This is a genomic window from Thioalkalivibrio sp. ALJ2 (genome assembly GCF_000378325.1).
In the GTDB taxonomy this organism is placed as follows: domain Bacteria; phylum Pseudomonadota; class Gammaproteobacteria; order Ectothiorhodospirales; family Ectothiorhodospiraceae; genus Thioalkalivibrio.
On the sequence record NZ_KB899558.1, the window covers coordinates 125,038 to 180,851 of the forward strand.

Annotated in this window: 54 protein-coding genes, 1 pseudogene and 1 riboswitch (1 of these 56 running past the window's edge); of the genes and pseudogenes, 26 read left to right on the forward strand and 29 right to left on the reverse strand. The window is 65.8% G+C overall.

Translation table 11 applies throughout. The features are described 5' to 3' along the window. Window positions 1-295 precede the first annotated feature (295 nt). Both F468_RS0111030 and F468_RS0111035 read right to left on the reverse strand, forming a co-directional pair. Entirely contained in the window at window positions 296-1,591 is a 1,296-nt protein-coding gene (locus tag F468_RS0111030; protein ID WP_018995182.1) for an NAD(P)/FAD-dependent oxidoreductase, read from the reverse strand. Window positions 1,592-1,609: 18 nt separating this feature from the next. Continuing rightward, the gene (locus F468_RS0111035) at window positions 1,610-1,924 is read right to left on the reverse strand and encodes a c-type cytochrome (protein WP_018995183.1); all 315 of its coding nucleotides are present in this window, start codon (window positions 1,922-1,924) and stop codon (window positions 1,610-1,612) included. Between the two features lie 359 nt (window positions 1,925-2,283). Here F468_RS0111035 and F468_RS0111040 point away from each other — a divergent pair, with 359 nt between their 5' ends. The 3 genes and pseudogenes from F468_RS0111040 (at window position 2,284) to F468_RS13810 (ending at window position 5,466) form a co-directional block, all read left to right on the forward strand. Further along, window positions 2,284-2,787 (forward strand): GFA family protein, encoded by a 504-nt coding sequence (locus F468_RS0111040; protein WP_018995184.1) that lies wholly within the window; start codon window positions 2,284-2,286, stop codon window positions 2,785-2,787. Between the two features lie 246 nt (window positions 2,788-3,033). Then, a complete protein-coding gene (locus tag F468_RS0111045; RefSeq protein ID WP_018138499.1) occupies window positions 3,034-5,013 on the forward strand; it encodes a PhoX family phosphatase in 1,980 nt (659 codons plus the stop codon). A 139-nt stretch (window positions 5,014-5,152) separates the two neighbouring features. Then, a pseudogene (locus tag F468_RS13810) lies at window positions 5,153-5,466 on the forward strand (HigA family addiction module antitoxin). Window positions 5,467-5,580: 114 nt separating this feature from the next. Here F468_RS13810 and F468_RS0111055 read toward each other — a convergent pair. Together F468_RS0111055 and mltF are read right to left on the reverse strand one after the other, a co-directional pair. Beyond that, complete coding sequence (locus F468_RS0111055; protein ID WP_018138497.1) at window positions 5,581-6,090, reverse strand: DsbC family protein; 510 nt, start codon at window positions 6,088-6,090, stop codon at window positions 5,581-5,583. A gap of 753 nt (window positions 6,091-6,843) precedes the next feature. Then, window positions 6,844-8,304 carry a membrane-bound lytic murein transglycosylase MltF gene (gene mltF, locus F468_RS0111060; protein WP_018995185.1) on the reverse strand — a complete coding sequence of 487 codons (1,461 nt, stop codon included), beginning with the start codon at window positions 8,302-8,304 and terminating at the stop codon, window positions 6,844-6,846. Between the two features lie 367 nt (window positions 8,305-8,671). On the opposite strand from mltF, the gene pyk reads away from it, so the two are divergent. From pyk to F468_RS0111085, 5 genes are all read left to right on the forward strand, one after another. Further along, complete coding sequence (gene pyk, locus F468_RS0111065; protein ID WP_018995186.1) at window positions 8,672-10,129, forward strand: pyruvate kinase; 1,458 nt, start codon at window positions 8,672-8,674, stop codon at window positions 10,127-10,129. A gap of 702 nt (window positions 10,130-10,831) precedes the next feature. Beyond that, window positions 10,832-11,923, forward strand: coding sequence for a tetratricopeptide repeat protein (locus F468_RS0111070; RefSeq protein ID WP_018995187.1), 1,092 nt, complete (start codon window positions 10,832-10,834; stop codon window positions 11,921-11,923). Window positions 11,924-13,011: 1,088 nt separating this feature from the next. Beyond that, window positions 13,012-13,491 (forward strand): cupin domain-containing protein, encoded by a 480-nt coding sequence (locus F468_RS0111075; RefSeq protein ID WP_018994176.1) that lies wholly within the window; start codon window positions 13,012-13,014, stop codon window positions 13,489-13,491. 263 nt (window positions 13,492-13,754) lie between these two features. Further along, window positions 13,755-14,189 carry a DsrE family protein gene (locus tag F468_RS0111080; protein WP_018137879.1) on the forward strand — a complete coding sequence of 145 codons (435 nt, stop codon included), beginning with the start codon at window positions 13,755-13,757 and terminating at the stop codon, window positions 14,187-14,189. A 267-nt stretch (window positions 14,190-14,456) separates the two neighbouring features. Continuing rightward, complete coding sequence (locus tag F468_RS0111085; protein WP_018174830.1) at window positions 14,457-15,497, forward strand: diguanylate cyclase; 1,041 nt, start codon at window positions 14,457-14,459, stop codon at window positions 15,495-15,497. Window positions 15,498-15,720: 223 nt separating this feature from the next. Here the strand turns inward: F468_RS0111085 and F468_RS0111090 are convergent, their stop codons facing one another. Both F468_RS0111090 and F468_RS0111095 read right to left on the reverse strand, forming a co-directional pair. Next, window positions 15,721-17,838, reverse strand: a complete 2,118-nt coding sequence (locus F468_RS0111090; RefSeq protein ID WP_026296534.1) for a S9 family peptidase — start codon at window positions 17,836-17,838, stop codon at window positions 15,721-15,723. 110 nt (window positions 17,839-17,948) lie between these two features. Next, window positions 17,949-18,356, reverse strand: a complete 408-nt coding sequence (locus F468_RS0111095; protein ID WP_018137876.1) for a rhodanese-like domain-containing protein — start codon at window positions 18,354-18,356, stop codon at window positions 17,949-17,951. Window positions 18,357-18,593: 237 nt separating this feature from the next. Between F468_RS0111095 and F468_RS0111100 the strand changes: the two genes are divergently transcribed. The 4 genes from F468_RS0111100 (at window position 18,594) to F468_RS0111115 (ending at window position 20,454) form a co-directional block, all read left to right on the forward strand. After that, window positions 18,594-19,007: a GreA/GreB family elongation factor gene (locus F468_RS0111100; protein WP_018174828.1), complete on the forward strand. Its 414-nt coding sequence runs from the start codon at window positions 18,594-18,596 to the stop codon at window positions 19,005-19,007. A 147-nt stretch (window positions 19,008-19,154) separates the two neighbouring features. Continuing rightward, entirely contained in the window at window positions 19,155-19,433 is a 279-nt protein-coding gene (locus F468_RS0111105; protein ID WP_018174827.1) for a hypothetical protein, read from the forward strand. Between the two features lie 87 nt (window positions 19,434-19,520). Next, window positions 19,521-19,823: a DUF3817 domain-containing protein gene (locus F468_RS0111110; protein WP_018137873.1), complete on the forward strand. Its 303-nt coding sequence runs from the start codon at window positions 19,521-19,523 to the stop codon at window positions 19,821-19,823. A 283-nt stretch (window positions 19,824-20,106) separates the two neighbouring features. Beyond that, window positions 20,107-20,454, forward strand: a complete 348-nt coding sequence (locus F468_RS0111115; RefSeq protein ID WP_018994178.1) for an antibiotic biosynthesis monooxygenase — start codon at window positions 20,107-20,109, stop codon at window positions 20,452-20,454. A 63-nt stretch (window positions 20,455-20,517) separates the two neighbouring features. On the opposite strand, the gene F468_RS0111120 is transcribed toward F468_RS0111115, so the two are convergent. Further along, the gene (locus F468_RS0111120) at window positions 20,518-21,978 is read right to left on the reverse strand and encodes a plastocyanin/azurin family copper-binding protein (protein WP_026296535.1); all 1,461 of its coding nucleotides are present in this window, start codon (window positions 21,976-21,978) and stop codon (window positions 20,518-20,520) included. A gap of 239 nt (window positions 21,979-22,217) precedes the next feature. On the opposite strand from F468_RS0111120, the gene mscL reads away from it, so the two are divergent. Further along, the gene (gene mscL / locus F468_RS0111125; protein ID WP_018137870.1) at window positions 22,218-22,619 is read left to right on the forward strand and encodes a large-conductance mechanosensitive channel protein MscL; all 402 of its coding nucleotides are present in this window, start codon (window positions 22,218-22,220) and stop codon (window positions 22,617-22,619) included. A 31-nt stretch (window positions 22,620-22,650) separates the two neighbouring features. Here mscL and F468_RS0111130 read toward each other — a convergent pair whose 3' ends face one another. Next, a complete protein-coding gene (locus F468_RS0111130) occupies window positions 22,651-23,967 on the reverse strand; it encodes a rhodanese-like domain-containing protein (protein ID WP_018995190.1) in 1,317 nt (438 codons plus the stop codon). A 117-nt stretch (window positions 23,968-24,084) separates the two neighbouring features. On the opposite strand from F468_RS0111130, the gene F468_RS0111135 reads away from it, so the two are divergent. Continuing rightward, entirely contained in the window at window positions 24,085-24,435 is a 351-nt protein-coding gene (locus F468_RS0111135; protein ID WP_018994182.1) for a hypothetical protein, read from the forward strand. Window positions 24,436-24,467: 32 nt separating this feature from the next. On the opposite strand, the gene F468_RS0111140 is transcribed toward F468_RS0111135, so the two are convergent. Together F468_RS0111140 and F468_RS0111145 are read right to left on the reverse strand one after the other, a co-directional pair. Further along, window positions 24,468-25,040, reverse strand: a complete 573-nt coding sequence (locus F468_RS0111140) for an NUDIX hydrolase (protein ID WP_018174822.1) — start codon at window positions 25,038-25,040, stop codon at window positions 24,468-24,470. A gap of 1 nt (window position 25,041) precedes the next feature. Then, window positions 25,042-25,656 carry a microcompartments protein gene (locus F468_RS0111145; RefSeq protein WP_018137866.1) on the reverse strand — a complete coding sequence of 205 codons (615 nt, stop codon included), beginning with the start codon at window positions 25,654-25,656 and terminating at the stop codon, window positions 25,042-25,044. A 294-nt stretch (window positions 25,657-25,950) separates the two neighbouring features. Here F468_RS0111145 and F468_RS0111150 point away from each other — a divergent pair, with 294 nt between their 5' ends. Continuing rightward, a complete protein-coding gene (locus F468_RS0111150; protein ID WP_018995191.1) occupies window positions 25,951-26,580 on the forward strand; it encodes an alternative oxidase in 630 nt (209 codons plus the stop codon). Between the two features lie 153 nt (window positions 26,581-26,733). Next, window positions 26,734-28,365 carry a methyl-accepting chemotaxis protein gene (locus F468_RS0111155; protein ID WP_018137864.1) on the forward strand — a complete coding sequence of 544 codons (1,632 nt, stop codon included), beginning with the start codon at window positions 26,734-26,736 and terminating at the stop codon, window positions 28,363-28,365. 78 nt (window positions 28,366-28,443) lie between these two features. On the opposite strand, the gene F468_RS0111160 is transcribed toward F468_RS0111155, so the two are convergent. The 3 genes from F468_RS0111160 to F468_RS0111170 form a co-directional block, all read right to left on the reverse strand. Continuing rightward, window positions 28,444-28,944 carry a DsrE family protein gene (locus F468_RS0111160; protein ID WP_018137863.1) on the reverse strand — a complete coding sequence of 167 codons (501 nt, stop codon included), beginning with the start codon at window positions 28,942-28,944 and terminating at the stop codon, window positions 28,444-28,446. A gap of 71 nt (window positions 28,945-29,015) precedes the next feature. Then, a complete protein-coding gene (locus F468_RS0111165; protein ID WP_018137862.1) occupies window positions 29,016-29,504 on the reverse strand; it encodes a DsrE family protein in 489 nt (162 codons plus the stop codon). Window positions 29,505-29,515: 11 nt separating this feature from the next. Beyond that, window positions 29,516-30,139, reverse strand: a complete 624-nt coding sequence (locus F468_RS0111170) for a TetR/AcrR family transcriptional regulator (protein ID WP_018137861.1) — start codon at window positions 30,137-30,139, stop codon at window positions 29,516-29,518. A 186-nt stretch (window positions 30,140-30,325) separates the two neighbouring features. Between F468_RS0111170 and F468_RS0111175 the strand changes: the two genes are divergently transcribed. Together F468_RS0111175 and F468_RS0111180 are read left to right on the forward strand one after the other, a co-directional pair. After that, window positions 30,326-31,735 (forward strand): diguanylate cyclase, encoded by a 1,410-nt coding sequence (locus tag F468_RS0111175; protein WP_018137860.1) that lies wholly within the window; start codon window positions 30,326-30,328, stop codon window positions 31,733-31,735. Between the two features lie 89 nt (window positions 31,736-31,824). Beyond that, window positions 31,825-31,942: riboswitch (yybP-ykoY riboswitch) on the forward strand. A 117-nt stretch (window positions 31,943-32,059) separates the two neighbouring features. Beyond that, window positions 32,060-32,695, forward strand: a complete 636-nt coding sequence (locus F468_RS0111180; RefSeq protein ID WP_018137859.1) for a TMEM165/GDT1 family protein — start codon at window positions 32,060-32,062, stop codon at window positions 32,693-32,695. Window positions 32,696-32,759: 64 nt separating this feature from the next. On the opposite strand, the gene F468_RS0111185 is transcribed toward F468_RS0111180, so the two are convergent. Then, window positions 32,760-33,932, reverse strand: a complete 1,173-nt coding sequence (locus tag F468_RS0111185; RefSeq protein WP_018994184.1) for a TlpA disulfide reductase family protein — start codon at window positions 33,930-33,932, stop codon at window positions 32,760-32,762. Window positions 33,933-34,287: 355 nt separating this feature from the next. Here F468_RS0111185 and F468_RS0111190 point away from each other — a divergent pair, with 355 nt between their 5' ends. The 4 genes from F468_RS0111190 to F468_RS0111205 all read left to right on the forward strand — a co-directional run bounded on the left by F468_RS0111190 (window position 34,288) and on the right by F468_RS0111205 (window position 40,523). Beyond that, window positions 34,288-36,309 carry a site-specific recombinase gene (locus F468_RS0111190; RefSeq protein ID WP_018995192.1) on the forward strand — a complete coding sequence of 674 codons (2,022 nt, stop codon included), beginning with the start codon at window positions 34,288-34,290 and terminating at the stop codon, window positions 36,307-36,309. Window positions 36,310-36,316: 7 nt separating this feature from the next. Next, window positions 36,317-37,333 (forward strand): alpha/beta fold hydrolase, encoded by a 1,017-nt coding sequence (locus tag F468_RS0111195; RefSeq protein WP_018995193.1) that lies wholly within the window; start codon window positions 36,317-36,319, stop codon window positions 37,331-37,333. Between the two features lie 133 nt (window positions 37,334-37,466). Beyond that, the gene (locus F468_RS0111200) at window positions 37,467-40,067 is read left to right on the forward strand and encodes a bifunctional diguanylate cyclase/phosphodiesterase (protein ID WP_018995194.1); all 2,601 of its coding nucleotides are present in this window, start codon (window positions 37,467-37,469) and stop codon (window positions 40,065-40,067) included. A gap of 78 nt (window positions 40,068-40,145) precedes the next feature. After that, entirely contained in the window at window positions 40,146-40,523 is a 378-nt protein-coding gene (locus tag F468_RS0111205; protein ID WP_018994188.1) for a YajD family HNH nuclease, read from the forward strand. A gap of 31 nt (window positions 40,524-40,554) precedes the next feature. On the opposite strand, the gene F468_RS0111210 is transcribed toward F468_RS0111205, so the two are convergent. Further along, window positions 40,555-41,136, reverse strand: coding sequence for a GNAT family N-acetyltransferase (locus F468_RS0111210; protein WP_018994189.1), 582 nt, complete (start codon window positions 41,134-41,136; stop codon window positions 40,555-40,557). Window positions 41,137-41,348: 212 nt separating this feature from the next. Between F468_RS0111210 and F468_RS0111215 the strand changes: the two genes are divergently transcribed. Further along, a complete protein-coding gene (locus tag F468_RS0111215) occupies window positions 41,349-41,798 on the forward strand; it encodes a host attachment protein (RefSeq protein WP_018995195.1) in 450 nt (149 codons plus the stop codon). Between the two features lie 63 nt (window positions 41,799-41,861). On the opposite strand, the gene F468_RS0111220 is transcribed toward F468_RS0111215, so the two are convergent. From F468_RS0111220 to F468_RS0111230, 3 genes are all read right to left on the reverse strand, one after another. Then, a complete protein-coding gene (locus F468_RS0111220; protein ID WP_018995196.1) occupies window positions 41,862-42,569 on the reverse strand; it encodes a 2-keto-4-pentenoate hydratase in 708 nt (235 codons plus the stop codon). 203 nt (window positions 42,570-42,772) lie between these two features. Then, complete coding sequence (locus tag F468_RS0111225; protein ID WP_018995197.1) at window positions 42,773-43,423, reverse strand: histidine phosphatase family protein; 651 nt, start codon at window positions 43,421-43,423, stop codon at window positions 42,773-42,775. Window positions 43,424-43,514: 91 nt separating this feature from the next. Next, a complete protein-coding gene (locus F468_RS0111230) occupies window positions 43,515-44,108 on the reverse strand; it encodes a histidine phosphatase family protein (RefSeq protein ID WP_018137849.1) in 594 nt (197 codons plus the stop codon). Between the two features lie 143 nt (window positions 44,109-44,251). Here F468_RS0111230 and F468_RS0111235 point away from each other — a divergent pair, with 143 nt between their 5' ends. Continuing rightward, a complete protein-coding gene (locus F468_RS0111235; RefSeq protein ID WP_018995198.1) occupies window positions 44,252-45,100 on the forward strand; it encodes a proteasome-type protease in 849 nt (282 codons plus the stop codon). Between the two features lie 97 nt (window positions 45,101-45,197). On the opposite strand, the gene F468_RS0111240 is transcribed toward F468_RS0111235, so the two are convergent. Next, window positions 45,198-46,145, reverse strand: coding sequence for an alpha-E domain-containing protein (locus F468_RS0111240; RefSeq protein ID WP_018137847.1), 948 nt, complete (start codon window positions 46,143-46,145; stop codon window positions 45,198-45,200). Window position 46,146: 1 nt separating this feature from the next. Next, window positions 46,147-47,595 (reverse strand): circularly permuted type 2 ATP-grasp protein, encoded by a 1,449-nt coding sequence (locus tag F468_RS0111245; RefSeq protein ID WP_012983050.1) that lies wholly within the window; start codon window positions 47,593-47,595, stop codon window positions 46,147-46,149. 122 nt (window positions 47,596-47,717) lie between these two features. Between F468_RS0111245 and F468_RS0111250 the strand changes: the two genes are divergently transcribed. Next, a complete protein-coding gene (locus F468_RS0111250; RefSeq protein WP_018995199.1) occupies window positions 47,718-48,002 on the forward strand; it encodes a hypothetical protein in 285 nt (94 codons plus the stop codon). Window positions 48,003-48,105: 103 nt separating this feature from the next. Here the strand turns inward: F468_RS0111250 and F468_RS0111255 are convergent, their stop codons facing one another. From F468_RS0111255 to msrP, 6 genes are all read right to left on the reverse strand, one after another. Next, window positions 48,106-48,651: a phosphatidylglycerophosphatase A gene (locus F468_RS0111255; RefSeq protein ID WP_012983052.1), complete on the reverse strand. Its 546-nt coding sequence runs from the start codon at window positions 48,649-48,651 to the stop codon at window positions 48,106-48,108. A 40-nt stretch (window positions 48,652-48,691) separates the two neighbouring features. Then, on the reverse strand, window positions 48,692-49,666 hold the full coding sequence (gene thiL, locus F468_RS0111260; protein ID WP_012983053.1) for a thiamine-phosphate kinase: 975 nt from the start codon (window positions 49,664-49,666) through the stop codon (window positions 48,692-48,694). Window positions 49,667-49,688: 22 nt separating this feature from the next. Further along, window positions 49,689-50,210, reverse strand: coding sequence for a transcription antitermination factor NusB (nusB, locus tag F468_RS0111265; protein WP_018995200.1), 522 nt, complete (start codon window positions 50,208-50,210; stop codon window positions 49,689-49,691). A 22-nt stretch (window positions 50,211-50,232) separates the two neighbouring features. Beyond that, window positions 50,233-50,718 carry a 6,7-dimethyl-8-ribityllumazine synthase gene (gene ribE / locus F468_RS0111270; protein WP_018995201.1) on the reverse strand — a complete coding sequence of 162 codons (486 nt, stop codon included), beginning with the start codon at window positions 50,716-50,718 and terminating at the stop codon, window positions 50,233-50,235. Between the two features lie 97 nt (window positions 50,719-50,815). Next, a complete protein-coding gene (locus F468_RS0111275; RefSeq protein ID WP_018174812.1) occupies window positions 50,816-51,409 on the reverse strand; it encodes a sulfite oxidase heme-binding subunit YedZ in 594 nt (197 codons plus the stop codon). Window positions 51,410-51,473: 64 nt separating this feature from the next. Beyond that, entirely contained in the window at window positions 51,474-52,445 is a 972-nt protein-coding gene (gene msrP, locus F468_RS0111280; protein ID WP_018995202.1) for a protein-methionine-sulfoxide reductase catalytic subunit MsrP, read from the reverse strand. Between the two features lie 289 nt (window positions 52,446-52,734). Here msrP and F468_RS0111285 point away from each other — a divergent pair, with 289 nt between their 5' ends. Then, on the forward strand, window positions 52,735-52,935 hold the full coding sequence (locus F468_RS0111285) for a PA3496 family putative envelope integrity protein (protein WP_012983058.1): 201 nt from the start codon (window positions 52,735-52,737) through the stop codon (window positions 52,933-52,935). Window positions 52,936-53,061: 126 nt separating this feature from the next. On the opposite strand, the gene F468_RS0111290 is transcribed toward F468_RS0111285, so the two are convergent. The 3 genes from F468_RS0111290 to F468_RS0111300 all read right to left on the reverse strand — a co-directional run. Beyond that, complete coding sequence (locus tag F468_RS0111290; protein ID WP_018995203.1) at window positions 53,062-53,616, reverse strand: transposase; 555 nt, start codon at window positions 53,614-53,616, stop codon at window positions 53,062-53,064. A gap of 158 nt (window positions 53,617-53,774) precedes the next feature. Next, complete coding sequence (locus tag F468_RS0111295) at window positions 53,775-54,920, reverse strand: lipocalin-like domain-containing protein (protein WP_018995204.1); 1,146 nt, start codon at window positions 54,918-54,920, stop codon at window positions 53,775-53,777. A 140-nt stretch (window positions 54,921-55,060) separates the two neighbouring features. Further along, a protein-coding gene (locus tag F468_RS0111300; protein ID WP_018995205.1) for an FtsX-like permease family protein crosses the window boundary here: on the reverse strand, window positions 55,061-55,814 show its 3' end. It continues 1,787 nt past the right edge of the window; only the last 754 of its 2,541 coding nucleotides appear in the window; its start codon lies off the right edge, out of view; it ends in the stop codon at window positions 55,061-55,063.

The following is a 55,814-nucleotide window of genomic DNA, read 5'->3' on the forward strand; positions in this document are numbered from 1 at the left end:
CAGATCAATAGGAGCGGCAAGATCATCCAGTAAATGAGTGGTAGCAGGCCCGTGACCAGGATCGGCAGGGTGGGATGGTGTCGGCGCAGTGCCAGCGATCGTCTTCGCTTACGCGGGGTTAGAACGAGATTCAGTTGTTGCAGAAAATGCAACAACTGCTGCGAGAAAAATGGGGACAGGTTTATTTTCTAGACCCGGGTTGCGAAGAAGAGGACACTCATCATTGGCGGGCGTGGCCGGAAAGGAACTCGGCGCCTGGAGGCGCCGATCAGAGTGGTTGGGAGAGTGCTGGGGCCTAGCCCCAGATGTCCTGAGTGATGCCGGCGTACCAGGCGCGGGTGTGGTCGGCCTCCTGGCGGCGAAAGGTTGAAGACTGGCCGAGCGGGCTGACACCACCGGAGCCTTCGACCGCCGCCTGGGCGCCGTTTTGGTACTGGTACACGGCGGCGATGCTGACGCCATAGTCCGGCGTGATCAGGCCATAGCAGGTGCTGGCCGAGGACGGGTCCAGGGGCTCCTGGCCCGATAGCTCGCGCAGGATGGCCGCTGCGACGATCTTGCCCTGGTTGTTGGCCGCGTGGCCGGACTTGGGCATGGCACCCGCTACGCTGGCATCCCCGATCACGTAGATGTTGTCGTCCGTGACGGACTTGAAGGTCCGCTGATCGACCGGGGCCCAGCCTTGTTCGTTGGTGAGGCCTGCATCGTGTGCGATCTGTCCGGCGCGCTGTGCGGGGACGAAGTTCATCACGTCCGCGCGGACACGCTCCTGGCCACCATCCGCGTGGGCGGTCTTTCCGCTGACGTCGATCTCCTCGACGCGCCCACCGTTAGAGCCGCCACGCCATTCGATCATGTCGCCGTAGTGTTCGGCCCATCCCTCCTCGAACAGGCCCTGTTTGGCAAAGCCCTCCTTGGGATCGAGGACGATGACCTTGGAGCGTGGTTTGTGGGTCTTTAGGTAGTACGCCACCATCGAGACGCGCTCGTACGGCCCCGGCGGGCAGCGATATGGGTTGGGCGGGGCGACCATGACGTAGACCCCGCCATTGGGCATGGCCTGCAGCTGCGCGCGCAGCAGCTCAGTCTGCGAGCCGGCCTTCCAGGCGTGCGGGATCGTCTCCGCATCGGACTCTTCGATGCCGGGCATGTCGTCGTACTTGAAGTCGATCCCCGGGGACATGACCAGCTTGTCGTACTGTAGGCTGTCACCGCTTTCGAGCCGGACGGTGCGGCTATCAGCATCCACGCCAATGACCTTGTCCTGTATGACATCCACACCGTCGCGGTCGCGCAGGTTGTCGTAGCCGTGCGTGATCGCCTCGATGCTCTCGAAGCCGCCAAGCACCCAGTTACTGCCGTAGCAGGTGACGTAGGTGGCGTTGGGCTCGATCAGCGTGACCGCCATGCTTGGCGAGAGTTGTTTGAGATAGCGCGCCGCGGTGGCACCGCCAGTGCCGCCCCCGACCACGACTACGTGGGCCTTGCCAGCGCTATGCACAGCATGAGGGGTTAAACCGATACCGGTCAGGGCAGCCGCGCTGGTGATCCCGAAGGCCTTGAGGAAGTGACGTCGCGTAAAGTTATGCATTGTTGTTATCCCCCGTGATCAGAAGCGCGCGAAGTAGACCGACATCGCTTCGATCTCCTCGTCGGTGTAGCCCCTGGCGTGACGATCCATGATGGTCGCGTCACGCTCGCCATCGCGGAATGCGCGCATCTGGCTCTGGATGACACCCGCCGAGACACGGCTGAGATCCGGAACACCTTTTTCGGCCGCGGCCGCGTTATGGCAGGCTTTGCAGGAAGCGGCCATCAACTGGCCACGGGTAATTTCGTCATTGTCGGCGATAGCCTGGGATGCGGTGCCGGCCATCGCCAGCGAGGCGACAAGCCCCGCTGCGAACAAGCGTGAGTGCTTCATGCGAGCGAACTCCTGACGGTTGGGGTTCATGGTTCCCCGGCTTTCAGCCGGCCCACTCAACCCCCCTGCAGAAAGCGCGCCAAGAGCCCCGCCGCCCTTTGCTACGGCCGTTTTCGCCGCATACAGGCCAGAGCCGTCGGGGTAGCGAACGGACAATTCAGCATTTTGTCGGCCAAAGTGACCGGTTTGGCGGCTTTGTCCGCACAGGACAAACAAACGCCCCCCCTTGCACCTGATCCGGACGGATGGCGCCAGAGCTTTGCTGGCAACGGGCCCGTGAACCACTCCGCGAGCTGTTTAGTGAGCGTCCCGAACCTGCACTAGACTGACAGTAGCCCGCCAATTCGGGAGAAGAGGACATGCTGCTCGAAGGGTCCTGTCACTGCGGCGCGGTGCGCTTTCGTGTGGAATCGCCGCATCCGTATCCCTACCAGCGCTGCTACTGCTCGATATGCCGCAAGACGGCTGGGGGTGGCGGCTATGCCATCAACCTGAGCGGACGCGCCGAGACGCTGGAGGTCGAGGGTGCCGAGCACACGGGTATCTACCATGCAGTGATCGACTGCAAGCCGAGCGTCGGCGAGCGCCACTTCTGCCGCCACTGCGCCAGCGCCCTCTGGGTCTATGATCCACGCTGGCCCGCCCTCGTCCACCCCTTTGCCTCCGCCATCGACAGCGAACTGCCGACCCCGCCCGAGCACGTCCATATCCTGCTCGACAGCAAGGCCAACTGGGCGGATGTGGAGGCAGACGACACCAGTCAATGTTTCTCCGGTTTCCCGGAGGAAAGCATCGCCGAGTGGCACCAGCGGCTGGGGCTGGAGGAAAGCGACGAGGGCGATGACAAGGACTCAAGTGGATAGCTATATCGGACAAATCGGGGCCGTACCTCGATGGCCTTCTGAAACCACGACGGTCATTCCCGCTTGGAAGCGCAACGAATAGAAGAACGGGACAACCGCCACCTTCCTGTTGCCGCCCAGTCCCTTCGGCTGGCGGACTCTCGTTGCCAATCAAGTCACACATTCTTCGCCCGGCGGAAACAGGCCTGAAACAGTCCCCAATTAGCGTTCCCGTTACGTTCAAGTACGTACTAACGGGAGACGACCATGCGCCACAAAAACGAATCGATCGACACGCTCATTGAACGCCGGGTTTCGCGCCGAGACTTTATGGCCGGCGGAATCGGCCTGGCGTCCGCCGCCTTCCTAGGCGGCACCGCCCTCGCTGCCCCGGGGAGTGCATCCGCGTCCGCGATCGGCGTGGCTTCACAAGCAGCCGGGGGCGGTCGCCTCGGTTTTGACGCCATCTCGACCTCGACCGCTGACCAGGTGCGAGTACCGCTGAACTACACCGCACGCGTTCTCTACGCGTGGGGCGACCCCGTTTCCGACGGCCCGGCCTTCCGCCAGGATGGCCTGAATACCGCCGAGGAACAGGCTCAGCAGGCGGGCATGAACCACGACGGCATGCAGTTCTTCCCGCTGCCTCTGGGTTCGGACAACGCTGACCACGGCCTGCTGGTCATGAACCACGAATTCACCGATGAAGGCCTGTTGCACGGGGACGGCGAGGGTCCAGATGGCCAGGCCAATCTGACCGCGGAGAAGGTCCGCAAATCTCAGGCTGCTCACGGCGTGTCGGTCATCGAGGTGCGCAAGGTAGACGGCCAGTGGGAAGTCGTGCGTCCGTCCAAATACGGACGTCGAGTGACTGCATACACTCCGATGCGAGTCGGTGGCCCTGCTGCCGGGTCCGAACTGCTCAAGACGGAAGCTGACCCTGAAGGCCGCGAGATCCTTGGCACCTTTCATAACTGTGCACACGGTTACACCCCCTGGGGCACCTATCTCGCCTGTGAAGAAAACTGGGATGTCTACTTCCGCCACCCGACAGCCGAAGTGCCCGAGGCCTACAAGCGCTACGGCGTCAGTGACAACCCCCGATGGCGCTGGGCCGATGCGGATGAACGCTTCGACACCGGCAAGAACCCGAACGAACCGAACCGCTTCGGCTATGTGGTGGAAATCGATCCTTACGACCCGAACTCCACGCCTGTGAAGCGGACAGCGCTAGGCCGTTTCAAGCACGAAAATGCGGCGTTCACGCTCGCCAAGGATGGTCGAGTGGTTTACTACATGGGCGACGATGACTGGTTCGAATATGTTTACAAGTTCGTCTCCAGCAAACCGTGGCAGCCGATGGACCGCGAGGCCAATCGCGATCTGCTCGACGATGGCACCCTGTATGTCGCTCGCTACGATGATCAAGGTGGCGGCGAATGGATCCCGCTGGTCTACGGACAAAACGGGCTGACCGAGGCAAACGGCTTCAAGGACCAGGCCGACGTCCTGGTACACGCGCGCAAGGCTGCCGACGTCGTCGGTGCCACGCCCATGGATCGACCCGAGTGGATCGCCGTACATCCGGAAACCCGTCAGGCCTACGTTGCACTGACCCAGAACGGCCGCCGGGGCGATGAAGGGTCACTAACTCGCCGCGACTTCGGCAGCAAGGACCCGAATGCCCCGAACCCGCGCGAGGACAACGTAATGGGCCATATCCTGCGCTGGAAAGAAACGGGCAACGACCCGGCCGCCGATACCTTCCGCTGGGATATCTTCGTCATGGCCGGCAACCCGAATGACGAATCCCCCAACCGACGCGGAAACATTCGCGGCGACATGTTTGCACAACCCGACGGGATGGCGTTCGACCCGAGGGGCATTCTCTGGATCAATACGGACATGGGTGGCGGGGGCATCTATCCGCGCAAGGGTGGCGCCTATGAAGCCTTTGGAAACAACATGCTGATGGCCGCCGATACGGAAACTGGCGAAGTGCGCAGATTCCTGACCGGGCCCGTCGGCTCGGAAATCACTGGCGCACACGTTAGCCCCGATGGCACGACGCTGTTCGTAAACATCCAGCACCCAGGCGGCGGTGGAGACCACTACGTCAATCACCGCCACAGCAACCCGAAGGAGCCGAAGGCGATCAGTTCCTGGCCCGATGGCGCCCGCGGTGGCCGGCCCCGTCCCGCCACTGTGGTAGTCACCAAGAATGATGGCGGCCTGATCGGCACCTGATTTCGGCAGCGTCGACACCAGGGCCCGGTCTCAATGGACCGGGCCTTTTTTGTAATCTCTCTCGGGAAAAGGGGAAAAGAGGACGCCCATCTTCCTTCGCTGTGGCGACGACTGCCGTAGGCTTCGAGGATTACCACTGATGACCATGCACAACCCTCCGCATCCGGGCGCGTTCATTCGCGAGGTCTATCTGGAACCGTTTCGGCTGAGTGCCCGCCAGCTGGCCAGCAAGCTCGATGTCTCGCCTTCCACCCTGGGGCGCGTCCTGCAGGGACGCAGCGGGGTGAGTCCCGAGATGGCACTGCGTCCAAAACGCTCGGCCGATCGCCGGAAAGCTGGCTGGCCATGCAGGATCAGCACGACCTCTGGTGTGCACGGAAGAGCGTGAAGCTGGACGCCGTGCAGCCGATGCGGTTCGACGGGCACAGAGAGAACGGGCAGCCAGCCGCGTAGCTGCAGAAAACGCGCACTAACGGCTTAGGAACAAGAGGACACCCATCTTCTCGATGCGGTGGCTACTCGTTGTTCAAGGTCAAGATGAGGACACCCACCTTCTTGAGACGCTGCTTACCGGGCCGCCTCGGCTTCCAGCATATCCACGAGTTCGGCGGCGGAGACAAGGCCGTACCTGATCCGGCCCTGAGGGGTGATGATGGTGGGGGTGCCCCGGAACCGCTGCTCCCGGGCGATGGCCAGATGATCGGCCACGGGGTTCGGGCAGTCTTCCGCCTTTATGGTCTCGCCCAGCTTGGCCCGGGTGATGGCATCCTGCCGGTCGTCGCTGCACCACAACGCCTCCATCTGCTCGAAGGCGTTGCCGATGACGGGGAACGCCGCATAGCGAATGCGGATGTCCCATAAGAGGTAATCGTCGATTTGCTGATGGAACTCGCGGCAATAAGGGCAGTTGACGTCGGTAAAGACCGTCACGGTGTACTGGGCGTCGTCCGGCTCAAAGACGATGAGCTCGTCCTCGTCCAGGCCTTCCACCAGTTGCACGATCTCGGCCTCCCGTTCCCCGGCGGCCGCGTTGCCGCTCAGGCCGAACACGAGAAGCGCCACGGCCACCAGAACCATGGGGCATGCGCAGATCCTGTTCCGTATCACGTCCACCGTCCTTCCGACTTGATGCGCTGACAGCCGGTGTTTGTCGGCCTGCCGGATCCCCTGCCCCGAACACATACCGATGGACCATTGCGAGGAATCCGGGTTCCGCCTGAACGACACGCGAAAACCAGCGGGAAAAGGGCTCGGACCTCGATAGCATCATTCTATTGCCCGTTAGAGCGAGGCCCCGGGGGGCGTGGCAATCTCCGAACGCAACTCCTGACGTTTGCCTCTGCCAGTGGTGGATAGAGAGGACACCCAGTTTTTTCTGGCCATCATGGCGAGGTCCCGCAGGGGCCGTGGCCATCTCCGAACGCTACCTCTCGCGTCCGCCCTGGCCAGCGCTGGGGACACACCCTCGGAGATCGCCACGGCGCTGCGCGCCTCGCGATGACGGTGTTTGGTTGCGAAGACGGGTTGAGAAGGCGACGAAGATAGAGAGGACACCCAGTTTTTTCTGGCCGTCATGGCGAGGTCCCGCAGGGGCCGTGGCCATCTCCGAACGCTACCTCCCGCGTCCGCCCTGGCCAGCGCTGGGGACACACCCTCGGAGATCGCCACGGCGCTGCGCGCCTCGCGATGACGGTGTTTGGTTGCGAAGACGGGTTGAGAAGGCGACGAAAAAAAAGGACACCCACCTTGTTGAGGTTTGCCCGCTTCGCTAGACGTAGCTGCTGCCCGCCTGGGCGCAGACGCTGGAAGAAGAATTGACCGGAGGCCCGCTCAGTCCGACAGCAGCCGCGAGAAGATGGACGGCGCCGGCCCGTCCACGGCGACCTCGTCCCCCACGAAGGCGGGCCGGATCACGGCACGGTAGTTGCGGATGCGCTGCACGTAGTACACCGGCTGGTAACCGCGCGCGTAGCCGAACCGCAGATCGCGGTAATAGCGTTCCTCGGTCAGCAGCGGCAGCACCTCGCGCATGTCCGCCCAGCGGTCTGGGTCGCGATCCAGTTCTCTCGCCAGGCGCCGTGCATCCAGCAGGTGCCCGCGGCCGATGTTGTAGGCCGCCAGCGCGAGATACGTACGGTCCGGTTCCGGGATGTCCTCGTCCAGGCGCTCGTGCATCTGGTGCAGGTAGCGCGCGCCACCGCGAATGCTCTGCTCCGGATCCAGGCGATCCTCGATCCCCAGCTCCTGCGCGGTGCGCTGGGTCAACATCATCATCCCGCGCACCCCGGTGGGACTGCGCGCCTGCGGATCCCAGTGCGACTCCTGGTAGGCCAGCGCGGCCAGCAGGTCGGCTGGCAGTTCGTACTCGTCAGCGGCCTCCTCGAACACCGGGCGGAAATCCGGCAGCCGCTGGTCGATGCGCCGGGTCAGCGCACGCAGGTCCACGAAGTCGAATTCCGGGACGTAGGCATAGTACTGCTCGTCCACCCGGGCACGCACCTGCGTCCCCTCGTCGGTGTCCATCCACGCACCCGCCTGCGCCGCAAGTTCCTCGAAATCGGGGTGCAGATACCAGCCGATCGCGCGTTCATCACTCACGTCGAAGGCCACTTCCAGGTGCGGGAAGATCCGCTGGTTGAGGTCGACGATATGCGAGTCGGCCACTGTACAGTCGAGTTCGCCCTCTTCCACGGCCGCCAGCAGGCGCTCGGTGCCCTCCGGCTCGGCGCGATGGGCCACCGGCTCGTCCAGCGCCTGCAGGGTTTCGACGTAGGCGCTGCCGGCGCTGACTGCCAGCTCCAGCCCGTCCAGATCGGCGGCCGACTCCGGCAGCGAGCCGCGATCGCGGTGACACACGACCTGCTCGGTCACCTCGGTATGCTGCGGCCCGCGGAGGAAATCCTCATCGCGCGATTCCAGATGCGTGAGACCGGCCGCCGCCATATGGACCTCGCCGGAGGCCAGGGACTTCAGCACCTCGCCCACCGAGTCCACCACCTTCCATTGGACCTCCCAGCCACGCGCGGCTGCGAAGGCTTCCACCAGGTCGTGTTCCGGGCCTGCGGTCTCGGTGTGGCGGTCGTAGAACCAGGCGGTGGGGGCATTGCGGGTCACCACCACCAGTTCACCGGTGCCCTCCGGATGTTCCAGCGACGAGCCCGACACCCCCGGCACTTCCGACTGCCCATCCCCGGGACCACAGGCCATCAGCACGACCGCCGACGCGGTTACCAGACCTGAACGCCGCCAGCGACGCGGATGCAGCAAATGGATGTACGAATCAGTGGACATGAGATCCCTCCCCGAGCGGCGTCTCCTGACAGCCGGCTGGCCCGAACGGCCCGAAAGCTACCCTAGACCTTCGGTAGATGCGGTCCGCCCCACAACCAACCCCGATTTCATGAGGGTTGTGACGCGGAACCCCGCCGCGCCCCCTAGGGGTATCTACCAGGCAAACACCGACCGCCCGCAGGGAGATATTCGATGCAAGAAGTAGAGAAGGAAGAAGAGGACACCCACCCTCTTGATGCTGCAGCTACTCGTCGTTCAGCGCCAGTTGTCCCCCCAACTGACGGCGGACGAACCAGAAAGCCCAGCGGCGACAGGCTGGCGCGGACGGTTTACCCTCAAGGGGCATTGATCGAGTAAGGGCCTGCCCATGCCGTTTCCCGCACAGAAGACAAAGATAGTGGCCACCATCGGGCCGGCGTCCGACTCCCCGGACACGCTGCGGCGGATGATGCAGGCCGGGCTCAATGTGACACGGCTGAACTTCTCGCACGGCGATGCCGCCTACCACACCGACCTAATCGGCCGTATCCGCGAGGCGGCGCAGGAGACCGGTGCCCGCGTCGCGATACTCGGCGACCTGCCGGGGCCGAAGATGCGGATCGGCGAGCTGGCCGAGGAGCCGATCGAACTGGAGCCCGGCGCGACGATCACGCTGACCACGGAGGACTGCGTCGGCGATGCTTCTCGTGTCAGCGTGTCGTTCTCCGAGCTGCCGGAGGCGGTACAGCCCGGTGATGCGCTGTTTCTGAATGACGGCTACATCGAGCTGGAGGTGGTATCGGTCGAGGGCCGCGAGGTCGCCTGCCGCGTGCTGACCGGCGGCGAGCTGCGCTCGCGTAAGGGCCTGAACCTGCCGGGTATCGACCTGGGCATCCGTGCCTTTACCCTGGACGATCACGACTGGCTGCGGTTTGCGGCGGAGCATGGCGTGGATGCCGTGAGCCAGAGCTTCGTCGTCGACGGCGACGACATCCTGGCCGTGCGCAAGGCGGCGGAGGCGCTGGGCTACAACCCCTTCATCATCGCCAAGATCGAACGGGCCGCGGCGCTGGAGCAGCTCGACGGCATCCTCGAGGCGGCGGACGGCATCATGGTGGCGCGCGGGGATCTGGGGGTGGAGATCCCGATCGCGAGCATCGCCCGCGCCCAGCGCCGCATCACCCGGCGCGCCAACCAGCACAACCGTCCGGTGATCACCGCCACCCAGATGCTGGAGTCCATGGTCACCTCACGCCGGCCCACGCGCGCCGAGGCCACCGACGTGGCGAATGCCATCCTCGGCGGTACGGACTGCGTAATGCTCTCCGGCGAATCGGCCATGGGGCGTTATCCGGTGGAATCCGTGGCGATGCTGGCCGCTATCGCCCGCTCGATCGAACCGGAGCGTGACAGCGGCATGGCCCCGGATAGTCCAGACGAGCCCGAAGAAGCCGGGCACGATCGCGCGGTCGACCTGATCGCGCGCAGCGTATTCCACACCGCGCAACGGCGCCTGCCGCGCGTCACCCTGGCGCCCACGCTCAGTGGCGCGACCGCCCGGCGCATCGCGCGCCTGCGCCTGCCCTGCTGGGTCGCCGCCTTCACCCCGGATCCGGAAACCGCCCAGAACCTGCAGTTCTCCTACGGCGTCCAGCCGGTGGCAGTCGCTGAGGACCGCAGCGACTGGAACGACTTTGCGCGCCAGTGGCTCGCCGAGAACGCCATCCACGACGGTCTCGCCCTCCTCGTTCAGGGCCCCTCGGGCCCCAACCCCACCGGCAATCATCGCCTGGAGCTGCTCGAACTCGACAGCCCCCGCCAGGGACACGCACCAGGGCATACCTGAGAAAAGTCAACAAGAACACATCCTTCTTCCCTGCCGCGTCATGGCGAGGTCCCGCAGGGGCCGTGGCCATCTCCGAGTCCAACCCAGACGTCCGCCTCGATCAGCGCCGAGGACATCCACAGAGATCGCCACGGCGCTGCGCGCCTCGCGATGACGGTGTTTGCTTCTCCGTGTGGTGAAGCCTCACGGGGGCAACGAAGACGAGGACACCCACCTTCTCTGCCGCGTCATGGCGAGGTCCCGCAGGGGCCGTGGCCATCTCCGAATCCAACCCCAGACGTCCGCCTCGATCAACGCCGGGGACATCCACAGAGATCGCCACGGCGCTGCGCGCCTCGCGATGACGGTGTTTGCTTCTCCGCCGTGATGAAACCTCAAAGGGGCGACGAAGACGAGGACACCCACCTTCTCTGCCGCGTCATGGCGAGGTCCCGCAGGGGCCGTGGCCATCTCCGCATGCAGCCCCAAACGTCCGCCTCGATCAGCGCCGAGGACATCCACAGAGATCGCCACGGCGCTGCGCGCCTCGCGATGACGGTGTTTGCTTCTTCGTGTGGTGAAGCCTCACGGGGGCAACGAAGACGAGGACACCCATCGTGTCCGCTCCGCAACGGGGTGGTCAGCGCCCGGGGTTGCTTGCGGCCGAGTGCCCAGGCTGTATGCTCGGGCGCTCCGCAAACACTGCCAGCGAGAACCACCACCATGGGTACGCCTGCCGACTCCCCGGACCCGGAACAGCCCGAAGATCCGAGCATTGCCGATCAGGACGGCTTTGCCGCGTTTGAACGCGGCGACTATCGGACCGCCGGGGAACTGTGGGCGGCCAGCGCCGAGGCCGGCTCGGCCTGGGCCCAGTTGGGTATGGGGATTCTGTATGCCGACGGCCTGGGGCTGGAGGCCGATGCCGAGCGTGCGCGCGGGTACTGGGAACAGGCCGCGGAGCAGGGGCTGAGCGATGCCAGCTTCAACCTGGGCGTGATGGCGGAGAAGGCCGACCCCGCCGATGCCGACGCGGCCCGACACTGGTACCGCCATGCGGCCGAGGCGGGTCACATCGTGGCGCAGAACAACCTGGCCGTGCTGCTGCAGAACGCGGGCGACGAGGCCGCCGCCACCGAAGCCGTCCAGTGGTGGAAACGCTCTGCGGAGCACGGCGACCCCGACGCCCTGAACAGTCTCGGTGTCGCGCACCAGCAAGGCAGCGGATGCGCGCGCGATCGGGCCGCGGCAGCCGAGTACTACGCCCAGGCCGCCGAGGCGGGACACCGCGACGCGGCCTTCAACCTCGCCCTGGCCCTGGAACAGGGCGACGGTGTAGCAACCGACATGACCGGCGCCGCCCACTGGTATCGGCAAGCCGCCGAGGCCGGAGACCCGGACGCCGCAGCCCGCCTGGGCAACCTCTGCCGCGACGGCAACGGCACGCACGAAGACCTGGCGGCGGCGGCCCACTGGTATCGCGCCGCGGCCGAAGCCGGCCATCCCCTGGCTCAGGCGAATCTGGGCGTCCTCCTGGAACGGGGGCTAGGGGTGGCTCAGGACGAGGCGGCCGCGGCCGCCTGGTACCTGGCCTCGGCGCGGCAGGGGCTGGCCCCGGCGCAGTACAACATGGGCATCGTGCTCGCCGAGGGCCGTGGCGTGGAGGCCGACCTGCCCGGTGCCTGGGTCTGGTTCGCGCGCGCAGCCGATCAGGGCCACAAGCCGGCCGCGGAAGCCCGCGACTACGTCCACCAGCAGCTCACCCCGGAGCAACGCAGCGAGGCCGAGGCGCGCAAGACCGAGACCCTCCGCTAGTCCACCAGCGCGGGCACCCTAAGCCCAGCAAGCAGAGGCCAGCCCGCTCACTTTCCTCCCCGTCATGGCGAGGCCCCGGAGGGGCCGTGGCCATCTCCAAACGCAACCCCGGACCTCCGCCTCGATCAGCGGCCGGGCATCCCGTCAGCGATCGCCACGGCGCTACGCGCCTCGCGATGACAGAACCGGCCCGAGAAAGCAGAGGCCAACCCAGCTCGCTCCCGGCCCCGTCATGGCGAGGCCCCGGAGGGGCCGTGGCCATCTCCAAACGCAACCCCGGACGTCCGCCTCGATCAGCGGCCGGGCATCCCTTCAGCGATCGCCACGGCGCAGCGCGCCTCGCGATGACGGAACCGGCCCGAGAAAGCAGAGGCCAACCAGCTCGCCCCCCGCCCCGTCATGGCGAGGCCCCGCAGGGGCCGTGGCCATCTCCAAACGCGGCCCCGGACGTCCGCCTCGATCAGCGGCCGGGCATCCCGTCAGCGATCGCCACGGCGCTACGCGCCTCGCGATGACGGAACCGGCCCGAGAAAGCAGAGGCCAACTCAGCTCGCTCCCGGCCCCGTCATGACGAGGCCCCGGAGGGGCCGTGGCCATCTCCAAACGCGGCCCCGGACGCCCGCCTCGATCAGCGGCCAGGCATCCCTTCAGCGATCGCCACGGCGCAGCGCGCCTCGCGATGACGGAACCGGCCCGAGAAAGCAGAGGCCAACCAGCTCGCCCCCCGCCTCGTCATGGCGAGGCCCCGGAGGGGCCGTGGCCATCTCCAAACGCAACCCCGGACCTCCGCCTCGATCAGCGGCCGGGCATCCCTTCAGCGATCGCCACGGCGCAGCGCGCCTCGCGATGAAGGAGCCGGCCCGTGAAGGCGACCGCCACCCTCGGCCGACGCCGCGCGACGCGGCGCGACGCGGTAACCGCAACATCCGCTCCCCCGCCGCAAGATTGTGGAAGCGACCCCGACCGGCCCAAGCCAGAATCCTGGATACAGGCCGCGCACACCAATCTCTGTGGCGGGGCCGCCATGCCAAAGCCAAGGTCACGCCCGGCCCGCGGCCGCGCAAGCCATGGACCACAGGAGGTGCATCATGTACGACCACTCGACCCGGCCCGCGGGAGCGCTTCGCCACCTGGCCACGGCTGCCGCCGCGCTCGCCCTGGCCGCCCCCTTGGCGAGCCTGGGGGCCGACGACGGCCAGGCCTTCATCTGGGATCCGGACTCCCCCGACCTCGAATGGAACCCCTGCCCGGCGTTTATGCCCGACGACTGCCGCCTGGCCGTCCTCCAGGGCGACCCGGCCGAACCCAACGCCGATGTGTTCTTCCTGCTGCCGGGCAACAGCACCGCGCCCCACCACTGGCACACCAGCGCCGAACGCATGGTGCTCGTTCAGGGCGAGATGCAAGTGGATTACGACGACCAGGAGCCGGTTGTACTCCGACCGGGGACCTACGCCTACGGCCCGCCGCGCCTGGCGCACACCACCCACTGCATCTCGGACGAGGACTGCATCCTGTTCATCGCGTTCGAAGACCCGGTGGATGCGCACGAGACCCACGACCACTAAGCCTGCCGCCCTCAACGGTTGTTGCCGGATGCGGTGCCCCCGCACCCGGCTCCTCCACCCGGATGGTGCAGCCGGTTGCTGAAGCAGAGGACCTTCGCATTTTCGAGAACTGCGAAGGGACACCCACTTTCGAAAAGTGCGTAGGGAAACCAATTTCGAAGGTGCGTGCTTTGTATGGCCCCAGCCTTGCGAGTAGCCCTTGCCCTATCCATTAGCATGTGCTTATCTTATGATTCGCTCATACGAAGACCGAAGGAGATTCTATGCGAACCCTCAAGACGCTCGCCGCTTCCGCCGTTCTCGCCATTGCCGGTGCCAGTGGTGCAGCTCAGGCTGCCGAACCCAACAAGCTGTTCGTAAGCCTGACCTCGGCCGACGACCACACCCAGTTCATGTCCATGGTGCTGGCGAACCAGACCATGAGTCAGGGTCAGGAGATCCGCGTGCTGCTGTGCGGCCCGGCCGCTACCATGGCCACCGAAGACTTCGACGGCCCGACCATGGAGCCCGCCGGTCGCAACGCCCAGCAGCTGCTGATGAACCTCATCAACAACGGTGCCAAGGTGGAAACCTGCGCGATCTTCCTGCCCAACACTGACTACACCGAGGCGGACCTGCTGGACGGCATCACCCCCGCCGATCCGGAAGAAGTCGGCGCCTACATGGCCGACCCGAGCGTGCGCTTCTTCTCCAACTGATCCCCCGCGCAGGATCACGTCAGGGCCCTCTTCGGAGGGCCCTGTTGTTTTCGACTCCAAACCTGGCGAGCAACCGGCTGGGCATTACGGCCCTCCACTTCGGGTCCCTTCTCGGCGTCTGCGGAATGGATCCATCTGCGTAACCCGGTGAAACGAGCCCGGCAGGGAAATCCCAGCATCACATAGCTCGAGCTTGTCTTTTCGCTGGTACCCTGAAAGCATCTGCGAAGAACCACACAGCGCCTTCGCCGCCACGAGAACAATGCCATGAACAGCGGTCGAGACCTGCTGGACGGACTAGCCCAACTGACGGGCATACGTGATGCCCAGCGACTGGAACACAGTCTGCTCAAGACCCTGGACGACATCTACGAGTCCGCCTGCACCCGGACCATCCGGTTCGATGCCGAAGGCCGCCCCCGGAGCCTGCACTTCTACGATCGCAAGCGCGACGCGGTGATGAGCGTGCCCTTCGACCCCGAACATCCCTTTGTGCCCGCGGGGCTGCTGGATCAGGCACTGGCCAGCGGACACTGGGTCGCGGATCAGGACGAAGCGGGTCGCGCGATATCGATCTTCCCGATGTCGGGACTCAAAGAATTCAGCATCTGCCTGGTATTCGCCTTTGACCGGCACCTGGGCAGCAAGCGAGTGGACCAGCGCCTAGTGGAAAGCTTTCTCCTGGTCTATCGCAATTTCGTCAATCTGATTGATGATGCCCAGACCGACGCGCTCACCGGGCTGCTCAACCGCAAGACCTTCGATGACAATTTCCATGATCTGACAACGCTGGAGCGGATCAGCCCGATGCCGGGATTGCCGGAAGACCGCCGCCAGCTGCAAGAGCCGGGGCAGACCGGCGTCTGGCTGGGCGTGATCGACGCCGACGACTTCAAGAAGATCAACGACGGTTTCGGCCATGTGTATGGCGATGAAGTACTGATCCTGCTCGCGCGCCTGCTGAAACAAAGCTTCCGCGAGAACGACCTGGTCTACCGCTTCGGCGGCGAGGAATTCGTGGTACTGGCCGAGTTCGCCGACGCCAGCCAGGCCATTGCCACCTTTGACCGGCTGCGCCGCGCTGTAGCCGAGTACCCACTACCACGGGTAGGGCGGCTCACCACCAGTATCGGCGTGACGCGGCTGGCGCCCTACAAGACCGCCAGCGCGGCACTCGACGAGGCCGACCAGGCCCTGTACCACGCCAAGGCGCACGGCAAGAACCGAGTCTGCCTGTATGACCGGCTGGTCGAGGAAGGTGCAATCAAGCCCACGCCAATCGAGGCGGGCGAGATCGAACTGTTCTGACCCCGCAGCCGTGCGGGACACTGCACGGCCTGCCGGACTACTGGGCGACCTACAACGCCCGTGGACAGCGGGGAAGTCGAGCGCCGCCTGGCCGCGCTGGCGCATAACGTAGTCGCGCACAACCTCCTCTGAATGCAGCTTGAGCTTGCCGACCCACAGCACATCGCTGTTTCACCTTCACCGAAGCTGCACGCATCCTCCTCGGGCAGGGCGCGCTAGACCCTTACGGAGCCTCCACCTCGTCGACGTCCTGGCGCAGCAGGTCCAGGCGCTCCTGCACGGCCTCGGGGTAGTCCGCCTGATGGCGGCCGCCCAGGTGTTCGGCCAGGAAGGTTTCCAGCCCGGCGAAGAAGGCGAGCCGGTTGGTCTGGTCGACCAGGCCGTGGCCCTCGTCCGGGGCCAACAGGTATTCGACCGGGTGCCCGGCCTCGCGCAGCGCCGCGACGATCTGGTCGGACTCCTGCTGCTTCACGCGCGGGTCATTCGCGCCCTGCCCGACCATCAGCGGGGCCTGGATGTTCTCGACGTGGAACAGCGGCGACTGCGCCTTGAGGCGCTCGCGGTCTTCGGGGTCTTCCGGATCGCCGACGCGGCCGTGCATGCGGCGGATGCCGGCCTCCCAATACGGCGGGATGGACTCCATCAGCGTGATCAGGTTGGACGGCCCGACCATGGAGATGCCGGCGGCGTACAGCTCGGGCGTCCAGGTGAGCCCGGCCAGGGCCGAGTAGCCCCCATAGGAGGCCCCGAAGATCGCGACCCGGTCGGGATCGGCGATGCCCTGGTCGATCAGGTATTTCACGCCGTCGGTGACGTCGTGCTGCATCACGCCCGTGCCCCACTCCTGGTTGCCGGCGTTGAGGAACTCCTTGCCGAAACCGGAGGAGCCACGGAAGTTGGGCTGAAATACCGCATAGCCGCGGTTGGCGAGGAACTGCACGGTGCCGCTGTAGCCCCAGGTATCGCGAATCCACGGGCCGCCGTGCGGCATCACCACCAGCGGCAGGCCTTCCGGCTCCACGCCATGTGGCAGCGTCAGGTAGCCGGGGATCTCCTGGCCGTCGCGCGCGGTGTAGCGGATCGGCTCCATCGGCGCGAGGTGCTCGCGCGGCAGATCCGGGCGCCCCTCGTACAGTAGTTCGATCTCGCGCGCCTCAGTGTTCGCGAGATACACGCTGCCCGGGTCGGTGTCCCGGATGACCCCGACCGTCCACAGGGACTCGTCACGGGTGCGCGAGGTGATCTCCAGCTCGCCCTCGCCCAGCTCTTCGCGCAGCCACTCCAGGTGCGACTCGAAGTCCTCGTCATGGGCATAGATGCGCTGGCGATCCCCGGTGTACACGGTGGCCAGTAGGCGATGGTCCCGGTCGGAGAACTTCGCGCCACCGAGGTCGACTTCGCCCTCCGGGTCGCGGTGCACCAGCTCTTCTTTGCCGGTGGCCGGGTCAAACAGGACCAGCTCGACCAAGTCACGCTCGTCCCCCGCGTTGGTGCGCATATAGAGCCGCTCGCCGTCGGGGTGGAAGTTGGCGATGGAGCAGGTCTCGCCGAACGCGCAGGTGTAGATGGACTCGAACTCGTCCTGCGACTTCACGCGCAGGATCTCGGTGCCCGCGTCGTCCGTGGTGCGCACCGCCTTGCGCAGCTCGCCTTCGTGGAAGCCCCAGCCCTCGATCTCGGCGGTGTTCTTCGCCACAAGCGTCTTCTCGCCGGTCTCCAGCGATACGCGATAGACATCGTGCAGGCGCGGGTCGCGTTCGTTCAGCCCGACGAAGATGTACTCCGGGGTCGAGCGCGGGACATGCTGCACCCGCGCCTGCACGCCATCACCCCCGGCGAGCCGGCGTGACTCGGGGATGCCATCCTGCCCGGCGGCGTCCTCCAGCGCGATCACGCGCAGCTCCAGGTTCTCGTCGCCGTCGCGATCGCGCACGAAAATCAGGTGCCGCCCGTCGCGCGACCAGAAAAAGCCCATGATCGAACGCGGCTCCTCGGTCAGCGGACGCGCCGACTCCAGGGGCTCGCCCCGCTCCATCAGGTGCAGGTTCATCGCACCCTCGTGGGCGCTCACCAGTGCCACGTAGTCGCCATCCGGCGAGATGCGCCCGGCGGCATGCTGCGGATCGCGGAAGAACTGCTCCAGCTCGAGCAGCTGCGGCGCCTCGCCCTCGGCCCACGGGCCTTCGTTACCCTCCACGAGTTCGGCCTCGACCTCGGTCTCGGCAGCGCCAACGGCCGGTACGGCGAACAACGCCAGCGACACGCTCAACGCGATGGCCGCAGGCGACCTGCGCCGCTTCGTGATCCAGTGATTCGCCAACCGCTCACCCGTGGACTGCATGCCTGTCTCCCGTTACGTGCTGCACCAGCGACAGCCACGCACGCCCACGGGTTCCCGACAAGGCCCGGAATCGCCGGACAGTCAACGAATCGCCAAAATACGACAGGCCCCTAGTCCTTCCAGCCGCGAAAGCCCTCACGTACCGAGAGACAGCGTGCATAGCCCAGCTCCCGCAGCAGTTCGGCGGCGCGCAGGCTGCGCCGACCGCTGTTGCACAGGCACAGCAGGATCTGGTCCTGCGTCACGTGGTAGCGATTGATCAGCGAGAGGAAGTGCTGAAAGTCGCGATCATCCGGCTCGTCCGCGTCCAGCAGTTCCTGCTCCTCCTCCGAGATCTCGCGCCCCAGCAGCTGTTTCAGCCGGAACAGCGGCACCGACACCGCGCCTTCTACCTCGCCCTCCAGCTCCAGCTCGAAGGGCTGGCGGATATCCAGCAACACGGCCAGGCCGATATCGACCAGTTCGCGCGCCGAACTGACGCTGATTTCCAGTTGCGGGTCGTTCGTCTCGTTCGCCATGAAGGCTCCTTTGCACTCGGGGTCGGAAAGGTCGGGATTAGGCACACTAAAAATGCCACGATTCACATGGATTTGCCTTTTTCGGGGTGCCTGGGTAGCATCCTTATTTCTTTAATTCTAACAGACACTTATCAAACGATGGAGCTCACGATGACGGGAACCCTCACTTAGGCCGGGCGCCGAATGTTCCGCGCCCGGCCCATGCCTTCTTCTAACACCTGAACAGGAGATGCGACCGTGGCGCGCAAGAACTCGTCTTACCTTCGTCAAGCCTACGATTCCCAGGTCAATCGCTGGGTCCGCCAGGACTACTGGGGCGCGATTGGCACACCAGTCGACCTGGCCTCGCTACTCGAGAAGATCGAGAGCGAGACACCCCATACGGACACAGCTCCCCAGTGCGGGAAAGTCATCCAGGCTGGCTGCTGCGTCCGGTTACTGGACCTGCAGACCGAGGAAACCTATCTGGTCGAGCTTTGCGAGCCGGAGCATGCCCAGCCCGAGCGCGGCAAGATATCGATCCTGTCCCCTCTGGGCTCGCGTCTGCTGGGGCTGCGCAAGAACTCGCTGGCCGAGATCACGCTGCTCCGTAGCCGACTGCGATTCCTGGTGATCGAGATAGTGGCACCGGGGCACAATCCCGACCAATAATCCATACATGCCTGCCGGAGGTTCACGCCCCGGCAGGCAGAATACCGTGTCCGTGTGCTGCCTCTTCATCTTCGCGAGAGGCTTTGGGCACAATCATTCCATAGCGGGGCCGCCACCAATTCCTTGCACCCTGCCCGAGGAGGATGCGTGAGGCTTTGGTCGAAGTGGAAAAAAGGCGGTGCGCTGCTGGCCGACGTGCTCAAGCGCAACGGGATCGACCCTACGGCCGCCGCTGCCCAGGAGGTGTTCAGCAAGATCCTGAACGAGGCCGAGGCGGCAGCCGATACACGCCTGAAGAACGAGCCGGCCGACGGAAGCCTCTCGCCCGACGAGCACAACACACGCTGGGAGGCGCTGTTCTTCGAGGAGATCCGCGCCCGGGCCAAGGGCTACGCCCAGTCGGTGCGCAACCCGCGCAAGGATTAAACCGGCCACATTGCCTGGTCCATTTCGTGGCGCCCGTCGCACTTCGTGCTACCCTCCGCCGCGTTTCCCGTTCCTCCGGTCCCTCCCATGAAATTTTTCCGCCTGATCAGCGTTCTCGAGGGTTTGTCGCTCATTACCCTGCTGTTTATCGCGATGCCTCTACGCACCTATGCGGATATGCCGCTGGCCGTCACCTATGTCGGCTGGGTGCACGGCATCCTGTTCATCATCTACGGCGCGACTTCCCTGATCGCCAGCCACCTTAGCGGCTGGCCGGTGTGGAAGTGGCTACTGGTCCTGTTCCTCGGCGTCGTGCCGTTCGGCTTCCTCTACGTGGATTACCTGATCCGCCGCGAGGCTTCCCCCAGCGGGGAGGCCGAGACGGCCTGAACCCGCCTGTCATCGCTCGGGGCCCTGCCTCGAGCGGCGGTCGCCACACCTGGTCATCCCGGCCGAAGCGAAGCGTAGAGCCGGGATCTCATGCACCGGCAAGCCCCACCGACCGCACCCGTCCCTCGAGCGGAGATCCCGGATAACCGCTGCGCGGTTTCCGGGATGACTAGCGGGTGCTGGGTGACGGGTGCGCCGTGGGTCACAGGTGCGCCGCGGCTTCCGCACAATGGGCTTTGGCGTGCTTTAATCGGCGCCTCATCCCGCCGATAGCGAAGCCGCCATGATTGCCGTGATCTTTGAAGTGGAACCGCATGCCGAGCGCAAGCAGGACTACCTGGACGCGGCCGCGCGCCTGCGCGAGCACCTGAAGGACGTGGACGGCTTCATCTCCATCGAACGTTTCGAGAGCCTGAGCCAGCCGGGCAAGGTGCTGTCGCTGTCGTTCTGGCGCGACGAGCACGCGGTGCGCCAGTGGCGCAACCTGGAGGCGCACCGTCAGGTGCAGGCGGCCGGGCGCGGCGACATCTTTGTCGACTATCGCCTGCGCGTGGCCGAGGTCGTGCGCGACTACGGCATGCACGACCGCGACCAGGCCCCCTCCGACTCCCGCGCCGCCCACGGCTCCTGAAGCCTGCCTGCGGCGCGGCGATCACCGCCGCCTGTTGCGGGCGCTGTCCCGCTCGGGCCGGAGTCAGTCGCTGTCGCGCACGATGATGCGGCCCTGCATGTAGGGGTGCGGGGCGCAGATGTAGTCGTAGGTGCCCGGCTCGGTCAGGGTGACGCTGTCGCTCTCGGCGTGTGCCAGCAACTCAGTGGCGAACGACTGCGGACCGCTCAGGGCCACCGCGTTGTGCGCACCGGAGGTCTCGCCGTGTCCGTAGGTGAAGACATCCTCGTTAACCCAGGTGATCTTGGTGCCGGGCGCCACCTCGACGATCTTCGGGTAGAAGGCATTGCCCTTCATCTCGATCACGACTTCCTCGATATCCGAGCTGAACCGAACCGGCCGATCGGCCCGCGCGGGTACCGGGTTGGCATCGGCGTCCGGGATGCCGAATGGCGAAAGAATTCGCCGCGCTTCGCCAATCCGCTCTTCCAGTTCCGCCGGCTCGTAGCTCGGGCCCTCGGCCAGGATCTCGGAAGGCGTATCGGCGTCCGCACGGGCATCCAGCAGCCCGATGGCACCGCGACTGGTGCCCCCCACGCCATGATCCAGCATGGTGTAGACGCCCTCCTCCGGGGGTATCCGGAACTCGATCACCCAGGAGTCCGAGGGGCCCACGGTGACCGTCTGCCCGCCGGGCCACATGGCCTCGGGGTGGCCCTGCCAGTACACGTAGTCCCAGACGATGCCGACGATATGGAAGGTCGAGAGCAGGTTGGGCCCCACGTTCAGGAAGTACATACGCACGTAGTCGCCCGGGCGCACGGGGATGGGGTTTTCCACGTAGCGGAACAGCTCGCCATTGAAGGCGGTGTAGCTGGGATCGCCCTCCACCGCTTCCTTGCCACTGGCGTACAGCTCGTGCTGCAGCATGTAGAGCTTCAGATCGGGTTCCTGGCCCAGGTCCTCTTCCAGCTGGTACGGCTTGTCGCGCGGCTCGACCACCATCATCCCGTACTGGCCGAACATCACGTGCATGGGGATCGCATGGCCGCCCGGCGCACAGTGATACATGAAGACCCCCGGCGTGGTGGCGCGGAAGGTGATCGACTTGGTCTGCCCGGGCATGATCGAACCGACATGCTTGGAGGTCTGGGTGTAGGCGGCATGGAAGGACGCCCCATGCATCACCGCCCCACTATTGGTGATCTCCATGCGCACGATGTCGCCCTCGGTCACGCGCAGGGTCGGGCCCGGCAACTGGCCGTCGATCAGAAAGCCGTCGTAGACCACGCCCTGCCCAATCGGTACCTGGCCCTCGTTGAGGTCGATCCGGAGCACATGATCCGGCTCGACATCCTGCGAGACGTACCCGGTCGGTCGCGTCTCCAGCGCCTCGTCGCGTTCGATGATCTCGATAAAGTCGCTGTCACCAAAGAGCTCGCTGAAATCCGGGCCCGGCGACGCCTGCGCCGCGGAGGCCACCCACCAGAACAGTCCGGTCACGCACCAGAGCACGAGGTGCATACCCCGATGGCGGTGACCCATGGTCGAAGATGCTGCTTCTGTGTGTTTCATGGCGCTTTCCCCCGGGCCGCGTGCACGGCACCCCATACAAACCTGTATTGCCTATATACCTATTTCTAGACGCTCGGAACGAAGTTGCGCAAGTCACGCGCCCATGGGGCTACCGATAATTGCCTTGAATACGGCCCGTCACCGCCCATGGAAACGGCCTTAGCGCTGGCCTATAGGAACTTCTTTACCTCCCGGAAAGGAGAACGGTCATGGGCATCGTCGAGGAGTTCAAACAGTTTGTGGCGCGCGGCAATGTCATCGACATGGCCGTAGGCGTGATCGTGGGGCTGGCGTTCGGGCAGATCGTGTCGTCGCTGGTGTCGGACGTGCTGATGCCGCCCATCGGCCTGCTGGTCGGCGGGGTCGATTTCTCGGAGCTGATGATCGTGCTGCGCGAGGCGGAGAACGGCGTGGCCGCGGTGACGATCAATTACGGCATCTTCATCAAGCGCGTGGTGGACTTTCTGATCATCGCGATGGTGGTGTTCGCCGCGATCAAGATGATTGGCCGGCTGCAGCGCAAAAAAGATGCCGCGCCCGCCGAGCCGCCCGCCCCCAGCAACGAGGAAAAGCTGCTCGCGGAGATCCGCGACCTGCTGAAGTCGAAGTAGCGGCGAGGGAGGCCCCCGCCGCCAGTTGGCATCAGAAGTCCTCGAACTCCATGGTGCGGAAGACGCGGCCGGCGTTTTGCCGGTGGAGCTCGTCGTAGGTGTCCAGGTGGCGGTAGGCCGACTGGTCGATGTTGTAGGCATCGTTCAGCGTGCCACCGGTATCGAGGATCTCCTGCACCTCCTCGCGCAGGAAGACGAGGTAGTCGCGGGTGTACTTGCGCAGCTGCTCCAAGTCGGTCACCGGGCCGCCGTGGCCGGGGATGATGTAGTCGGCCTCGATCGCCTCCAGCTTGTCCCAGGTCTCGATCCAGCCGGCGGTGTCGGTGTACTCGAAGATCGGCAGCATGCGCTCGTGGAAGGCGAGGTCGCCGGTGATCAGCGTCTTGCGTTCCGGGGCCCACAGGGCGATGTCCCCCGGGGCATGCGCGGGACCGAGGTAGAGCACCTCGATAATCTCGCCCCCCATGTCCAGCTCGACGCGGTCCTCGAAGATCTTGTCCGGCGTGCCGAGCTCGGTCAGGAACGCCTTGTCACGGGTGCGGTTCGGCGCGCCCTCCAGGCTGCGCTGGCCGTTCTGCTCGATCTCGCGCGCGGCGTCCTCATGCGCGATGACGGTGGCGCCCTGCTCCTGCCAGTAGGTCATGCCGAGCATCGCATGTCCCTGGGCGTTTTCCAGCACCACGTACTTCACCGGCTGGTCCGTGCGCTTCTTGATCTCCTCGTGCAGGGACTGAGCCAGCAGATAGTTGTCGCCGGCGTTCATCACCACCACGCCATCGTCGGTGATGATGAACGACAGGTTGTTGTTATGGCCCGAATTCTCGTAGGTCGAGGGCTGCGTGGCACCGATCGCGGACCACACGCCATCGGTCACCTCCTGGGGCATAGCGTAGAGGAAGGAATCCAGCGCCTTGTCGAGCACGTACAGCGGCAGCTCGGCCTCCTTCCACTCGGGGAAGCCGCCGGCGTAGTTGTGCACGTTGGTATACCCCATGCGCTCGAGCGTCTGCGCCGCGAGGGCGGAGCGGCGGTTCTCGTCGCTGTAGACGACGATCGCCGTGCCCTTGTCAGACACCGCACCCGGGATGCGAAACTCCAGCTCGCCCCGCGGGATGTTGAGCGTGAGGTGCGAGCGGATCTGCCCGCCGCCCAGCTCGATCTCCTGGTGCGAGCGCACGTCGATCAGGACATGGTCCGGCTCGTTCGCGATCAGCTCGCGCAGGCCCTCCCGGTCGATATCGGTGACCTCGGACCGGGCATCCTCGACCAAGGAATCCGCGGTGATCTCGTCCCCCTGCGCGACGGTTGCCGCCGCGAACAGGGCCAAAGCCAGCCATGATGTACGCATCGGGGTGTCCTGTTGTTGCCGGATGTGATTCCCTGAACATAGACAGCCACGGCGCGAGCTTCCATAACAGCGCCCGGCAACGGAACGCCCAGCCCAAGGGGTACAGGAGAAACCACCATGACAGACGCCGCCGAGCTGGCGCGACTCAAGGAACGGATCGATCAACTGGCCGGGATGGCCGCCGATGAACATGCGGCTGCGGCACGCACGCTCGCCGACGAGCTGAAGGGAGAGCTGGCGGCACGGTCAAGTGGCGATAAACCCGCCTCGGGAACCAGCCAGGCGGACCATTCAGGGGAGTTGCGGGCACCCCGGGAGACGAATCTGAGATGCCCGCGCTGCACGCTGCATTCGTTCAACTTCCAGCCCGGCTCGATGCGCACACGCGATGACGGCGCGGGCTACGAGGCGCGCTTTCACTGCATGAGCTGCGGCTTCGAGGACTACGCGCCGGTCAAGCCCCGCTGAGGGAAACGCTGAGCGGGCCTGGGGCCGCGTGATCAGCGTGGATGCGTGTGCAGCCAGGTGCGCAGGCGGCGGGTCTTCTCGACCATGCGCCAGAGGGAACGGCTGTTGTTGTAGCGCGAGACGTGCTGCAGCGGTACCCAGAGGATGTCGTGCGATTCGTGGCTGCCGGGGACCGGAAGGCGGTCGTCGATCTCCAGCAGAAAACGCACGTCGATGTGCTCGTGCATCGGGAAGTGCGGGCTCGCCGGGATGGTGTGGATGTCGAGGTCGAAGACGTCCTCGGCCACCAGGTGGATATGTTCCCGCGCCAGGCCCGTTTCCTCGTGGATCTCGCGCAGGGCGACCTGCAGGATGTCCGACTGGCCATCGGCATGCCCGCCCGGCTGGAACCACCGGTGGTGCTTGCCATGCAGCAGGAGCAGCGCGCGCTCGCGATCCGGGCTGACCACCCAGGCCGAGCCGGTCACGTGCGCCGGCAGGAGATCGCAGTGGAAGCAGTCCGGATGGGCCTGCACGAAGTCCAGTGCGCGGCGCACAAAGCCGGCTTCCTCGATGAACGGGGTCTGGTGATGGGCGAGCAGCTCGAGCAGTTGCGCGCGATGCATCTTATGTTCCGGCGGGGTTGTGCAGGGCGTGGATCGCCGCCCGCGCCGCCTCGTCGATGTCCGCCTCGGAGCCGGCCAGTGTCAGACGGCCAAACGCGCCCACCGCGCGCACGTCGATCAGCGAGACGTGGGAGGCCTTCAGGGCTTGGTTGGCCGCATAGATGATGTAGCCGGCCGGCTCCGCCTCGAGGATGAACATGCTCTGGTCGGGCAGGATCATGTTGCCGCGCCGGTTCTGGCGGTTGATCAGCACCGTGTGATCCGGCGTCATGCCGCGGATCGTCTCCTGCCACGGGATGCGGCAGGGCTGGCGATCGGACTGATCCGCCCCCAGGCGCTGCAACAGCACGCGACCGGCCTCCTGCACATCGCTCTGGTCGCGATGGTGGATCACCATGGAACCGAACTCGCGCTCCACGACCTGCTGCGCGAGGTGCACCCGGGTGGCCTTCAACGCGACGTCGGTCAGCCGGTGCACCGCCATGCCCGGCGACACCTCCACCCACAGGCACGCGTCTCCCGGTACGGGCAGAAAGCCCTGGGAGACGGTGGCCATGTATTCCGCCAGCTGAGGCTGAAGGGAATCCATGTAGACGTAGGTGCGCAGCTTGATCATCGATTCGCTCTGAGCCGGGGCAACACCACGTTAACCCCCGCGCGGCGCGGCCCGGGCCCGCGCGGGAATCCGCACACACGAATTTGAGCCGCCAGAAAACCGCCGGCTTGTTCGCGCACACGGGAGATATAGAGGGGCGTATTGTGAACGCAGCGGCCCCGAACCTCAACGCCAGACGCCCCTGCGCTGCGCGAAACGGCGCATTTTTGTGACACGGCGGAACGACAGTGAGGGTGGCTGGCTCTACTCTCGAGACAGGACATCCATGGTTTTGCGCCCTGCCCGGGAGCCTGTATGAGCATCAACCAGGAAACGGACCTGAGTCGCCATCACGAACCGCGCGATTTCTCCGACCGTGTCGCACGCGCCTTCACATCGCTGATGCGCCTGTTCGCCGACACCTTCTTTGCCCGCCGCTACGGGCACCGCGCCGTGGTGCTGGAAACCGTCGCGGGGGTCCCCGGCATGGTCGGCGCCACACTGCAGCATCTGCGCTCGCTGCGCCGCATGGAGAACGACCACGGCTGGATCCGCACGCTGATGGACGAGGCCGAAAACGAGCGCATGCACCTGCTCACCTTCATCGAGATCGCCTCGCCCAACTGGCTGGAGCGGCTCCTGATCATCCTGGCGCAGGGGTTCTTCTACACGCTGTATTTCCTGATCTACGTGGTCTCCTCGCGCACCGCGCACCGGATCGTCGGCTACTTCGAGGAGGAGGCCGTGATCAGCTATACCGATTACCTGGAGGAAGTGGAGACCGGTGCGATCGAGAACATCCCGGCACCGGATCGCGCCATCCAGTACTGGGACCTGCCGGAGGGCGCACGCCTGTCCGATGTTATTCGCGCCGTACGCGAAGACGAGGCCGGCCATCGCGACGTCAACCACGGCTTCGCCGACCTGCTCAACAACAAAACCTGAAGCTGCGACACACACCCGCATGCCCTTCCGCCCGGCACATGCGGATCGCCCCCTTCCCTGACCACTCCCTAAAAACGGGCTTGACCCTGCCGTTACACTCTCTGCCCCGAGCACAAACGCCCGGGATCGAAGTACTAACGAAAGGACTTGCCCATGCCCCGCTCGCTGAATATTCGCTCCCGACTGGCGATCACGATCATCGTCCCTGTGCTGGCACTGCTCGTGGTCGCGCTGATGGCAGGACGCGGCATCGCGACCATCGAGGATGGGGTGCAGAGCATCTACGACGACCGCGTAGTGCCGCTGCAGCAGCTCAAGACGATCGCGGACAACTACGCGATTCTAGTGATCGACGCGGTGAACAAGGCCGACAACGGCCTGATGTCGGCCGAGGAAGCCCTCGACGGGGTCCAGACCGCCCGCGCCGAGATCGACGAAATCTGGGAGCGCTACATGGCCACGACGCTCACCCCCCGAGAGGAAGAGCTGGCCACCGCCGCCATCGAGGAATTCCAGGCAGCCAATGCCGATCTCGACCGCCTGGAACAGGCCCTGTCCGGGATGACCGGCAACGTCGAGGGCGAGCTGGGCGCGTTCAACGGCCCGCTGTACGACACCATCGACCCAATCAGCGACCGCATTACCGAACTGGTCGACCTGCAGATCGAGGTTGCCGGCGTGGAGGCGGAGCGTGTATCGGAGGTCTACGGCCAGGTACTCCTGCGCACCGGCATCGTGCTGCTGATCGTGCTGATTGCGGTCGTCGTGATCGGCACATGGACCTACCGCGCGATCGCCACCCCGGTGTCGCGGATGCGCGAGACCCTTTCTGCAATCGTAGAGAATCACGACTTGTCACAACGGGTCGAGATCGGGAACGACGACGAGATCGGGGCCACTGCCCGAGCCCTGAACGGCATGCTCGAGCAGTTCGAGGGATCGATCCGGGAACTGCGGGGCCTGACCGACCAGATGGCCTCCGCCGCGGAGCAGCTCTCTGCCGTCAGCAGCCAGACCAACAGCAACGTCGACCAGCAGCAATCGCAGACCGAGCAGGTCTCCACGGCGATGAACGAGATGGCCGCCACCGTGCAGGAGGTCGCACGCAATGCCTCCGATGCCGCCTCGTCCAGCCAGGAAGCGGATCAGGAATCCCGGGACGGGGGCGAGGTCGTGCGCTCGGTGGTCAAGGAGATCGGCCGACTGTCCGGCGAGGTCGCGACCATCGAGGGCACCGTCCGCAGCCTGGACGAAAAGGGCCAGCAGATCGGCTCGGTGCTGGATGTAATCCGCGGGATTGCCGAGCAGACCAACCTGCTGGCGCTGAACGCCGCGATCGAGGCCGCCCGCGCGGGTGAACAGGGTCGCGGCTTCGCGGTGGTCGCCGACGAGGTGCGTACCCTCGCCTCCCGCACCCAGGACTCCACCGCGGACATCCAGGCCATGATCGAGGCCCTGCAGGCCGGCACACGGGAGGCCGTCAGCGCGATGGGGCGCGGGCGCGAAATGGCGGAATCGACCAGCCACGACGCGGAACGGGCCGGCGAGGCACTGGAATCGATCGTTCAGGCGGTGGGACGCATCAGTGACATGACGACCCAAATCGCCAGCGCGGCCGAGGAACAGAATGCGGTGGCCGAGGAGATTAACCGCAATATCGCCACCATCAACGACCTCACCGGCGACACCTCCCGTGGCGCGCAACAGACCTCCACGGCCAGCCAGGACGTCGCCGGCATCGCCGCCCGCGTGCGGGACCTGGCCTCGGCCTACCGCATCGCCTGACGCGGCATGGGCACAAAAAAGGCCGTCACATCCCTGTGACGGCCGAAAAAGGGACCGTGTGAGAGGTCCCGGAGGTGCTCAGTAGACCGGAACCAGCGCGTAGCCCTGATTCTGGTAGCCCATCACGGCGATGAAGCCGCTGCGGACCGGCTTGATCGCATCGAGGACCTTGTCGTTGTCCACCCCATAGGCACGCGTGGCCGCGGCACAGACCTCCATGCGCACGCCCAGCTCGTCCAGGCGTTCGACGGCCTTCGCGATCTCCTCCAGCGTGTCGCCGTGGTCCATCGCGATCTCGGGCTCGGGGTCGGTGGTGATGAACTTGACCGCCTCGGCGATGAACACCATGCGCAGGTCCGGTTCCACGCCTTCCTTCACCAGATTCTCGTGATTGGTGGCGATGCCACGGAGGTAGGCGAGCATCACGTCGGGGTCGGACTTGCGCATGTCGTAGACCGCGCGCATGGTCTCGATGCCCTGGGTGGCCTCGCGGTTGTCCAGGCCTTCTGCATTCGCCTTCGAGATCAACCCGAGAGGCAGCAAGGCGGCCAGCAGCAGGATCAGGATTCGGTTTCGCATGAGCTATGTCTCCTTTGGGGTTGGGGCCCGCTTGTCTTGTTTTCGGGCCCGGTGTGGCCGCATTAGGCGGCTCAGTAGATCGGGATCACTGCGTAGCCCTGGGCCTGGTAGCCGGTCAGCGAGACGAAGGTGTTGCGCACTGGCTCGATGCCCGGCAGCAGTTCGCCGTGATCCACCCCGAACAGGCGGGTGGCAACGGCGCACGACTCCATCCGCACGCCCTTCTCCTTCAGCGCGGCAATGTGTTCCTCGATCGCATCCAGATGGTCGAACTCGGTCAGCTCGAAGCGCTCGCGATCCTCGCTGACCATCGTCACCGCCCGACCACGAAAGGCGAGGATCATGTCCGGCTCGACGCCCTGATCGGTCAGGTCGTTGAAGGTCTCGCGGATTACCATCAGATACAGCGCAAGCAGCTCTGGGTCATTGTTGTTCAGGTCAAACACGACCCGGCCCTGGTCGACACCCTCCAGGGCCCGGGTATCCGTCGGTTCCGCATGCGCGGACAGTGACACCACGGACAGCGTCAAGATCAGGGAAAGAACAGCCAGCATTTTCATTCTTCGGTCTCCTAGGTGGGGTGGCTTGTGGCCGCAGGCGGATCACTCGCAATCGCCCGCCAGGCCGCGTCCTGCATCGACGCGAGGTAGCACGACAGGGGCTCTTCGAGGACGCCGTCCAGATGAAGGTGGAGCAGGCGGATCGCCCCGCCAAACGCCACGGTGGCAGCGACCGGGACTTCGATAGGGCGAACCTCGCCGGAGGCAATGCCCTGCTCGATGCACTCGCGCATCCGCAGGAAGGGCCGCGACGAACAAACGGGCGGCTCGTTTGGCAGAAACTCCCGATGGCGCGCCTCGAGCACGAAGCGCATGGTTCGGGGATCGTCGGTCGCCGCCCGAAACATGAAGGCGATGATGCCGTCGCAGCGCGCGCGGCACGTCCGCTGCTGCTCCATCACCTCGCGCAGCCCGCTATCCATCCGCTCCAGCAGGTCGTCGTACAGGGCCTTGGCCAGCGACTCCTTGTTGCCGAAGTGGTGGTAGATCGAGCCGATCGAGACCCCGGCCTCGCGCCGAATGTCGTGAATCGAGGTGTTGAAATACCCGGCCGTGCCGAACAGCTCCAGCGCCGTTTCCAGCACACGCTGGCGCAGCGCATCCCCGCGCAGATTCTCCTGTACCGCAGCCGACATGTCGCACCCTAGAACGAACGTTCGTTCTACCCTATGACAGAAACACGGCGATTGCCATCCCCAACGCGGCACGCGCGAAAACGTGTCGCTTCTGCCAACATCAGGGCTCAGGGGGAATCAATGACCGATTCAGATAATCCGCACACCCAGGCCATGACGCCTGGATCCGGCCGACGCCAATGGCTTGTGTGGCTGGCGATCGGGCTTGTGGCCACCATTGCCTATGTGGCCATGCCTTACGGCCACACTGCCGCGGCCTTGTATGTAGCGGCAAGCCTTGGCGCCGCCGCCGTGGTTGCGGCCTCGCTGTTTCGTGACCGGGGCCCCTGGTGCCGTTCGGCCTGGATCCTGATCGCGACCGCCCTGCTCCTCGGAGGTACCGGGCACCTGATCTGGTATGTCCTGGATCTGCAGGGCCTTGAGCCGTTTCCGGCGGCGCCGGACTTCCTGTACCTGGCGGTGTATCCGCTATTCATTGTCGCCCTGTGGCGACTGGGCGGCCCCACGGACCGGCACGATGGTGCCCTGGGCGACGCCCTGATCGTCGGCATCTCCGCGGCGGTGCTCGCCTGGGCGCTGCTGATCCAGCCCTATGTGTACGATCCGGAACTGACCAGCCTCCAGCTGCTGGTGTCGGCCGGCTACCCAGTGTTCGACCTGATGCTGCTGCCACTGGTACTGCGCCTGGTGTTTCGCTACAACACGCACATTGATGGCCAGCTGTTGCTGCTGCTCGGCGTTCTGGCCTATCTGAGCGCCGACCTGCTCTACGCCCATGGGAACTCCACCGGCTGGTATCAGCCCGGCGGACTGACCGATGCCGGCTGGCTGATCGCCTATACCCTGTTCGCCGCAGCCGCCTGGCACCCCTCGACCCAGGTAAATCCGGAGGACCGCACCGGCAGCCATGAGCTCTCCCGCCGCAGGCTCTACATCCTGGGTTCTGCGGCGGTACTGGTGCCGGGGATCATCCTGTTCACCGCCGGGGTGGATACCGACACGGTGCGCGTCGCCGCCGGTGCCTCCATCCTGATCTTCCTGCTGGTTCTGGTTCGCATGAGCGGCCTGATCCGGGAGACCCAACGCCAGGCCCAGGCGCTGGAGCAACTCTCGCGCACCGATCCGCTCACCGGCGCGGCGAACCGCCGACAGCTGGAAACCGTTCTCGAGGAAGAACTTGCGCGTGCCCGGCGTCTGGACACACCGCTCACCCTAGCCTTCATCGATCTGGATTACTTCAAGCAGTACAACGACCAGCACGGCCACGCGCAGGGTGATCGCCTGTTGCGCGACCTGGTCGCCGCCTGGCATCAGGAACTGCGCCCCAGCGACACGGTCGCCCGCTACGGGGGCGAGGAGTTTGTGGTGGTGCTCCCTCACACCGGTCCGGATCAGGCGCGCACGGTCATCGAGCGCCTCCGTCAGCGCACCCCGAACCAGCAGACCTGCTCCGCTGGTATCGCCTTCGCCGAGCCGATGGAAACAGCGGAAGGCCTGCTCCGGCGCGCGGACCGGGCCTTGTACCGGGCCAAGGACGAGGGCCGCAACCAGTCGCGGTTCGCCACGCCGGACGACGCTGCGCCGGCCCCATCCTGAACGTCGCCCGCCGCGCCAATCCCGCAAGGGCAACGTCCGCCAAGAACACGATAGACAGACCCTAAACGCATTGGTTATAGTTCGCGCACCCTCAGGGGAGTAGTCGCTCCGGCAGCGCCGGAGGCATGCGTCAACATCCTTGGCCCTCGGGCCATGGCGTATGCAGCCCGTCCGAAGGCGCCCCGGTGCGCCTCCGACAAGCGGCCTGACGAGACCTGTGGCATCGATATCCGCCTCGCGTGATCGCGAGGACAGCCCGTGGGCGGGCGGCGGATGGCGATGTCACCGGCTCTGCGTTGCGCCGCCCGCCCCGGAATTGCATTCATGGAACTCTTTCTGCTGTCCATCGTGGCCGTGGCCATCGCGGAGATCGGCGACCGCTCGATGTTCCTGGCGGCCGTGTTCGGCATGCGCTGCCGCAGTGCCTGGGCCGTATTCTGGGGTATGGCCACCGGCCTCTTCCTGAACCAGTTGTTGTCCGCCGTGGTCGGGATCTGGCTGTTCGCGGTGATTGCCACCGACTGGCACCTGTGGGTGGTCGGCGCGGCCTTCCTGATCATGGCGATCTGGGTCCTGTTCCCGGAGGACGAGGAAGACGAGCAGGCGCCCAAGGCGCGCAGCGCCTTCTTCGCCGCCGCGGTCGCCTTCTTCCTGTTCGAGATGCTGGACAAGACCCAGCTGGCGGTCGTCACCCTGGCCGGGGCCTCCGGCGCCCTGCTGCCCGTCGTACTGGGCGCCACCGTGGGCATTCTGCTGATCACCACCCCGGCCCTGATCCTGGGCAAGCGCTTTGCCGCGCGCATCCCCGCCGCGCCGATGCGCTTTGTCGCCTCCGGCATGTTCCTGCTGATCGGTCTGTGGACCTGGGCCGAGGCCGGTAACTGGATCCCCGATCTTGGCCTTCCGGACCTCTCGGGCTTCCTGATGCAGGCGGTCGAGAACCACCAGCAGGGGCAATAACGCAAGGCTGCGCTCGCGGGAGGCCGAAATCTCCTGATCCCGCGGGTGCGCTCCGTTCGCCGCGTTATTGCATCAACTCGCGTACCGTGTCGATGACCTCCGGATCATCCCACTCAATGGCGCTGTTAACCGAATAGCGGATGCGCCCCTCGCGGTCGAGGATGAACGAGCTGGGGAAGGCGAATACCCGCCAGCCCGCCGCCACCCGGCCGTCGAAATCCATCAGCACCGGAAAGTCGACCTGCACCTCGTCCATGAACTCGGCGATGTGTTCCGCGCTTTCCTGGTAGTTGACCGAGACGATCTCGAAGCCCTCGCCCAGCTTCTCCGCCATGCGGTTCATCGACGGGATCTCGTGTACGCAGGGCGGACACCAGGTCGCCCAGAAGTTCAGCAGGATCACGTCCCCGGCATAGTCGCTCAGGGACTGCTCGTCCCCCAGGTGATCCGTCAGCGTGAAGTCCTCCATCGGCGGGGTGTGATCGCGTTCCACCAGACCGCGGCGGGCCTCCACGGTCGACTCGCGCTCCGGGAGCGGACTTGCCGCGAGCGGGCGCGGCATGGTCGCCAGCAGGTTGCCCGCCCGACGTAGCTGACGCGCCAGCTGATCGGTAGCGGCGCGCTCCTCGGCACTGGGGTCGCCGCGACGCAGGTAGTAGAAGTCGCGCACCTCGGGGACCATCTGCACGAACACCGGGCTGCTGCCCCCGCGCAGGGCGCCGAGGATCTCGTCGAGATACCAGCGATAGACCCCCAGTTCCGGCTGCAGGATGAAGACCGGCAGGTTGGTGGCACGTGCCACGTCCACGTACTCGGCCGGCGCCCCGGCCACGGGTGTGTCGACCATCAAGTTGGGGAAGCCCAGCGTCGCGCCTATCAGGTAGGCGCTGCCGGGTTCGCCGAGCTGCCAGTGGCGCATGCCGCGCAGCGCGACGATCGACGGGCGTCCGGAGGCCACCACCATCACCTCCTTGCCCGTCTCGTGGTGCGCCTCCCGGATCAGTGCGGCCACGCCCTCACCATCCAGGCTGCGCATGCTCTCATTGGTACGGGGCAGGAAATACGCGTCCAGCAGGTCAACCATCCACACCTCGATACCCGAGGCGACCAGTTCGCGCGCCAGCCGATCATGGTTCTCGTGTTGCCCTGCCTGAGGCAGCAGCCACAGATACAGACGCTGGCCCTCGGCCGGATACAACGTCACGTCGAAGGCGGCGCCGGAGTCGTCCGTGACCACCCGTGATTCGGGGTCGGCCTGGGCGGCTGCCGACCCCATAAGCAACAACCAGCAGACCCATACCCAGAGGCTCGCACTCCGGAACCCACCCATCCTGCTTACTGTTGCCTTCATGCAGCCACTGCCCTCATCAACAGCACCGGCCGAGCCGGCACCTGCTATGTTCAATATATCGCGCGCGTCGACCCGCATTGCCGCAACGGGAGGTGCGCATGCGCCGAGATCGGCCCTTGCTACACGGGATTTGTTCGTTTCTCGTATTCGGCCTGACCACGGTTCCGGGCGAACCCGGGGGCCGCTGACCGGGCACCGGCTATCCGTATAATGGGCGCTTTCCGATTGCGCAGGGAGCGTTATGCAGACCCCGGACGATGCCGCACAGTTGCTGGACGCCCTGCAGGATGACAGTCAGTGCGATCTCGCCGAGACCCTGCGCCGCATCGTGGACTGGCTGCGCCCGGACAACCCCCGCAACATCGCGCCGGTCATTGCCCGGATCGAGAGCCTGACGCTGGCCCTCCAGGAACAGCCCGAGGTTCGCGAACGCCTGCGCGAGCGTCTGGAGGCCGGCCTGGAGGACGCCCGCCACCTGACGTTGTATACCGGCGTGGGCCTGTTCTCCCGCAAGGGCTTCTTCCGCGAGGCCGCGGAACTCCTGTACGAGCGCATCAATCCGCACCCGATGGACCGCGCGGATCTCCGGGACGTGCTCTACCACGTCTTCCACAACCCCGATGACGCGATCTGGGTATCGGCGCTGCCGGACGATGCCTGGTCCCGGCTGCTCGGGGCGCTGGGCTGCCTGTCCGGCGAACACCCCGGCGTGCTGGACCGCGCCCGCAGCGAGACGCTCTACGCCCTGGAGATGCTCTCGATCTGGATCGCCGCCGAGGAACTGGAACCGGAACTGCTGCGGCTGGATCCGTCGATTGCCGAGCGCAATTCCGCCTTCGTCGCGCAGGAGCGCGAGATCTCCGCCTATGTGCGCGACTACCGTGCCTGGCTGCAGGACCCCGGCCACGAGCGCATGGACGACGCCCATGCCCGCGTGCTGCTGGAACAGTGCGGGGATCAGATCCTGCGCCTGCGCCGGCGGGCGATCACGCATGGCAGCAGCCTGTCACTGACCCATCTGCTGGAGCGCCTGGACCAGACGCTGTCGCGCATCCACAAGCTGCTGGACCTGCTCGAGCCGCGCGAGGAGGCACACACACGCACCACCGCGGTGGGCGTGTTCCGCGAGCTGGTCACGGCCAGTGCCCGCCGCCACGGGCTGCGCGCGCTGTGGCAGGACAACATCCGGCTGGTCTCGCGCAGCATCACGCAGCATGTCTCCGACACCGGCGAGCACTACATCACCCGTGATCGCGGCGAGTACCTGACGATGCTGCGCTCGGGCGCCGGTGCGGGCCTGATCATCGCCTTCATGGCGCTGATCAAGATCCAGGTGGAATCCCTGGGCCTGTCCGAGGGCTGGAACGCCTTGTGGGTCAGCCTGAACTACGGTCTGGGCTTTGTGCTGATCCACATCCTGCACTTCACCGTGGCGACCAAGCAGCCGGCGATGACCGCCGCGCGACTGGCGGCCGCGATCGAGGAGAACGAACGCGGCACGGCCGATGCCTCGAAGCTTGCGGAACTGCTGGTACGGGTGGGCCGCTCTCAGTTCGCGGCCGTGCTGGGCAATGTCGGCGTGGCACTCCCCACGGCCCTACTGATCGGAATCTTCGCGGCCTGGGGTTTCGGCACACCGATCCTGTCGGGCACCGAGACGGATTACCTGCTGGACGGCCTGCGCCCGATCCTGGGCCTGGCGCTGTTTTTCGCGGCCATCGCCGGGGTCTGGCTGTTCGTCTCTGGCCTGATCGCCGGGTTCTTCGACAACCGCTGCGCCTATCTCGACCTGCCCGGGCGCCTGCGCGAGCACCCGCTGCTGCAGCGGCTGCTGCCAACCACCACCCGTCACCGTCTCGCCGACTGGGTCGGATACAACTACGGCGCGGTGCTGGGCAATTTCCTGTTCGGCATGCTGCTCGGCATGACCGGCTTTGTCGGCTACCTGCTGAACCTGCCGCTGGACATCCAGCATGTGGCCTTCGCCTCCGCCAACCTCGGCTACGTGACCGCCAGCGAGTCGATCGGCGTGTTCACCTTCCTGCTGTTCCTGGTGTTCGTGCTGCTGATCGGCGCGGTGAACCTGTGGGTCAGCTTCGGCCTGGCCCTGTACGTCGCCCTGCGTGCCCGCGGCGTCCGCATCGGGGCCTTCGACCGCGTGCTGAAGGCCTACGGCCGACACCTGCGCCGACACCCGACGCAATTCCTGCTCCCACCACGAGGTGGCGAGGCACAGGAAGGTGACGAGGCGCCGCCCAGGTGAAGCCGGCATGATGCGCGTCTGGTGGATCGTCCTCGCCGCCTTCTGGCTGGCCTCCTGTGCCGGCAGTCCGCCGCAGCCGGCCGTGGACGATGCCCCGGATGAACGCCCGGACGCCGAGGTGCTGGAAGCCGCAGACGGGACCCGCCTCCCGCTACACCGCTGGGGACCGGAAGAGCCCCGCCGGGTCGCCCTGGCCCTGCACGGCTTCAACGACCACGGCGGCAGCATGGCGGCCCTGGGCGAGGCCCTTGCCGAGCACGAGATCGCCGTCTACGCGTTTGATCAGCGCGGCTTTGGCGCCAACCGCGATATCGGCCGCTGGGCGGGCTATCAGACGATGGCCGAGGACGCACGCACCGGGCTGCGCATCCTCGCCGAGCGCTATCCCGACAACCCGCCCTACCTGATCGGCAAGAGCATGGGCGGGGCCGTGGCCCTGGTGGCCGCCACCGGCGAAGACCCGCCGCCCATGCGCGGGACGGCGCTGATCAGCCCGGCCGTCTGGAGCCGCGATCAAATGCCCTGGTACCAGCGCTTCGGCCTCTGGGTTGGCGCCCGCATTGCCCCCGGCATGCGCCTGACCGGCGAGATGGCGGCGGAATTCGATATCCGGCCCACCGACGACCCGGCGGTCCTGGAGCAGATGCGCGATGATCCGCTGGTCCTGCGCGATGCCCGCATCGACGCCCTGGACGGACTGACCACGCTGATGGGCCGCGCGCTGAGCGCCGGAGGCACGCTACCCGCCCCAAGCCTGCTGCTCTACGGCGCGAACGACGACCTCGTGCCACCCGGGCCTACGGCGGTGCTGGCCGAACACCTGGCCGCGACCGGCGACCCCGGCCACCGCATGGTGCTCTATCCCGAGGGCTACCACATGCTCACGCGCTATACCCGTTCCGCGGACACCTTTGGCGATCTCGTTGCCTGGATGCTGGACCCCGAGCCCAACTTGCCCTCCGGCCACGAACGCGCGCCCGAGACCATGGTGCAGAACCTGCAAGAACTCGACACGCAACGCTGATTCGCGCCGACCGGCCCACCCCGGCGAAAGGGTCACAAAAGTTGCATCGCTTGCGCATGTGATCCAGATCAAGATCCCGGGGCATGAGGTATCTAATACTCAGAGGCCTTTTGCCTGGACCCGCGAGGTCTTCATGTCCGCTGAACGCCCCGCATCCCCGCGCCGGGCCCTGCGACTGCGGCTGTTCATCGTCGCCGCGATCATGGGCGTGGCCCTGCTCGTGTTCCTGACAGTCCATATCACCTCCACGCTGATCTACGAACGGACGATGGCGCGCCAGGCAGAACAGACGGCCAGCGGCATCGCCCACCAGACCTTCGCCTCGATGTTCCAGATCATGCGCGAGGGCTGGACCCGCGAGCAGCTGGAGGCGTTCTCGGCGGGGATCAAGGAATCGCTGGCGGACACACCGCTGCAGCTGGATTTCTATCGCGGCGAGAAGGTCTCGGCACTGTACGGCGACGTGGATCAGCCCGCGTGGCACGAGCGCATCGAGCATGCGTTCGAGACCGGCGCCATCGAAAGCCGCCAGGACAACGGCGAGCTGCGCTACACCTTCCCTCTGCGCGCCCGCAACGAATGCCTCGCCTGTCATGGCAACGCGTCCAGCGGCGATGTGCTCGGGGTGATGGAGGTGCGCCAGGACCTGGGCACGGCCATCAGCGAGGCGCGCAACCAGCACGTCTGGACCTTCCTGGGAACGGGGCTGGGCACGCTGTTGCTGGGCTCCCTGATCGCAGCCTGGGCAACGGCGCCCATCACCCGCTCGGTGCGCCGCTTCCAGGACCAGGTAACCCGCGTCAATGCGATCAAGGACCTCAACCACGTCGAGACGCAGGCGATCGACACCGGGTTCGTGGAGCTCAATCAGGTGGTCGACCAGGTGGACGACCTGGTGCGCAAACTGCGCGCGGTCGCGGTGGACAAGGACATCCTCGAGTTCGAACTGAAGCTGCTGGACAAGTTCATCATCACCTCGGACGTGGTGCGGGACTGGCGCGAATACATCGGCGTACTGCTGACCGAGATCAACACGATCATCGACGCCTACACCCTGTTCACCCTGTTCAAGGCCAACGACGACGTCTACGAGCTGGAGATCTTCTGGCGCGCGGAGCCCACGGAGGCCACCCGGCGCACTGTGGAACGCCTGGCCACGCATCGCATCCGGGCGTCCGAGGAGTTCGTGCGGGACGCCAACATCAGCGTGCGGCACAACGTCGCCGATGCCTCCAGTCATCTGCCGGAACTCTCGCCCCGCCAGATCGAGCTGGCGACCAAGTCGCTGGTGCTGGATACCCCGCGCATTGGCGGGGTGGTCGGAATCGGCGTGCAATCCGATCTGGTGCGCGACCCGGTCCGTCACGTGGTAATCGAAAGCATCCTGTCGACGCTGCTGAACCTGGTCGGCTCGGTGAAGGCGATCTACAAGTACACCCAGGACCTCGAGTACTACGCGACCCGCGACCCGCTGACCAACTTGTACAACCAGCGGGTGTTCTGGGAGCTGTTCAACTACGAGATCAAGCGCGCCGAGGGGCATGGCTACCCCTTTGCGGTGATGGTCGTGGATCTGGACAACTTCAAGACCATCAACGACCGCTACGGCCATGCCTTTGGGGACCGCTTCCTGCAGGCCTATGCGGAGACGATCCAGGGCGCGATCCGCAACGAGGACATCCTGGCGCGCTACGGGGGCGACGAGTTCGCCCTGATCCTCCCCGAGACCGACCAGCACTCCGCCTGGCAGCTGGCCGCGCACATGGCCGAGGCCACCGATGGCCTGTCGCTCCCGGCCCCGGACGGCTCGCGGGTCAAGGCCACCACCTGCATTGGCATCGCCGCCTATCCGCGCCACGGCAAGGACACGCGCGACCTGTTCCTGGTGGCCGACAACATGATGTACAAGGCCAAGCGCGAGGGGAAAAACGCGGTCTGCGTGCCGAGTGACGAAGAAGTGGCCGCAGTGTTCCGCGAGGCGGGCGAGACCGGCATCATGATCATGGAGGCACTGGAGGACCGCCGCATCGTCCCCTACTTCCAGCCGATCATGGACACCGCCACCGGCGAGGCCCATATCCACGAGCTGCTGATGCGCATCCGTGTGGGCGACGAGTTGATCCCGGCGGGCCAGTTCGTCGAGGTCGCCGAGACCATGGGGGTGATGCACCAGCTCGACTACGTGCTGATCGAGCAGGCCTTTATCGAGGTCAGCCGCTCCGGCTACTCGGGGCTGCTGTTCATCAACCTCTCGCCGCGCGCACTGATCATCGGCGAGTTCATCGGCAAGGTCCGCCAGCTCGCACTCGACCACGGCATCGAGCCGGCCAAGGTGGTGTTCGAGATCACCGAGCGCGACACGGTGAAGAACATGGCCGTGCTGGAACAGTTCGTACTCGACCTGAAGCAGCAGGGATTCCAGTTCGCAGTCGACGACTTCGGCTCGGGCTTCTCCTCGTTCCACTACCTCAAGCGCTTCCCGATCGACTTCGTGAAGATCGAGGGCGACTTTGTGCGCAACATGGTCCACGACGCGCGCGACCAGGCATTTGTCCGCTCGATCGCGGCGCTGGCGCGCGACCTGAACGTGCGCACCATCGCCGAGTACGTGGAGGACGCCGAGATCCTGGAAGCGGTCAAGTCCATCGGCATCCACTACGCCCAGGGCTTTCATGTGGGCCACCCCGGCCCCGGACCGCTGCCCGGTCCCGGGAATGGCGAGACCCGCCACTGAACGGCCTCGCCTGACGGCCCACGCTGTTTTATCGTGGGATACCGCTACGCTGTGGCTGACAAAGCGGCCGGAGGCACGATGGGACAAAAGGGCAAGGGGTCTTCCGAACGGCTGGACGCGCTGGTCGCGCAAAGCCATCAATCCAGGACCGAACGCGAGCGGGGCTATCGCGAACAGGCGCTGAAGATGTACCCGTGGGTCTGCGGGCGCTGCGGGCGCGAGTTCACGCGCGCCAACCTGCAGGAACTGACGGTGCACCACCGCGACCACAACCACGACAACAACCCCCCCGATGGCAGCAACTGGGAGCTGCTGTGCCTGTACTGCCACGACAACGAACACCAGCGCTATACCGACGCGACCCCAGGGAGCGGCAAGAGCGCCGAAACCACGGCGACCCATAACCCCTTTGCCGGGCTCGCCGATCTGCTGAACCGGGACGAAGACTCGAAGTAAGGCCTGCGGGGCAGGCGTCCCGAGGACTTGCTTACAGTGACCGCCACCAGAACTGGAGCGGCTTCCAGGTCTCCCCGTCCTCGCCCAGATCCGGCCAGTGGTAGTGGCACACGAGCCCGTCGGCGGGCTCGTAGCCGCGCTTGCGCCAGAAACCGTCCAGCGGGCGATAGTCCGCCGGGCGTGCCGGATGTTTGTCCGGACGGATGACGGCACAGAAGGTCGCCTGCGTATAGCCCGACTCGCGCGCTGCGGCCTCGCGGGCATCAAAGAAGCGATGGCCGGCCCCCTGTCCCCGATAAGGCCGCTGCAGGACCGACTCCGCGAGATAGAAATACCGCTCGGGGTCCAGTCCGTTCTGAGCGAAAGGGGCCTGAAAATCGGCGTCGGCCGCCGCCAGCGGCAGCGAGGTCGACGCCCCCACGAGTTCTCCTCTATCCCAGGCGAGCACCACCGCGCTTTGCGGACAGCGGACATAGTCGGCCAGGTAGTCCCGCTCGTACTCGACGGAGCCTTCGTACAGGTAGGGCCACTCGCGAAAGACCTCGATACGCAGGCGCGCGATGGCCTCCAGGTGCGGCTCAAGGCCCGTGCCACGTTCCACCGTGAAATTCACTCCCGCCTCCTTTATTTGTACGTCCTGTGACACAGATCAAAGGGGCCGATTCGATGCCCCTGGAACCAGGAAACTCAGCCACAACGATCTACACTCAAGAAGAAAGGATGCAACATCCCGCGCGGACCCGATCGCAGTACCGGGCCCGCTCGTGGATCGCGCGTTCATTTCGCCCTTCGGGGCATTCACGCCTGTCCAACAGGAGGCACTGTATGGATACCGTATGGATCGTTGTGGCCGATGCCGCCCGCGCGCGCATCCTCAGTTGTGAAGGTCGTGCCTGCCAGGGTCTGCACGAAATCGAGACCCTGACGCACACCGAGTCCCGCGTACATCCCCGGGAGCTGGTCACCGACCGCCCCGGCCGCAGCTGGAGCAGCGCCGGAGGTGACGGCCGCCACGCCATGCAGGAGACCACCGACCCAAGTGTCAATGAACGCAACCGTTTCGCCCGCGAAGTCGCCGACCGTCTCAGGGGGGGCTATCACAGCGGCAGCTATCAGCGGCTGGTCATCCTTGCCGCGCCACAATTCCTGGGGGCCCTGCGCGAACTGCTGGACCCGCAGGTCGCGCAGATCGTAACCGCCCAGATTGCCAAGAACGTCTCCAAGATCCAGGACCCGGCCGCCCTGCGCAGTCACCTGCCGGACTTCCTCTACTAAGCCACCGACCTTGCTCGACAAGGGCCCGCCCAGCGCGGGCCCCTTTTTTGATCGGGCCCGTTTTTACTCGAACCGCACTTCGACTTCCGGGGCCTGGCCCGGAACCAGCCCCTCGTAACGCACCCGGAAGGCGTCGTGTTCATCCACCGAAAACAAGGGCCCGAAACTCCCCAGGCTCAGCAGTTCGCCGGCCTCGAGGGTCTCGCCGCGGGCCGCCAGTTCATCCACCAGCCAGAGTACGGCGTCCAGTGGGTGTCCGAGGATGGCGCTACCCGGATACTCGCCCAGCACCTCGCCATCCTCGTTCTCGATGACCACCGTCATCGCGGCCAGCGTCTCACCCATCTCCGGGTTCACGGGCAACGGCTCGCCCAGGACACCTCCCCGAGCGCCCACGTTGATCGCGGTAATGCTCCGGGCATCCAGGGTGGAGGGGTCCGCGACCATCAGATCCACGAGCTCAATGAATGGCAGCACCCAGTCGATGGCCGCGAGCACCTCGGCATGGTCCGATGCCTGCATGATGGCCGGGTCCGCCACGCGCACGGCCAGATCGGCCTCGACCATGGGGCGCGCGCCGAAATCCCGTTCGACCGGAACCTCCGACGGCCAGATCATCCCGACCAGCATGGGGCCCGCCACCGGGGCATCGGCGCCGAAGCGCTCTTGCATGCTCTCGGAGGTCAGACCGACCTTCCACCCCACATGCGGCCCCACCGCCGCATCCAGATCCGCCACGAAGGCGCCCTGAATGCACAGGGCATCGGCCATGTCCTCCGGTTGGACCCGAGCTACGGGCTCCCGATCCAGCCAGGCGGCTGCGAGAGCCTCGCCCTCATGGGCACTGCCCTCCGGGCAGGCCGCGAATGCCGGACCCGCGATCCATAACCCGAGCAACAGCCCTACCAGACCAACACCCCTGCAAGGACGCATGCGGATTCTCCCCAAAACGGCCATTGTACCCGGGGACCGCCCTAGCGCGGATCGGATGCCTCGCGTTCGGGAGTCCCGGGGACGGGTGCGATACGGTCGGCATCGGGCTCGGGGAAGTCACTCGGGGCGAGCACCCCGAGGAGCTTGGGGCCGTCGTGTGCGGGCACGAAGATCGCCAGTTCGGCCTCCTGGATTTCCAGATCCACCGCCTGGCGCAGGTTCAGGTCGTGGCCCACGACCACGATGTTGGAAGACGGATCCTCCGGGGGCGTATGGAGGTGGCGCGCAAGGCCATCGATCAGATGGGCACGGCGCTCCTCGTCCCGCACCCATGGGAGATTGAAGAGGTCATAGCGGATCTCGTATTCCTCGAAGGCCAGCGAGGCGGTCTCCCAGTTTCGGCAGAAGGGACTGGTCAACACTTGCTCGACCGGGATCTCCAGCGCGCGGAAGCCGTCACCCACCCGCCGCGAGTGATTGCGCCCAAGGGTGCTGAGATTGCGCTGCCCCGCGCAGTCATCCATGTCGCTGATGTCGTAGTCATCGTGCGAGCGGTCGGTCTCCGCATGGCGCCAGAAGACGACCAGCCCGCCGCCCTGCAGGCGTTCGATCAATTGTTCCGCACTCAGCTCATCAGCCCCAAGCCCCAAGGGGACGAGGCCGATCAGCAGCGCCCCAAAGAACCCGAACATCCGCCTCGCCATCGCCTCTGCTCCCCATGCTTCGTCTATCCAATACTTAATGCGTAGACGAAATATCGAGGGCGCGCCCGGGCGGACCGGCTCAGAAGTCGTCGGGCGTCAGCACCCCCAATAGCCGCGGGCGTTCCTCTCCGGGTTCGAACACCGCGATCTCGCCCTCGTCGATCTGCACCCGGGCCGCCCGCTGCAGGTTGATATTGTGCCCCACGATTACGACGTTCTGGTCGGCATCTTCGGGGGGTGTATTCAGATAACGCTGCAAGGCGCGAACCAGCTCGTCCTGACGCCCGCGATCGCGTACCGGCGGCACGTTGAACAGATCCTCGCGGATCTCGTAGGCGCCCTCGCCAAAAGCGATCCGGGCGCTATCCACGTTGCGGCAGAACGCCGAACTCAGGATCGACTCGACCGGAATGGCGTGACGCTCGAAACCCTCGCCTACCTTGCGCGCCTCGTCCTTGCCCTGATCATTGAGGTTGCGCTGCAGCTCGCAGCGGGACATGTCCGACAGGTCGCGGTCACGCTGGCTGCGGTCGGTCGCCGCGTGGCGCCAGTAGATCACCAGCCCACCCTCCTGCATGCGCTCGATCAGCGCCTCGGGAGCCAACTCGGCATCGGCGTGGCCCACCGCCGGTACGAGAAGAGTCGCAATCAGAATAAAAGCCATGCGCCACATGCGTTATGCCCTCACGTTTCCCACCCGACATCCAGTCGGTTCAGACCAACCGTACCACCCGAGGTTCGCCATACCCGATCGTTGACGCCCCCCCATCTCGGCCCTAGTATTCCGTTCTCCCCAGCCCGGAATCCCGCTCCCGCATGACCTACTGTGTCGCCATCGATCTGGACGACGGCCTCGTGTTCGCCTCCGACTCGCGTACCAATGCCGGTGTCGACCAGGTCAGCACCTACAGCAAGATGCACACCTTCGAGGTCGAGGGTCAGCGCATGTTTGTCGTGCTGACCGCCGGCAACCTGGCCACCACGCAGGCCGTGGTGCACCGGCTCAAGCGCGACATGGAGGACAACGCCGAGGAGAGCCTGGCGATCGTGGAGCGCATGTCGGACGCCGCCGAGTACCTGGGGCGTCTGAATCGCGAGGAGACCGAGAAACACTCGGAGGCCCTGTCCCGTTCCGGCATGCAGGCCGAGGCAACGATGATCATCGGCGGCCAGATCGGGGAGGCCCCCCCTGGCGTCTACCTGATCTACCCCCAGGGCAACTACATCACCACGTCGCAGCAGACGCGGTTCCTGCAGATCGGCGAGAGCAAGTACGGCAAACCGATCCTGGATCGCATCATCGAGCACGACACTGGGCTCGGCGATGCGGCCCGCTGTGCGCTGGTGTCGATCGATTCCACCATCCGCTCCAACCTGACCGTCGGGCCGCCGATCGAGGTCCTCGTCTACGAGCGCGGCACCCTCGACTTCGACCACTACCTGTGCATGGAGGCCGACGACGAATACCTGCGTTCCCTCACTCAGGCCTGGGACGAAAACATCAAGCGGGCCTTTACCGACCTCCCCCGCTTCGACTGGGAAGGCACGCACGGGCGCAAGCAGCGCGGGACGCGGGTCAGCCGTGGATCCAGCAAAACCACCGGCGGCAGCAAGGCCGGCACCACCAAGGCAAGCACCAGCAAGCCCAAAAAGCCCCGCCGCTGACCACGGCGCCGTAGGAGCCGGCTTGCCGGCGAAGCCCCTGCCCGTGCCGAACGCTGGCAGGGGCGTTCGCTTGCAAGCAAGCTCCCAGAGGGGCGGGTTACGCGGCTTGTGCAGGGGCGGCCAGGAACCAGGTCTCGGCATTGGCGCCGTGGATATCCGCGATGTCCTGCTGCAGGCGGTCGACAAAGTCGTGCAGACCGTCTTCGGCCAGCAGTTCGTCCACGTTGGCGTTCATTGCATGGCGCCGGGCCTGGATGACCAGCCGTAGTGGAACTTCGTTGTTCGGCAGGCTTTCCAGCGCATCCTGCACCTGCTTCAGGGCGTGGGTGACCGAACGCGGAAAGGCGCTGTCCTGCAACAGAAAGCGCACGACATCCACGCCATTGATCCGCCGCTTCACGTGCTGGCGGTACATCTGAAAGCCACTCTCGGAACGCAGGATGCTGGTCCACAGCAGGCCCTCGTAGGGCTCCGGGTCGTCGTGGTCCTTCTTCAGGAGCTTCAGCGCGCCGACATCCACCTGACGCGTGCCCATGTCCGCGCGTTCCAGATTGCGCCCGAGGCGGATGAAGTCATAGGCGGCATCGTGACTCATCGTCCCCGCCAGCAGCCCGGTCAGGGTCTGGCAGCGCTGAACGATGCTCGACAGGAATTCGAAGCGACCGCGCTTGCCGATGCCCTGGTCGATCTCGTCACGCGCAAACAGGTAGAGCTCGTTCATCACCTCCCAGGCCTCGGATGGCACCAGGTCCCGGGTGGTCCGCACGTTCTCGCGCGCCGAGCGCAGGGAGTTGAGCACCGAGCTGGGGTTGTCGGCATCGGCCAGCAGGAACTTCACGCAATTGCGCTCGTCCTCGCGCTGGTAGTGGTTGTCGAACAGCTCGTCGTTCCCGGTCACCTCGACCAGGCCCTTCCAGGAGAGCTGTACCGACTTCGGCATGTCCAGCGCCAGCAGATGGAAGGCCGTGACCATGCGCGCGGTGTTCTCCGCCCGCTCGACATAACGCGCCATCCAGTACACGCGTTCCGCGACTCTCGAGAGCATCTTAGTTCTCCTCGTCCACGATCCAGGTGTCTTTACTGCCCCCGCCCTGCGAGGAATTCACCACCAATGAGCCCTTGCGCATCGCCACGCGGGTCAGCCCGCCCGCGGTCACGTCCGTGCGCACGCCCTGCAGGATGAACGGCCGCAGATCCAGGTGGCGCGGTTCAATATCGTCGCCGCACAGCGTCGGCGCGACGGACAGGTCCAGGGTTGGCTGCGCGATGTAGTTGCGCGGGTCCTTCTGGATCAGCTGGGCGAACTCCGCGCGCTGCTTCTTGGTGGCGTGCGGGCCGACCAGCATCCCGTAGCCCCCGGACTCGTTGGCCGGCTTCACCACCAGCTCGTCCAGGTGATCGAGCACGTACTCGCGGTCCTTGTCGTCCACGCACAGGTAGGTCGGCACATTGGGCAGGATCGGCTCCTCGTCGAGGTAGTAGCGGATCACCTCGGGTACAAAGGCGTACATCACCTTGTCGTCGGCGACCCCGGCCCCGGGGGCATTGGCGAGCCCGACATTGCCCTTGCGCCAGGCGCGCATCAGGCCGGGCACGCCGAGCATCGAGTCCGGATTGAACACCTCCGGATCGATGAACTCGTCGTCGATCCGGCGGTAGATCACGTCCACCCGTTCCAGACCGTCGATGGTGCGCATGTACACGCAGTCGTCATCACCGACCACCAGGTCCGCGCCCTCGACCAGTTCGGCCCCCATGCGCTGGGCCAGGAACGAGTGCTCGAAATAGGCCGAGTTGTAGATCCCCGGGGTCAGTACCGCGATCTCCGGGTAGTCCTGTGGGCGGGGCGAGATCGAGGCCAGCATGTCGAACAGCTGGGTCGGGTACTCGTCCACCGGGAGGATGCTCGAGTTCTCGAACAGCTCCGGGAACACGCGCTTGGTCACCTGCCGATTTTCCAGCATGTAGGAGACGCCAGAGGGCACACGCAGGTTGTCCTCCAGCACGTAGAAGTCGCCCTTGCCGTCGCGTACCAGGTCGGTGCCGCAGATGTGCGCCCAGACGCCGTGCGGTGGGGTGATCCCCACGCACTGCTCGCGGAAGTTCTTCGACTGTTTCAGTACGTAGCGCGGGATGATCTTGTCTTTGAAGATCTGCTGCTTGTTGTAGATATCGTTGATGAACATGTTGAGCGCCGTCAGGCGCTGCTCCAGCCCCTCCGACACCCGCTCCCATTCGGCTTTGGTGATCACCCGCGGGATGATGTCGAACGGCCAGGCGCGGTCGATGTTCTCGCCTTCGGTGTAGACCGTGAAGCTGATACCCATTTCCAGGATCGCGCTGTCGGCCGCGGCCTTGCGGCTCTGGATCTCGGCGTCGTCCAGGCTGCTGAGGTAATCGGTCAGGGGTTTCGCCGGCTTGCGCGGCTTGCCAGGCTTGGCAATCAGTTCATCAAAGAAGGGCTTGGGGTCGTATTGCTTCCAGTCAATCGCCATACGTCGGGTCCTCTGACGCGGGGAACGGTTTGCACTACAGTAGCGCCTTTTCCGGCACCACGGGCAATAGCCGAAATGGGGTGGTGTACGTTTTTCGTCCCCCTGACCCGCCAGAGGTTCCCATGAGCGACACCCTCGAACAGCGCCTGATCGCGCTCTACGAGCATCCGAAGATCCAGGGCTGCAACTGGCAGCCGCGTCTTTTCTGGTATCCGGCCACCGATGGCGGACCCTATGGAGAGCTACGCGTGGACGGCCGTGAGCTGGAGGTGTTTCTTTCCACGATTCTGGGCGAGGAGTCGACCGAACGCGCCGGTCTGGACGCGGAACAGGAGGGGCGCGGGACCTTCATCGCGGCCAATGCGCGGCGCCATGAACTGCCTCTTTTCACCCGGAGTCAGGGATGATGGGATTCGCGTTGCTCATCCCATCCTACGGCGCGCCACCAACCTCGTAGGATGGGATGAGCAACGCGAATCCCATCAAAGGGCTTTATCAACCGAAAGCCGGCTACTGCACGAAGAACTGCTGGAACAGCGCCGCGAGAATCACCAGCGCAAACCCGGCGTAGAGCCCCGCGACCACGTCATCCATCATGATCCCGTGCCCGTCCTTCCACTTGGCGTCAAAGTAGTTGGCCGGCCACGGCTTGAGGATGTCGAACAGCCGGAACAGCAGGAAGCCGATCACGATCCAGACGAGCCCCGCAGGTGCGAACGCCAGGGTAATCAGCATGCCCGCCCATTCGTCCCAGACGATCCCGGGATGGTCGTGCACGCCCAGACGGCGTGCGCTCTCCCCGCAGATGTGGAACCCGGCCATCACCACGAGCACGGTGACGGCCAGATAGGCCCACTCCGGGAAGTTCATGATCGCGAAGTAGAGCACCAGCGCCCCGAGCGATCCGGTGGTCCCCGGTGCCCAGCGCGACAGGCCACTCCCGAACCCGAAGGCCAGCAGGTGGATCGGATCAGTGAACACCGTCTTCGCCGACGGCATCTTCGGCTTTGCGCTTTGGGCGGGCGCCGCACCGGCGCCGGTCTTCTTCCTGGCCATGACGTCCCTTGGCTTTGTTCTTTTGTTTTTGTGTTTCTGGCTAGCCCGCGAAATGATCGTGGCCCCGGCGCGCGACGTCCAGCCGCGCGCCATGGGCGTCCACCACCTCGATATCGCTGCCGCTGGTGAACTCGCCGATCACGGTCAGCGAGGTGCGCACGCTCAGGCTCAGCAGCTCCAGCGGCTCGGTGGGCGGTAAGGCAAACAGCAGTTCGTAGTCCTCGCCACCGGCGAGCACACAATCGCGAACCATTTCCTCGGGCTGCCCTTCCAGCAACGGATCGACCGGCAGCTGCGACCAGTCGACCCGGGCACCGCAGCCGCATGCCGCGGCCAGATGGCCGAGGTCCGCCAACAGCCCGTCCGAGATATCGATGACGGCGCGCGCCCGATTGCGCAAACCACGTCCCAGTGCCAGGCGCGCACTCGGCCAGAACAGGCGGGCGCAGTCCGGGGACTCCTCGTCCGGTGGCCGGCCCTGCGCCCGGCGCTGCTTCTCAAAGGCGAGGCCCGCGGCCGCCCCGCCCAGTGCGCCGCTGACTACCAGGCGGTCACCGGGGCGGGCACCGGCGCGCCGCAGGGCCTGCCCGGCCGGGACCTGACCCAGCACAGTCACGCTGATTGCCCCGGGGCCACGCGTCGTATCGCCACCGACCAGCGGAACCGAGGCCTGTTCGGCCAATGCCAGAAAGCCGCGGCTGAAGGCCGCCAGCCAGTCATGGTCGACGGAAGGCAGGGTCAGGGACAGGACCGCCCCAAGCGGATCGGCCCCCATCGCAGCAAGATCGCTCAGGTTGGCGGCCAGGGCCTTGTGCCCCAGGCTGGCCGGCGGGTGGTCGGGGAAGTAGTGCGTCCCCTCGACCATCGTATCCACGCTGACGACCAGCTCGTGGCCGGCCTGCACCCCAAGCAGCGCGGCGTCATCGCCAATGCCCAGGCGCACGTCCGGGCTGGTCCCGGCAGGTTCGGCAAAGTAGCGCCGGATCAGATCGAATTCGGAGTCGGGACCGGTCATGGCGAGAGGCGGCCCATCGGAATCAGCGTTGAACGGAACGCTCGGGGCCGCGCAGGTCGGCAGAGAGCCGATCCAGCACCCCGTTGATGTAGCGGTGCGACTGCTCGGCGCCGAAACGCTTGGCCAGGTCCACCGCCTCGTTGATCACCACGCGATAGGGCACATCGATGCGCTCGGCGAGTTCCCACTGGCCGAGCCACAGCAGGGCCCGCTCGACCGGATCGAGCTGGTCCAGCGGACGGCCCAGGTACGGCTCCATGCGGGCATCCAGGGCCTCGCGGTTGCGGGTCACGCCGATCAGGATCTCGCGGAAGTATTCGGCGTCGGCCTTGGCGTGTTCCTCGTCGTCGCGAAACTCGGCCAGGATGTCCTTGGGCTCGGCCGCCGTCATCTGCCAGGAATACAGGGCCTGCATGGCACGACGGCGCGCAACCGAGCGTGCGTGGCGGGCACGCTGCTCGGGCGTACTGTGCGGACGCTTGCCGCGCCCGCCCTGGCGCGGGTTCTTGCCTGCGGGCTGCGAAGGGTTATGGGATTCACTCACGGCGTGTACGGCACCCACTCGTTCAGGCGTCGGCGCGCAGCTTGCGCATCAGGCTGACCATCTCGATCGCGCCCATTGCGGCATCCGCACCCTTGTTGCCGGCCTTGGTGCCGGCGCGTTCGATGGCCTGCTCGATGGAGTCGGTCGTCAGCACGCCAAAGCTGATCGGCAGGTCCTCGGCCATCTGCACCTGGGCCAGGCCCTTGGCGGCCTCGCCCGCGACATAGTCAAAATGCGGGGTCGAGCCCCGGATCACGCAGCCCAGCGCGATCACCGCGTCATAACGGCCGGAGCGCGCCATCGCCTGCGCCGCCAGCGGCAGCTCGTAGGCGCCGGGCACGCGCGCGATGGTCAGGTTCTTCTCCGCCACGCCGTGGCGCTTCAGGGTGTCGACCGCGCCTTCCAGCAGGCGCTCGACGATCAGGCTGTTGAAGCGCGCCAGCAGCAGGCCGTAGCGATGGTTGGCGGCATCCGTGAACTCGCCTTCCAGGGTCTCGATCTCGTGCATGATGTGGTTCCGGTCGGAATGGGGCGGACACGCGGCCCGCAAATCCTGCGTAGTGTAGCATCGCGGCGCGCCTAGGGAGACGCTTATGGACGGGGCCTCAGGAAGCGGTGGCGGCCCTGCGTGCCCGCACCCTTCGCGCCGAGATCCAGGAATGGACCGCCCGCCAGCCGAGCAGGAAGGCCAGGATCGCGGCGTACAGCGCGACCTCGCCATAGTCCGCCCGCGCCAGCCAGAGAAAATGCAGGATCGCCAGCACCCCGGCCACGTACACCCCGCGGTGCAGCCAGACCCATTTCTTGCGGAGCCAGCGCTGTGCCCCGTCGGTGGAGGTTACCGCCAGGGCGAGCAGGATCACCCAGGCGGCAAAGCCGACCATCACGAACGGCCGCTCGGTCAGGTCGTAGAGCACCAGCTCCCAGTCGAAGAACAGGTCCAGCCCCAGCCAGGTCAGGGCATGCGCGGTTACGTAGCCGAACGCCACCAGCCCCAGCATCCGGCGCAGCCGGGTAATCCAGGCCAGCCCCGTCATCTGCCGCAGCGGGGTCACGGCCAGCGCGATCAGCAGCGCGATCATCGCGTGGGTGCCGGAGAGCTCCAGCAGCTTCTCGATGGGGTTCGCTCCCAGCCCGCCGAACCATCCGAGCGCGCGCAGGCCAATCCAGACCGCGGGCACGAGCGAGAGCAGCAGCACGCCCGTCCAGACGCCTCGCGGGGGCTGCCCTCTGCGGCGTTGAGTCGTCGCCACGCCGAACCCGTCAGAAGTACTCGGTCAGGTCCATCCCCTCGTACATCGAGGCGACTTCATCCCCATACCCGTTGAACATCTCCGTGCGCCGACGGCGGAACTCGCCAATGCGCCGCTCGGTGCGCTGCGACCAGCGCGGGTGATCCACGTCCGGGTTCACATTGCTGTAGAAGCCGTATTCATCGGGCTGCGCCTGATTCCACAGGGTCGGCGGCTCGTCCTCGACGAAGCGGATGTGTTTGATGGACTTGATGCTCTTGAAACCATACTTCCAGGGCACGACCAGACGGATCGGCGCCCCGTTCTGGTTCGGCAGCACCTCGTCGTACAGCCCTACGGCGAGGATCGTCAGCGGGTGCATCGCCTCGTCCATGCGCAGGCCCTCGGTATAGGGCCACTGCAGCCCGCCACTGCCGCGGCGTCGGCGCTGGCCGCGCAGGTTGTCCGGGTCGTAAATACTCTCGAAGGCCACATAGCGGGCATCGCCCCGGGGCTCGGCCTTGTCGATGATGCGGTTCAGCTCGAAGCCGATCCACGGGATCACCATCGACCAGCCCTCGACGCAGCGCATGCGGTAGATCCGCTCCTCCAGCGACCAGGGACTGATGAAGTCCTCCACCGCGTACTCACCCGGGTTGTCGCACAGCCCGTCCACCTTGATGGTCCAGGGATCCGTCTTCAGCTGGTCGGCATAGGTCTTGGGATCGCCCTTGCCCGGCCCCATCTCGAAGAAGTTGTTGTAGCTGGTGATCTCCTCGTACGGCGTCTTCGACTCGTCGGTGGAGTAATCACTGGGCTCGAAGTCGAGCTCAAAGCCGCGCAAAGCAGCCGTCGCCGGGACCGCCATGCCCAGCCCGCCCAGGGCCAGACCGGCACCCATCCCGACACCCGCGCGCAGGAATTCCCGCCGTCGCTGGTAGATTGCCTTCGGGGTAATTTCGCTGCGGGCGGGATCGGAACGCCGCCGCGTACGAATCAGCATGAACAACCTCGCATCTCGACCATTCGGGACCAACCGGACCGCCAGTCCATTCCCTGCAGGGCGGCACCGCAGGTGCCTGTCCAAGTGTCTCCTTCGGGATGGACCGGTAACCCGTCGCCAAGTTCGAAAACCCTGGCACTTTTGCCGCTGTCATGCTCCGACTGTGGACAATAAGGAAACGCGACAAGGCATAAGAATTTTCTGCTTGCGCGCGGCCGCCGTCGCTATATAAGGCTTTCCTGATGCCGCAGTACCGGGGTGGCCCGGCCGGCATACCTGGAGACCCCGCATGGACCTCAATCTCGATACCGGTTTCGACAGCACCGAAGACCTCACCGGCCTGTTCGAGAACCCGCTCGTCAACGACCGCGGCCCGAGCAAACACGCCGCCCGCCGTGCCCTCGAACGCATGATGGAAGAACGCGCCCTGCGCGCCCACCTGCAGGACGACTTCGACCTCGACCACGCCAGCGACCCACTGGACTGGTAGCCAAAAGAAGGGTGGCCCATATGGGCCACCCTGCGTTTATCAACGATGCGTTTCGCGGGGCTCAACGCATCCTACGAGGGGCGGCAGGGGTAGCCTCGTAGGATGCGATGAGCAAAGCGAATCGCATCAATCCCTGAATCTCCAATCCCTCTCCCCCAAAGGCCAATCCTCCATCTCGGGCACCCCGCCCCAGTCCGCCGGATACACCCCGGCCCGCACGAACCGGTGGAAGCTGGAATATGGCCAATCCGCCACGGCCCGAACCCAGCCGTGCCTGACCGGGTTGTAATGGATGTAATCGACGTGCCGCGCCCAATCCCGCTCGTCACGTATGCAACGTTCCCAGAACCGGCGCTGCCAGATGCCGCGCTCGCCTCGCCGAGCCCGGCTGTATGTTCGGGTTTCGATCGGCGCAATCGAACGCGAAAAGCGTGCCTTGATCAGTCGCCATCTCCGACTGAAATCGGTATCGCCCTCCGGCAACCGCCAGATGCAGTGCAGGTGCTCGGGCAGCACCACCATTGCGTCTATGACGACCGGGTGCCGTCGCCGTACCTCGCGAAATGCGTCCCTCAGGGCATCAATATGATCGGTCAGCAGGGTGGTGTTGCGACGCCAGGCGGCGTTCACGGTAAAAAAATACGTGCCGCCGGGCACGTATACGCGGCGATAGTCCGTCATCCATAGCCCCCTTCCCTGGGTTCATGGTCTTCAACGTTGTTGCGGAATGATGCGATTCGCTTCGCTCATCACATCCTACAGCTATCCCCTCCCCTTCGTAGGATGCGTTGAGCCCCGCGAAACGCATCAACGCAGGATGTGCCGCCCAAGCCCCCCGCCTACTCGTCGTCGTAGCCGGTCAGCTCCACGAAGCCGCGCCCAACGGGTTGCCCTTCGCTATCCAGGATGTCCACCGCGCCTTCCCAGTAGCGGATTACGGTATCCATCTCCTGGTCGTCGCGGATCGCACGCACGGTGAACTTGCGCGGGGCCGAGCCGTCCGGCGGTTCGATGCGCATGGCCCATTCCACCGGGTACCGGTTGCCGGAGGGTTGCCTGGCCCAGCGCCGGGGCTCCAGTTCGACCTGGTCGGGTTCCAGCAATCGGTCGTCGGCATCCGCCGGCATCCAGCGGCCCTTGGACAGCGGGTGCGGCTCGCCGTCTTCCTTGCGCAGCTGGTAGTACATGACGTCCAGCCCGTCGTCGAACTGCAGCGCGAACCAGTCCCAGCCCACCTGATCCTCGGACAGCGCACTGGTGCTCCACTCGCGGTCCATCCAGGCCTGACCGGTGACCGCCAGGGGCCCGCGCTCCGCCCGCTCGACCTCACCGCTCACTTTGAGGCGGGGCATGGAGTAGTAATAGGAGGCATTGCCCGGCTCCGGGCCCTTCTGGCTGAGCCCCGCCTCGCCCTGGAGCACCGGGCCGCGCAGGGGCTCCAGTTCCAGCACCAGCCGGTAGTCATCCACGCTGAAGTCCAGCGTCCAGCGATCCCGGTCCAGATCCGCCAGCTGCCAGTCCTCGGCCCAGACCCGGCCGACCGGCTCCGTGGCCCCGGCCAGCCCGGCACCGTCGCGCACGAAGCGCTCCTCGGAGGCGTGGTACCCCGCCTCGCGGTCGATCACCGCCGTATGCGCCATCCAGATATCCGGGCTGGCCCAGGCCGAATCGTGCCAGCGCGCATCCCCCGCCAGCTCCGGCGCCAGCCCGACGCGGAAGAAGGTGATGTGAAAGCCCAGCCGCTCACCCTCCGGCCCGTCGAGATTGCCGGTCACATACCACCACTCGTTGCGAAACCCCGGGTGCGGCCCGTGATCACGCGGAAACTCGAACACCCGCGGCACGTCCGCGCGCCGGAACCCCTCCGTCTCCTCCCCGCCCAGGGCCTCGCCCACCCGCAATCCGGATACCTCGGCCTCTCGCGCATCCGGCGGCTCCGACCCGCCACAGGCCGCCAGCAATACCACGAGCCCAACCAGCACCAACAGGCGCAGGACCTGGCATAAGAGTGCCTGTGGGAGCGGGCTTGCCCGCGAAAGGACCTTGCCAGGGCCTGACGCAGGCAGGGGCTTCGCGGGCAAGCCCGCTCCCACAATGCCCGCTCCCACAGCCTTCAACCAGGTCATCACGGCACCTCCCGCAAAGCGGGCACCAGCCGCATGCGTGCCATGCGCCAGGCCGGGATCAGCGCCGCCAGCAGCGCGGCCCCCACGCCCAGGGCGACGGTCTCGGCAATCTCGCGGCCTGCCCAGCGCAGGTCCATGCCCCAGCCGAACGCCTCGCGGTTGATCACCTCGATCAGCAGCCAGCCCATGCCCAGACCCAGTGGTATCGCGGCCAGCGCGGCGAAAGCGCCCAGCACCGCGCCCTGAAACACCACCAGTCCGCGCACCCCGCCGGGCAGAAGGCCCAGGCTGCGCAGCGTGGCGAATTCGCGCGCGCGTTCCATCTGCAGGGCCATCAGCGCCCCGAGGATCGCGATGAACGCGACCAGCAGCGTGATCACCCGCAGCAGATGCGTGATCGCAAAGGTACGGTCGAAGATCGCCATGGACTCCTGCTCGATATCGCCGGGGCGCGTGACCATGGCCGCCATCTCGCGCTCGGCCAGCCACGTCTCCAGGCGCTCGATCACCGCGTCGGCATCCGCGCCCTCGGGCAGGCGCAGCCCAAACGACCCCACCTCCTCGGCGCCGGGCGTGCCCGCGTAGAACCGGTCGCCCAGCATCAGCACCGTGCCCTGCGGACTGCCGTAATCGCGATACACGCCCGCCACCTCGAACACCCGCCGCCCCTCATCCACGCGGATCTCCAGCCGGTCGCCCACACCCACGTCGTAATGGGCCGCAAAGGGCTCGGTGACCAGCACCGCATCGGTC

What these genes read in the sequence shown, in the direction of transcription:
- F468_RS0111030 (WP_018995182.1), bottom strand. Translation starts at nt 1,591, where the DNA reads ATGCATAACTTTACGCGACGTCACTTCCTCAAGGCCTTCGGGATCACC.
- F468_RS0111035 (WP_018995183.1), bottom strand. Translation starts at nt 1,924, where the DNA reads ATGAAGCACTCACGCTTGTTCGCAGCGGGGCTTGTCGCCTCGCTGGCG.
- F468_RS0111040 (WP_018995184.1), top strand. Translation starts at nt 2,284, where the DNA reads ATGCTGCTCGAAGGGTCCTGTCACTGCGGCGCGGTGCGCTTTCGTGTG.
- F468_RS0111045 (WP_018138499.1), top strand. Translation starts at nt 3,034, where the DNA reads ATGCGCCACAAAAACGAATCGATCGACACGCTCATTGAACGCCGGGTT.
- F468_RS0111055 (WP_018138497.1), bottom strand. Translation starts at nt 6,090, where the DNA reads ATGGTTCTGGTGGCCGTGGCGCTTCTCGTGTTCGGCCTGAGCGGCAAC.
- mltF (WP_018995185.1), bottom strand. Translation starts at nt 8,304, where the DNA reads ATGTCCACTGATTCGTACATCCATTTGCTGCATCCGCGTCGCTGGCGG.
- pyk (WP_018995186.1), top strand. Translation starts at nt 8,672, where the DNA reads ATGCCGTTTCCCGCACAGAAGACAAAGATAGTGGCCACCATCGGGCCG.
- F468_RS0111070 (WP_018995187.1), top strand. Translation starts at nt 10,832, where the DNA reads ATGGGTACGCCTGCCGACTCCCCGGACCCGGAACAGCCCGAAGATCCG.
- F468_RS0111075 (WP_018994176.1), top strand. Translation starts at nt 13,012, where the DNA reads ATGTACGACCACTCGACCCGGCCCGCGGGAGCGCTTCGCCACCTGGCC.
- F468_RS0111080 (WP_018137879.1), top strand. Translation starts at nt 13,755, where the DNA reads ATGCGAACCCTCAAGACGCTCGCCGCTTCCGCCGTTCTCGCCATTGCC.
- F468_RS0111085 (WP_018174830.1), top strand. Translation starts at nt 14,457, where the DNA reads ATGAACAGCGGTCGAGACCTGCTGGACGGACTAGCCCAACTGACGGGC.
- F468_RS0111090 (WP_026296534.1), bottom strand. Translation starts at nt 17,838, where the DNA reads ATGCAGTCCACGGGTGAGCGGTTGGCGAATCACTGGATCACGAAGCGG.
- F468_RS0111095 (WP_018137876.1), bottom strand. Translation starts at nt 18,356, where the DNA reads ATGGCGAACGAGACGAACGACCCGCAACTGGAAATCAGCGTCAGTTCG.
- F468_RS0111110 (WP_018137873.1), top strand. Translation starts at nt 19,521, where the DNA reads ATGAAATTTTTCCGCCTGATCAGCGTTCTCGAGGGTTTGTCGCTCATT.
- F468_RS0111115 (WP_018994178.1), top strand. Translation starts at nt 20,107, where the DNA reads ATGATTGCCGTGATCTTTGAAGTGGAACCGCATGCCGAGCGCAAGCAG.
- F468_RS0111120 (WP_026296535.1), bottom strand. Translation starts at nt 21,978, where the DNA reads ATGGGTCACCGCCATCGGGGTATGCACCTCGTGCTCTGGTGCGTGACC.
- mscL (WP_018137870.1), top strand. Translation starts at nt 22,218, where the DNA reads ATGGGCATCGTCGAGGAGTTCAAACAGTTTGTGGCGCGCGGCAATGTC.
- F468_RS0111130 (WP_018995190.1), bottom strand. Translation starts at nt 23,967, where the DNA reads ATGCGTACATCATGGCTGGCTTTGGCCCTGTTCGCGGCGGCAACCGTC.
- F468_RS0111135 (WP_018994182.1), top strand. Translation starts at nt 24,085, where the DNA reads ATGACAGACGCCGCCGAGCTGGCGCGACTCAAGGAACGGATCGATCAA.
- F468_RS0111140 (WP_018174822.1), bottom strand. Translation starts at nt 25,040, where the DNA reads ATGCATCGCGCGCAACTGCTCGAGCTGCTCGCCCATCACCAGACCCCG.
- F468_RS0111145 (WP_018137866.1), bottom strand. Translation starts at nt 25,656, where the DNA reads ATGATCAAGCTGCGCACCTACGTCTACATGGATTCCCTTCAGCCTCAG.
- F468_RS0111150 (WP_018995191.1), top strand. Translation starts at nt 25,951, where the DNA reads ATGAGCATCAACCAGGAAACGGACCTGAGTCGCCATCACGAACCGCGC.
- F468_RS0111155 (WP_018137864.1), top strand. Translation starts at nt 26,734, where the DNA reads ATGCCCCGCTCGCTGAATATTCGCTCCCGACTGGCGATCACGATCATC.
- F468_RS0111160 (WP_018137863.1), bottom strand. Translation starts at nt 28,944, where the DNA reads ATGCGAAACCGAATCCTGATCCTGCTGCTGGCCGCCTTGCTGCCTCTC.
- F468_RS0111165 (WP_018137862.1), bottom strand. Translation starts at nt 29,504, where the DNA reads ATGAAAATGCTGGCTGTTCTTTCCCTGATCTTGACGCTGTCCGTGGTG.
- F468_RS0111170 (WP_018137861.1), bottom strand. Translation starts at nt 30,139, where the DNA reads ATGTCGGCTGCGGTACAGGAGAATCTGCGCGGGGATGCGCTGCGCCAG.
- F468_RS0111180 (WP_018137859.1), top strand. Translation starts at nt 32,060, where the DNA reads ATGGAACTCTTTCTGCTGTCCATCGTGGCCGTGGCCATCGCGGAGATC.
- F468_RS0111190 (WP_018995192.1), top strand. Translation starts at nt 34,288, where the DNA reads ATGCAGACCCCGGACGATGCCGCACAGTTGCTGGACGCCCTGCAGGAT.
- F468_RS0111195 (WP_018995193.1), top strand. Translation starts at nt 36,317, where the DNA reads ATGATGCGCGTCTGGTGGATCGTCCTCGCCGCCTTCTGGCTGGCCTCC.
- F468_RS0111200 (WP_018995194.1), top strand. Translation starts at nt 37,467, where the DNA reads ATGTCCGCTGAACGCCCCGCATCCCCGCGCCGGGCCCTGCGACTGCGG.
- F468_RS0111205 (WP_018994188.1), top strand. Translation starts at nt 40,146, where the DNA reads ATGGGACAAAAGGGCAAGGGGTCTTCCGAACGGCTGGACGCGCTGGTC.
- F468_RS0111215 (WP_018995195.1), top strand. Translation starts at nt 41,349, where the DNA reads ATGGATACCGTATGGATCGTTGTGGCCGATGCCGCCCGCGCGCGCATC.
- F468_RS0111220 (WP_018995196.1), bottom strand. Translation starts at nt 42,569, where the DNA reads ATGGCCGATGCCCTGTGCATTCAGGGCGCCTTCGTGGCGGATCTGGAT.
- F468_RS0111225 (WP_018995197.1), bottom strand. Translation starts at nt 43,423, where the DNA reads ATGTTCGGGTTCTTTGGGGCGCTGCTGATCGGCCTCGTCCCCTTGGGG.
- F468_RS0111230 (WP_018137849.1), bottom strand. Translation starts at nt 44,108, where the DNA reads ATGTGGCGCATGGCTTTTATTCTGATTGCGACTCTTCTCGTACCGGCG.
- F468_RS0111235 (WP_018995198.1), top strand. Translation starts at nt 44,252, where the DNA reads ATGACCTACTGTGTCGCCATCGATCTGGACGACGGCCTCGTGTTCGCC.
- F468_RS0111240 (WP_018137847.1), bottom strand. Translation starts at nt 46,145, where the DNA reads ATGCTCTCGAGAGTCGCGGAACGCGTGTACTGGATGGCGCGTTATGTC.
- F468_RS0111245 (WP_012983050.1), bottom strand. Translation starts at nt 47,595, where the DNA reads ATGGCGATTGACTGGAAGCAATACGACCCCAAGCCCTTCTTTGATGAA.
- F468_RS0111250 (WP_018995199.1), top strand. Translation starts at nt 47,718, where the DNA reads ATGAGCGACACCCTCGAACAGCGCCTGATCGCGCTCTACGAGCATCCG.
- F468_RS0111255 (WP_012983052.1), bottom strand. Translation starts at nt 48,651, where the DNA reads ATGGCCAGGAAGAAGACCGGCGCCGGTGCGGCGCCCGCCCAAAGCGCA.
- thiL (WP_012983053.1), bottom strand. Translation starts at nt 49,666, where the DNA reads ATGACCGGTCCCGACTCCGAATTCGATCTGATCCGGCGCTACTTTGCC.
- ribE (WP_018995201.1), bottom strand. Translation starts at nt 50,718, where the DNA reads ATGCACGAGATCGAGACCCTGGAAGGCGAGTTCACGGATGCCGCCAAC.
- msrP (WP_018995202.1), bottom strand. Translation starts at nt 52,445, where the DNA reads ATGCTGATTCGTACGCGGCGGCGTTCCGATCCCGCCCGCAGCGAAATT.
- F468_RS0111285 (WP_012983058.1), top strand. Translation starts at nt 52,735, where the DNA reads ATGGACCTCAATCTCGATACCGGTTTCGACAGCACCGAAGACCTCACC.
- F468_RS0111290 (WP_018995203.1), bottom strand. Translation starts at nt 53,616, where the DNA reads ATGACGGACTATCGCCGCGTATACGTGCCCGGCGGCACGTATTTTTTT.